This is a genomic window from Burkholderia sp. WTPI3 (assembly GCF_021483755.1).
In the GTDB taxonomy this organism is placed as follows: Bacteria; Pseudomonadota; Gammaproteobacteria; order Burkholderiales; family Burkholderiaceae; genus Burkholderia.
Genome location: NZ_JAGIXF010000037.1, coordinates 1 through 55,877 on the forward strand (window position 1 = coordinate 1; position 55,877 = coordinate 55,877).

60 protein-coding genes and 3 pseudogenes (1 of these 63 running past the window's edge) are annotated in these 55,877 nt (G+C 62.3%); 44 read left to right on the forward strand and 19 right to left on the reverse strand.

Translation table 11 applies throughout. From position 1 onward, the window contains the following. The 8 genes and pseudogenes from J7024_RS20300 to atpD form a co-directional block, all read right to left on the reverse strand. Positions 1–287, reverse strand: a pseudogene (locus tag J7024_RS20300) (F0F1 ATP synthase subunit alpha); the annotation flags it as partial. After that, on the reverse strand, positions 265–1,017 hold the full coding sequence (locus J7024_RS20305) for a F0F1 ATP synthase subunit B family protein (RefSeq protein WP_234745401.1): 753 nt from the start codon (positions 1,015–1,017) through the stop codon (positions 265–267). The pseudogene J7024_RS20300 and the gene J7024_RS20305, both read right to left, overlap by 23 nt. Positions 1,018–1,026: 9 nt before the next feature. Further along, a complete protein-coding gene (locus J7024_RS20310; RefSeq protein ID WP_234745403.1) occupies positions 1,027–1,275 on the reverse strand; it encodes a F0F1 ATP synthase subunit C in 249 nt (82 codons plus the stop codon). After that, positions 1,272–1,967: a F0F1 ATP synthase subunit A gene (locus J7024_RS20315; protein ID WP_268838391.1), complete on the reverse strand. Its 696-nt coding sequence runs from the start codon at positions 1,965–1,967 to the stop codon at positions 1,272–1,274. Before J7024_RS20315 ends, J7024_RS20310 begins: the two co-directional genes overlap by 4 nt. After that, positions 1,967–2,251 (reverse strand): ATP synthase subunit I, encoded by a 285-nt coding sequence (locus J7024_RS20320; RefSeq protein ID WP_234745405.1) that lies wholly within the window; start codon positions 2,249–2,251, stop codon positions 1,967–1,969. Before J7024_RS20320 ends, J7024_RS20315 begins: the two co-directional genes overlap by 1 nt. A 3-nt stretch (positions 2,252–2,254) precedes the next feature. Beyond that, positions 2,255–2,599, reverse strand: coding sequence for an AtpZ/AtpI family protein (locus J7024_RS20325; RefSeq protein ID WP_234745407.1), 345 nt, complete (start codon positions 2,597–2,599; stop codon positions 2,255–2,257). Then, complete coding sequence (locus J7024_RS20330) at positions 2,589–3,053, reverse strand: F0F1 ATP synthase subunit epsilon (protein ID WP_234745408.1); 465 nt, start codon at positions 3,051–3,053, stop codon at positions 2,589–2,591. The genes J7024_RS20325 and J7024_RS20330 overlap by 11 nt, the downstream gene beginning before the upstream one ends. Continuing rightward, entirely contained in the window at positions 3,050–4,480 is a 1,431-nt protein-coding gene (atpD, locus tag J7024_RS20335) for a F0F1 ATP synthase subunit beta (protein WP_234745409.1), read from the reverse strand. Before atpD ends, J7024_RS20330 begins: the two co-directional genes overlap by 4 nt. 333 nt (positions 4,481–4,813) lie before the next feature. Between atpD and J7024_RS20340 the strand changes: the two genes are divergently transcribed. Next, positions 4,814–5,503, forward strand: a complete 690-nt coding sequence (locus J7024_RS20340) for a CBS domain-containing protein (protein ID WP_234745411.1) — start codon at positions 4,814–4,816, stop codon at positions 5,501–5,503. Positions 5,504–5,673: 170 nt separating this feature from the next. On the opposite strand, the gene J7024_RS20345 is transcribed toward J7024_RS20340, so the two are convergent. Then, positions 5,674–6,240, reverse strand: coding sequence for a cytochrome b (locus J7024_RS20345; protein WP_234745412.1), 567 nt, complete (start codon positions 6,238–6,240; stop codon positions 5,674–5,676). A gap of 44 nt (positions 6,241–6,284) precedes the next feature. Continuing rightward, complete coding sequence (locus tag J7024_RS20350; RefSeq protein WP_234745413.1) at positions 6,285–6,659, reverse strand: cytochrome b562; 375 nt, start codon at positions 6,657–6,659, stop codon at positions 6,285–6,287. A 162-nt stretch (positions 6,660–6,821) separates the two neighbouring features. On the opposite strand from J7024_RS20350, the gene J7024_RS20355 reads away from it, so the two are divergent. The 4 genes from J7024_RS20355 to J7024_RS20370 all read left to right on the forward strand — a co-directional run bounded on the left by J7024_RS20355 (position 6,822) and on the right by J7024_RS20370 (position 12,942). Beyond that, complete coding sequence (locus J7024_RS20355; protein WP_234745414.1) at positions 6,822–7,484, forward strand: response regulator transcription factor; 663 nt, start codon at positions 6,822–6,824, stop codon at positions 7,482–7,484. After that, a complete protein-coding gene (locus J7024_RS20360; RefSeq protein ID WP_234745420.1) occupies positions 7,484–8,833 on the forward strand; it encodes an ATP-binding protein in 1,350 nt (449 codons plus the stop codon). The genes J7024_RS20355 and J7024_RS20360 overlap by 1 nt, the downstream gene beginning before the upstream one ends. Positions 8,834–9,089: 256 nt before the next feature. Next, entirely contained in the window at positions 9,090–9,410 is a 321-nt protein-coding gene (locus J7024_RS20365) for a DUF4148 domain-containing protein (protein ID WP_234745415.1), read from the forward strand. Between the two features lie 595 nt (positions 9,411–10,005). Beyond that, on the forward strand, positions 10,006–12,942 hold the full coding sequence (locus tag J7024_RS20370) for a Tn3-like element ISBusp1 family transposase (protein WP_234745416.1): 2,937 nt from the start codon (positions 10,006–10,008) through the stop codon (positions 12,940–12,942). A gap of 202 nt (positions 12,943–13,144) precedes the next feature. Here the strand turns inward: J7024_RS20370 and J7024_RS20375 are convergent. Next, a pseudogene (locus J7024_RS20375) lies at positions 13,145–13,501 on the reverse strand (IS3 family transposase); the annotation flags it as partial. A gap of 222 nt (positions 13,502–13,723) precedes the next feature. On the opposite strand from J7024_RS20375, the gene J7024_RS20380 reads away from it, so the two are divergent. The 16 genes and pseudogenes from J7024_RS20380 to J7024_RS20450 all read left to right on the forward strand — a co-directional run bounded on the left by J7024_RS20380 (position 13,724) and on the right by J7024_RS20450 (position 32,382). Further along, the gene (locus J7024_RS20380; RefSeq protein ID WP_234745421.1) at positions 13,724–14,050 is read left to right on the forward strand and encodes an H-NS histone family protein; all 327 of its coding nucleotides are present in this window, start codon (positions 13,724–13,726) and stop codon (positions 14,048–14,050) included. A 130-nt stretch (positions 14,051–14,180) separates the two neighbouring features. Continuing rightward, complete coding sequence (locus J7024_RS20385; protein WP_234745417.1) at positions 14,181–15,092, forward strand: SOS response-associated peptidase family protein; 912 nt, start codon at positions 14,181–14,183, stop codon at positions 15,090–15,092. Positions 15,093–15,165: 73 nt separating this feature from the next. Then, positions 15,166–15,396 (forward strand): annotated as a pseudogene (locus J7024_RS20390) (translesion DNA synthesis-associated protein ImuA); the annotation flags it as partial. A 199-nt stretch (positions 15,397–15,595) separates the two neighbouring features. Continuing rightward, complete coding sequence (locus J7024_RS20395) at positions 15,596–15,964, forward strand: hypothetical protein (protein WP_012218074.1); 369 nt, start codon at positions 15,596–15,598, stop codon at positions 15,962–15,964. Between the two features lie 91 nt (positions 15,965–16,055). Further along, a complete protein-coding gene (locus tag J7024_RS20400; RefSeq protein WP_012218073.1) occupies positions 16,056–17,348 on the forward strand; it encodes a TolC family protein in 1,293 nt (430 codons plus the stop codon). An 11-nt stretch (positions 17,349–17,359) separates the two neighbouring features. Next, on the forward strand, positions 17,360–18,889 hold the full coding sequence (locus tag J7024_RS20405; RefSeq protein ID WP_012218072.1) for an efflux RND transporter periplasmic adaptor subunit: 1,530 nt from the start codon (positions 17,360–17,362) through the stop codon (positions 18,887–18,889). Next, positions 18,886–22,092 (forward strand): efflux RND transporter permease subunit, encoded by a 3,207-nt coding sequence (locus J7024_RS20410; RefSeq protein WP_012218071.1) that lies wholly within the window; start codon positions 18,886–18,888, stop codon positions 22,090–22,092. The genes J7024_RS20405 and J7024_RS20410 overlap by 4 nt, the downstream gene beginning before the upstream one ends. Beyond that, positions 22,089–22,439, forward strand: a complete 351-nt coding sequence (locus J7024_RS20415) for a copper-binding protein (RefSeq protein ID WP_012218070.1) — start codon at positions 22,089–22,091, stop codon at positions 22,437–22,439. Before J7024_RS20410 ends, J7024_RS20415 begins: the two co-directional genes overlap by 4 nt. 174 nt (positions 22,440–22,613) lie before the next feature. Next, on the forward strand, positions 22,614–22,940 hold the full coding sequence (locus tag J7024_RS20420) for a P-II family nitrogen regulator (protein ID WP_234745418.1): 327 nt from the start codon (positions 22,614–22,616) through the stop codon (positions 22,938–22,940). 305 nt (positions 22,941–23,245) lie between these two features. Next, positions 23,246–26,185, forward strand: a complete 2,940-nt coding sequence (locus J7024_RS20425; RefSeq protein ID WP_012218068.1) for a Tn3 family transposase — start codon at positions 23,246–23,248, stop codon at positions 26,183–26,185. Positions 26,186–26,499: 314 nt separating this feature from the next. Further along, on the forward strand, positions 26,500–26,799 hold the full coding sequence (locus J7024_RS37545; protein ID WP_442861908.1) for a hypothetical protein: 300 nt from the start codon (positions 26,500–26,502) through the stop codon (positions 26,797–26,799). Between the two features lie 422 nt (positions 26,800–27,221). Next, complete coding sequence (locus J7024_RS20435) at positions 27,222–27,902, forward strand: c-type cytochrome (RefSeq protein ID WP_012218066.1); 681 nt, start codon at positions 27,222–27,224, stop codon at positions 27,900–27,902. Between the two features lie 68 nt (positions 27,903–27,970). Then, a complete protein-coding gene (locus tag J7024_RS20440; protein WP_012218065.1) occupies positions 27,971–28,357 on the forward strand; it encodes a DUF302 domain-containing protein in 387 nt (128 codons plus the stop codon). Between the two features lie 118 nt (positions 28,358–28,475). After that, positions 28,476–28,577 carry a helix-turn-helix domain-containing protein gene (locus J7024_RS37345; RefSeq protein WP_327796267.1) on the forward strand — a complete coding sequence of 34 codons (102 nt, stop codon included), beginning with the start codon at positions 28,476–28,478 and terminating at the stop codon, positions 28,575–28,577. Positions 28,578–29,374: 797 nt separating this feature from the next. Beyond that, on the forward strand, positions 29,375–29,881 hold the full coding sequence (locus J7024_RS20445) for an arsenate reductase (azurin) small subunit (RefSeq protein ID WP_012464909.1): 507 nt from the start codon (positions 29,375–29,377) through the stop codon (positions 29,879–29,881). A gap of 11 nt (positions 29,882–29,892) precedes the next feature. Then, on the forward strand, positions 29,893–32,382 hold the full coding sequence (locus J7024_RS20450) for an arsenate reductase (azurin) large subunit (protein ID WP_012218063.1): 2,490 nt from the start codon (positions 29,893–29,895) through the stop codon (positions 32,380–32,382). Between the two features lie 112 nt (positions 32,383–32,494). On the opposite strand, the gene J7024_RS20455 is transcribed toward J7024_RS20450, so the two are convergent. Then, positions 32,495–33,280, reverse strand: coding sequence for a substrate-binding domain-containing protein (locus J7024_RS20455; RefSeq protein ID WP_012218062.1), 786 nt, complete (start codon positions 33,278–33,280; stop codon positions 32,495–32,497). 211 nt (positions 33,281–33,491) lie between these two features. Here J7024_RS20455 and J7024_RS20460 point away from each other — a divergent pair, with 211 nt between their 5' ends. The 12 genes from J7024_RS20460 (at position 33,492) to J7024_RS20515 (ending at position 41,763) form a co-directional block, all read left to right on the forward strand. Then, a complete protein-coding gene (locus tag J7024_RS20460) occupies positions 33,492–33,854 on the forward strand; it encodes an ArsR/SmtB family transcription factor (RefSeq protein ID WP_012464910.1) in 363 nt (120 codons plus the stop codon). Between the two features lie 187 nt (positions 33,855–34,041). Continuing rightward, entirely contained in the window at positions 34,042–34,383 is a 342-nt protein-coding gene (locus J7024_RS20465; protein ID WP_012218060.1) for an ArsR/SmtB family transcription factor, read from the forward strand. Beyond that, positions 34,380–34,583: a hypothetical protein gene (locus J7024_RS20470; RefSeq protein ID WP_197534994.1), complete on the forward strand. Its 204-nt coding sequence runs from the start codon at positions 34,380–34,382 to the stop codon at positions 34,581–34,583. The genes J7024_RS20465 and J7024_RS20470 overlap by 4 nt, the downstream gene beginning before the upstream one ends. 9 nt (positions 34,584–34,592) lie before the next feature. Next, on the forward strand, positions 34,593–35,087 hold the full coding sequence (locus J7024_RS20475) for an arsenate reductase ArsC (RefSeq protein WP_012218059.1): 495 nt from the start codon (positions 34,593–34,595) through the stop codon (positions 35,085–35,087). A gap of 10 nt (positions 35,088–35,097) precedes the next feature. After that, positions 35,098–35,592 carry an arsenate reductase ArsC gene (locus tag J7024_RS20480; RefSeq protein ID WP_012218058.1) on the forward strand — a complete coding sequence of 165 codons (495 nt, stop codon included), beginning with the start codon at positions 35,098–35,100 and terminating at the stop codon, positions 35,590–35,592. Between the two features lie 74 nt (positions 35,593–35,666). Then, positions 35,667–36,737, forward strand: a complete 1,071-nt coding sequence (gene arsB, locus J7024_RS20485; protein ID WP_046196154.1) for an ACR3 family arsenite efflux transporter — start codon at positions 35,667–35,669, stop codon at positions 36,735–36,737. Positions 36,738–36,757: 20 nt separating this feature from the next. Further along, the gene (gene arsC, locus J7024_RS20490; RefSeq protein ID WP_012218056.1) at positions 36,758–37,180 is read left to right on the forward strand and encodes an arsenate reductase (glutaredoxin); all 423 of its coding nucleotides are present in this window, start codon (positions 36,758–36,760) and stop codon (positions 37,178–37,180) included. Continuing rightward, positions 37,158–37,895, forward strand: coding sequence for an arsenical resistance protein ArsH (arsH, locus tag J7024_RS20495; protein WP_012218055.1), 738 nt, complete (start codon positions 37,158–37,160; stop codon positions 37,893–37,895). Before arsC ends, arsH begins: the two co-directional genes overlap by 23 nt. Before the next feature lie 168 nt (positions 37,896–38,063). Continuing rightward, entirely contained in the window at positions 38,064–38,432 is a 369-nt protein-coding gene (gene arsD / locus J7024_RS20500) for an arsenite efflux transporter metallochaperone ArsD (protein WP_012218054.1), read from the forward strand. Positions 38,433–38,441: 9 nt separating this feature from the next. Further along, a complete protein-coding gene (gene arsA / locus J7024_RS20505; protein ID WP_012218053.1) occupies positions 38,442–40,205 on the forward strand; it encodes an arsenical pump-driving ATPase in 1,764 nt (587 codons plus the stop codon). Positions 40,206–40,224: 19 nt separating this feature from the next. Beyond that, the gene (locus J7024_RS20510) at positions 40,225–40,635 is read left to right on the forward strand and encodes a DUF2703 domain-containing protein (protein WP_012218052.1); all 411 of its coding nucleotides are present in this window, start codon (positions 40,225–40,227) and stop codon (positions 40,633–40,635) included. 18 nt (positions 40,636–40,653) lie between these two features. Then, complete coding sequence (locus J7024_RS20515; RefSeq protein ID WP_012218051.1) at positions 40,654–41,763, forward strand: ArsO family NAD(P)H-dependent flavin-containing monooxygenase; 1,110 nt, start codon at positions 40,654–40,656, stop codon at positions 41,761–41,763. On the opposite strand, the gene J7024_RS20520 is transcribed toward J7024_RS20515, so the two are convergent. Beyond that, on the reverse strand, positions 41,743–42,012 hold the full coding sequence (locus J7024_RS20520; protein ID WP_044582784.1) for a hypothetical protein: 270 nt from the start codon (positions 42,010–42,012) through the stop codon (positions 41,743–41,745). The genes J7024_RS20515 and J7024_RS20520 overlap by 21 nt on opposite strands. A gap of 211 nt (positions 42,013–42,223) precedes the next feature. On the opposite strand from J7024_RS20520, the gene J7024_RS20525 reads away from it, so the two are divergent. After that, positions 42,224–42,391 (forward strand): hypothetical protein, encoded by a 168-nt coding sequence (locus J7024_RS20525; protein ID WP_012464913.1) that lies wholly within the window; start codon positions 42,224–42,226, stop codon positions 42,389–42,391. Here the strand turns inward: J7024_RS20525 and J7024_RS20530 are convergent. Both J7024_RS20530 and J7024_RS20535 read right to left on the reverse strand, forming a co-directional pair. Next, complete coding sequence (locus tag J7024_RS20530; RefSeq protein ID WP_012218050.1) at positions 42,388–43,860, reverse strand: tyrosine-type recombinase/integrase; 1,473 nt, start codon at positions 43,858–43,860, stop codon at positions 42,388–42,390. The two genes, J7024_RS20525 and J7024_RS20530, sit on opposite strands and share 4 nt — an antisense overlap. Before the next feature lie 42 nt (positions 43,861–43,902). Further along, positions 43,903–44,853 (reverse strand): DNA-binding protein, encoded by a 951-nt coding sequence (locus tag J7024_RS20535; protein WP_012218049.1) that lies wholly within the window; start codon positions 44,851–44,853, stop codon positions 43,903–43,905. Positions 44,854–45,424: 571 nt separating this feature from the next. On the opposite strand from J7024_RS20535, the gene J7024_RS20540 reads away from it, so the two are divergent. The 8 genes from J7024_RS20540 to J7024_RS20575 all read left to right on the forward strand — a co-directional run bounded on the left by J7024_RS20540 (position 45,425) and on the right by J7024_RS20575 (position 50,599). Continuing rightward, positions 45,425–45,655 (forward strand): hypothetical protein, encoded by a 231-nt coding sequence (locus tag J7024_RS20540; RefSeq protein WP_012464914.1) that lies wholly within the window; start codon positions 45,425–45,427, stop codon positions 45,653–45,655. 7 nt (positions 45,656–45,662) lie between these two features. Beyond that, entirely contained in the window at positions 45,663–45,881 is a 219-nt protein-coding gene (locus J7024_RS20545; protein WP_144245474.1) for a hypothetical protein, read from the forward strand. Positions 45,882–45,884: 3 nt separating this feature from the next. After that, complete coding sequence (locus J7024_RS20550; protein WP_038442266.1) at positions 45,885–46,085, forward strand: hypothetical protein; 201 nt, start codon at positions 45,885–45,887, stop codon at positions 46,083–46,085. 279 nt (positions 46,086–46,364) lie between these two features. After that, the gene (locus J7024_RS20555; RefSeq protein WP_155295623.1) at positions 46,365–46,691 is read left to right on the forward strand and encodes a hypothetical protein; all 327 of its coding nucleotides are present in this window, start codon (positions 46,365–46,367) and stop codon (positions 46,689–46,691) included. A 304-nt stretch (positions 46,692–46,995) separates the two neighbouring features. Further along, positions 46,996–48,927, forward strand: coding sequence for an RNA-binding domain-containing protein (locus J7024_RS20560; RefSeq protein WP_012218047.1), 1,932 nt, complete (start codon positions 46,996–46,998; stop codon positions 48,925–48,927). A 798-nt stretch (positions 48,928–49,725) separates the two neighbouring features. After that, on the forward strand, positions 49,726–50,040 hold the full coding sequence (locus tag J7024_RS20565) for a hypothetical protein (protein ID WP_012464916.1): 315 nt from the start codon (positions 49,726–49,728) through the stop codon (positions 50,038–50,040). Beyond that, the gene (locus J7024_RS20570; protein ID WP_012218045.1) at positions 50,033–50,320 is read left to right on the forward strand and encodes a helix-turn-helix domain-containing protein; all 288 of its coding nucleotides are present in this window, start codon (positions 50,033–50,035) and stop codon (positions 50,318–50,320) included. Before J7024_RS20565 ends, J7024_RS20570 begins: the two co-directional genes overlap by 8 nt. Positions 50,321–50,380: 60 nt before the next feature. Further along, positions 50,381–50,599 carry a hypothetical protein gene (locus J7024_RS20575; protein ID WP_038442260.1) on the forward strand — a complete coding sequence of 73 codons (219 nt, stop codon included), beginning with the start codon at positions 50,381–50,383 and terminating at the stop codon, positions 50,597–50,599. Between the two features lie 584 nt (positions 50,600–51,183). Here J7024_RS20575 and J7024_RS20580 read toward each other — a convergent pair. Further along, a complete protein-coding gene (locus J7024_RS20580; protein ID WP_012218043.1) occupies positions 51,184–51,408 on the reverse strand; it encodes a hypothetical protein in 225 nt (74 codons plus the stop codon). Between the two features lie 22 nt (positions 51,409–51,430). After that, complete coding sequence (locus tag J7024_RS20585) at positions 51,431–51,727, reverse strand: H-NS histone family protein (RefSeq protein ID WP_012464917.1); 297 nt, start codon at positions 51,725–51,727, stop codon at positions 51,431–51,433. Positions 51,728–52,138: 411 nt separating this feature from the next. Here J7024_RS20585 and J7024_RS37550 point away from each other — a divergent pair, with 411 nt between their 5' ends. Further along, on the forward strand, positions 52,139–52,813 hold the full coding sequence (locus tag J7024_RS37550; protein ID WP_366919134.1) for a DUF6216 family protein: 675 nt from the start codon (positions 52,139–52,141) through the stop codon (positions 52,811–52,813). Here the strand turns inward: J7024_RS37550 and istB are convergent. After that, entirely contained in the window at positions 52,697–53,485 is a 789-nt protein-coding gene (gene istB, locus J7024_RS20595; RefSeq protein ID WP_012213993.1) for an IS21-like element ISBmu1 family helper ATPase IstB, read from the reverse strand. The two genes, J7024_RS37550 and istB, sit on opposite strands and share 117 nt — an antisense overlap. A 4-nt stretch (positions 53,486–53,489) precedes the next feature. Next, the gene (gene istA / locus J7024_RS20600) at positions 53,490–55,001 is read right to left on the reverse strand and encodes an IS21 family transposase (protein ID WP_234745422.1); all 1,512 of its coding nucleotides are present in this window, start codon (positions 54,999–55,001) and stop codon (positions 53,490–53,492) included. 226 nt (positions 55,002–55,227) lie between these two features. Between istA and J7024_RS20605 the strand changes: the two genes are divergently transcribed. Then, positions 55,228–55,877, forward strand: partial view of an IS3-like element ISBmu11 family transposase gene (locus J7024_RS20605; RefSeq protein ID WP_012218041.1) — the start only. 889 nt of this gene lie beyond the right edge of the window; the window shows 650 of its 1,539 coding nt (coding positions 1–650); the start codon lies at positions 55,228–55,230; its stop codon lies beyond the right edge, outside the window.

Here is a 55,877-nt window from a genome sequence, read left to right on the forward strand (position 1 = left end):
CCCGAGACGCGCGTGCCGGCGGCAATGCCGCCGCCGCCGTCGAGCAGCACGCAACTGAGCATGTCGACGTCCAGCTTGAGCGCGAAGCCGAACTGCCCTCCGTCGAACCGCAGCAGCTCGTTCAGGCAAACCTGCGGCAGGCCGCTCACCTGTGCAATGCCGTCGGCGACGTGCTCGACGCGCCCGACCGATTCCGCCCGCGGAGCGAGATTCAGCGCCGCCAGCACGGTCCTGCCGTCGGTCAGCCAGGCATCGCCGGCGCCGTCATGCGTTTCGTTCGTCGCCATGAGAAATGAGTTCGCTTCTCAGTGAATCCAGACTGTGTCGAAAGCTGTTGCGCACGATGACGTGGGGCGAGACGAGTTCGAGCCCCGCGATCAACGCCGGATCGACGTCGGCCTGCATCGGCACGTCATGACCCAGCGCCGTCGCGAGCGACGAGCGACAGCGATTCAGCTCGTCGTCGCTCAAGGCGCGCGGGGCAATCAGGCGCAGCGGCTCGCCGTCGCGGCCGACGCGTGCGCGGTCCTCCGCGGGCAGCGCGCGGACGGCGTCGGCGAGGGGTTCGATGAAACCGTCCACCCGCGTGCCGGCCGGAAGCGTCGCGAGCAACCGGGCCGCGATGTCGAGCGCAAACTGGCTGGCCCGTGCCGCGTTGGCGCGCAGCGCGTCCGCCTTCATCGCTTCGACTTCGGCCTCGGCGGATCGCCTCAGCGTGTCGGCCTCGGCGCGTGCGTCGGCGAGCAGCGACGCCTTGAGGCGCTCGACCTCGGCCGCGGCCGCACTCAATCCGTCGACGCGCGCCGCCTCCTGCGCGGCCACGTCTCTCGCGGCCCGGTCGCGATCCTGCCGCGCCGCGTCGCGGGCGGCCGCGGCATCCTGCATCAGGCGCGCGGCGGCTTGCTGGCGATCCGCCATGATCCTGGCGACCGGCTTGAACAGGAACCGCGACAGCAGCCAGATCAGGACGAGGACGTTGATCGTCTGGAAGCCGAACGTCCACCAGTCGATTCGCATGGCCGCGGCTTACCGGGTAAGCGGGTTGGCGAACAGTACGAGCAGGGCGACCACGAGACAGTAGATCGCCATGGTTTCGATCATGGCCAGACCGACGAACAGCGTGCGCGAGATCGTGCCGGCCGATTCCGGCTGGCGCGCCAGCGCGTCCATCGCGGCGGCGACCGCGCGCCCCTCGGCCAGTGCCGGGCCGATCGCGCCGAAGGACACGGCAATGGCTGCCGCGACGATGCTTGCCAGTTGAATCCAGTTGTTCATGATGCTCCTTGCGGTGGATGCTGGGCCGGCGCGCTTTCGTCGCCGAGCGCGGCACCGATGAACACGGCTGCGAGTACCGTGAAGATGTAGGCCTGAACCGCGCCCGTCAGCAGGTCGAGCGCCATGAGCGGAATCGGCACCAGCAGGCCCGCGAGCGACAGCACGATGCCGATCACGAACACGCCGCTCATGACGTTGCCGAACAGCCGCACGATCAGTGAAAAGGTACGGGTCATCTGCTCGACCAGGTTGAGCGGGATCATGATCCAGGTCGGTTGCGCGAACGACGCGAGATAGCGGGCCAGCCCGCGCGCGCGGATGCCGTAGAACAACGTCGACGCGAAGACGATGCCGGCGAGCGCGGCGTCGGTTTCAAGATGCGCGGTGGGCGGCTCGACGCCCGGAATCAGGCTGGACCAGTTGCACACCAGGATGAACAGGAACAGCGTGCCGAGCAGGGCACGGCAGCGCGCGGGATCGATCTGCATGGTGTCCCGCAGCTGGCCGTCGAGCGTCGAGACGAACAGCTCGGCGGCCGCCTGGAGTTTGCCGGGCGTCAGCGACAGCCGCAGGCGCACGGCTGCCGCCGCGACGGCGACGAGCGCCATCAGCGCCCAGGTGGTGGCCACCGGCGCCGACACCGGCACCTCGCCGATGCGGAACAGCGGTTCGGTGATGAGCGGCGAATGCATCACGACGAACCTCCCGGCGGGCGAAGCGTCGCGCGGCGCGCGAGCATGATGCCGGCGAGGCCGCTCAGCAACGCGGCGTACCCGGCTTGCGCGAGGCCGAACAGCACCATGGCGAGCACGCCGAAACGAACGAGATGCACGATGATGGCGATGCCGATCGCATCCTGGACGTAGCTGCGCACGTTGGCATGCAGCGACGCGAAATAGGCAACGCCGACGAGCGCGCCGGTCAGGCCGCCTGCGGCAACCTGGACGGGAATCGACCACGTCTGGACGGGCATCATGATTCAGCTCCCGGGGCCCTGGCGATGCATCCAGCGCCACGCGGCCCACAGCCCGAACGCGGCGCCCAGCATCAGTAGCGGCGCGGAGAAGAACACGCCGGTATGAAAATGTCGGTCGAGCCAGTGGCCCAGCCACAACGCCAGCAAGGCCGGAATCACGACCAGCCAGCCAAGCATGCCGATCTGCCCGAGTCGCGAGCCCACCGTCGGCTCCGGCACGTCGCGCGCCTGCCGGTCGCGCCGGACGGCGCGCTGCGCGGTCCGTTCGAGCACCGGCCCGCCGGGTTCGGGGGCCTGCGCGTCCGGACCGTGCGGCGACGGCGCATCGCTTCCGGGCTTATCGCGCATGGCCATTGCCTTCCGTCGTACCGTCCGTGCGTGAGGCCGTGTCCGGCGCGCCGGGGCGCAGGTACTTCAGTATCTGCCGGATGGCCTGGGCATTGAGACGCGTTTGCTCGACCCGCACGCGGCGCGCCGCATCGAGACGCGATTCGCGGGTTGCCCGAACGCGGGCCTCCAGCGTGTCGAGCGTTTCGCCGAGTTCTCCGTCACGGCACGCGATACTGATCTCCTTGCCGTTGACGACCCGCAACACGCCGCCGCTTACCGCACAGAACCGGCGCGTGCCGTCCGCGGTGCGCCAGCGCATGACGCACGGCGACAGCACGGTCAGAAAATCCGTGTGCCCTGGCAGAACGCCGAAACTGCCGGTCGCGTCCTCCGCGCGAAACGCGGCGACGTCGGGCGCATCGACCAGCATCCCGGCGGGCGTCGCGATGGTCAGGCGGAGCGCCGTGTTCATGACGTCTCCTTTTCCCGCTCGCGGGCTTCGTCGAGCGTCCCGACCATGTACAGCGATTGCTCGCGCCACGCATCGCATTCGCCGTCGAGAATGGCGCGGCAACCCGCGATGGTGTCCTCGACCGCGACGGAGCTGCCGGGCACGCCCGTGAAAGCCTCGGTGACGGCGAACGGCTGGGTCAGGAACCGCTGGAGACGCCGGGCCCGGCTGACGATCCGGCGGTCGTCCGCGCCCAGTTCCTCGATGCCGAGCAGCGAGATGACGTCCTGCAACTCGCGGTAGTGCTCGATCGTGCGCCGCACGTCGGTCGCGACCCGGACGTGTTCGGCGCCGACCACCAGCGGATCGAGCAGGATCGACGACGACGTGATCGGATCGATCGCCGGATACATGCCCTCGGCGGCCATCGTGCGCGACAGGACGACCATGCTGTCGACGTGCGCGGCAATGGTCGTGACGGCGGGGTCCGTGAAGTCGTCCGCGGGCACGTAGACGGCCTCGATCGCCGTGATCGAGACGCCGCCGACGGAGACGATGCGCTCCTGCAAGGCCGCCACTTCGCTCGCCAAGGTCGGCTGATAGCCGACTCGTGACGGGAGTCGGCCGAGCAAACCCGACACTTCGGCGCCGGCCTGGACGAAGCGGAATACGTTGTCCATCAGGAGCAGCACGTTCTCGCGCTGTTCGTCGCGGAAGTGCTCGGCAACGGTCAGGGCGGTCAGCGGAACGCGCCAGCGCGCGCCCGGCGGCTCGTTCATCTGCCCGTAGACGAGCACGGTCTTCGGCAGCACACCGGAATGCCGCATGTCCACCAGCAGTTCATGACCTTCTCGCGAGCGCTCCCCGACGCCGGCGAACACCGATATTCCCTTGTAGCGCTCGACCATCGCATGAATCAGCTCCATGACGAGCACGGTCTTGCCGACGCCGGCGCCGCCGAACATCGCCGCTTTGCCGCCCCGGGCCAGTGGGGCGAGGAGATCGACGACCTTGATGCCAGTCGCGAATATGCTGGTTGCACTGTCCTGTGAGGACAACGCCGGTGGTGGCTGGTGGATAGGGCGGCGTTGAACATCGAGGGGAAGCGGCTCACCCATGTCGCCAGGCGTACCCATCACGTCGATCAGGCGTCCGAGTACGGCGTTGCCGACCGGAACCGAGATCGGCTGACAGGACGCTTGCGCCGACGCGCCTCTCGGCAATCCGTTGGTCGACTGCATTGCCAGTGCGCGGACGGTCCGCTCATCGAGGTGGGCTTGTACTTCCGCAACGATCGAACTGCCGCCGTCGACTTCGATCGAAACCGAAGTGTCCACCGGCGGCAGCATGCCGGTCGGGAACGCGAGATCGACGACTGCGCCACGGACTGCCACAACGCATCCTAGAATCTTCGGGAGGGAGACGTTGTCGGTCGATACAGTGTTCATCAGTTCTGGTCGCCATTGGAGTTGATGCCCGTGTGCCGGTCATTGTCGTATCGATTCGTGTCTCAGGCATAAGCTACTTGCCAATATTTACTGCGATGCAACCTGTCGACGATTGATCGTGATCAAAGGGCACATCGACAGGCGAAGTGGCCAGGGCGGTTTGGCTATGCGCGTAGCCGCGCCGAAACGTCCGGAATATTCGGCATGGCGAGCTATGGCTACGGTGTTGACTCATATCAACGAACCGATGCGCAAGTTGCCTAACCTCGACATCGGGTAAGCAGGAAGCGCCGTGCAGGGCGCTTGACTGAAGCGGATTCGAGGAGACTGACCATGCACGCCATTGATGTCATGACACCGGCAGTGATTTCCGTAAAGCCGGATATGACAGTACAGCAAACAGCAGCGCTGCTCGTCGAGCATGGCATAAGCGGAGCGCCCGTGATCGACGATAATGGACGTCTGATCGGGATGATCAGCGAGTCGGATCTGGTGCGGCGTGTGGAGATCGATACGGACAAGCCACGTCGCGCGTGGTGGCTGGAGCTACTGATTGCCCGCCGCGACGATGCCGCTGGCTATGTGAAGACGCACGCGCAACTCGTAAAAGATGTCATGACGAAGCACGTGAATACCGTCGAAGAGATGACGCCGATCGACGAGGTGGCGCACATTCTTGAAAAGGCACGCATCAGAAGCGTTCCTGTCGTGCGCGGCAATGAGATCGTTGGGATCGTGAGCCGCGCCAATCTGGTTCAGGCGCTTGCGATTTCGCCGTCGGCACCGAACCTGCAACAGGTCCTGAGCGACCGAGAGATTCGAGGCATGTTGTTGGCCGAGATCGCGGGTCATAAATGGAGCTTTCCTGGCCGAAACGTCATCGTCAAGAACGGGGTTGTCCATCTTTGGGGCTACTACGCCTGGGCACCGAACGAAGTGCAAGCAATGCGTGTCGCCGCGGAGGGTATTCCGGGAGTCAAGGGTGTTGAAGATCACACCGGCGCATCGCATTCAGATGCTTAGAAAGGCCGCGGTGCACATCGGCGACTGACGTTGCGTTGCCGGCCAGCGCTCAATTCGCCCGTCGAAAGGCTTGCTGACTTCCGACTCACTGTTTGTTTGTGAAGGTCGTTGCTTCTGTCGGCGGGGCCACGAGGTGGAGCGCGGCTCGCACCACTTGGCATATTCCGGCTTCAGCCAATATCCTCCGTCCGGGCCTGATGCTGGTCGGCACGCGTCGACCACGGCAGGATGCGCGGCAGAATGTTTTCCATCCGGATCAGCCGATGCACCAGTGCAGCCAGCACATGGAAGCCCACCAGCGCGGCCAGCCCGTAAGCCGTCAGCGCATGCACTTCTCCTAGCCAGTGCGACAGAGCGCGGTCCTTCGGCACTAGCGTCGGCAACGAAAAGAGTCCGAAGCAGTTGGCCGTGTGTCCGGCCGCGTTCGTCTTCATCCACCCGAGCAGGGGAATGACGAGCATCAGCAGATAGAGCAATCCGTGGACGGTGCGCTCGGCGTGATGATTCAGCGTTCCGGCCGGGTTGACCGAAAGCGGCAGCCGCTGTCGCGTACGAAGCCGATTCACGACGCGAACTGCCACAAGTCCGAGAATAAAGATGCCGATCGACTTGTGCAGGCTGACGAGGTCTTCGTTGTCGTCCAGCAGCAAGCCGACGATCAGGTTGCCGATCAGGGCAACGGCCAGTAGCCAGTGCAGCAGACTGATCGACAGCGGGTAGCGGGTAACGGTTTTCATGACGGGCGTGCCTGTTCAGTGTCCGAAAATGTGTCAGGGTCGGGTCAGCCGAGCAGGTCGTGATAGCGCTTTTTCGTACCGTTGATCCGCCGCAATGCCTGCTTGGCGGCCGACAGATCGTCGGCCTGGATGGCACGGTCGACTTCGGTCAATTCGTCCCTCAAAGCGCGCATGCCTTCATCGTAGGTCGCCTGGTCGTCGCGATACCGCTGGCGGCTCGCCTGCTGCGCATCGCTTTCGAGCCGGGCCACGTAGCCGTTCATTTCCGCAGTCGTGCGACTGGCCATGGCCCCCTGCATCGCATGCTTCATGTCTGTCATCAGTGTCTTGATCTCGCCTGCGCAGGCTGGCGCGGCCGCCACGGAAAGCATCACGCCCAGCGTGGCACAGAAACGGAGTCGGAACGGTAGCCTGTTCATGGTCGTCGATTCGATTGCGGGTGTCGGTGACCGCGACCATAGGGCGTCGACGTTAACGGATTCTTAAGGACCGGATTTTTCCGCGGCTGGCTTGATGCCTGCCCGTGCCTGCGGTTATCGTGCGGCAATGAAGCCATGTCCGGCGTAACAGGAGCACGATACATGCGGGTGCTACTCGTGGAAGACGACAAGCTGATCGGCAGCGGGGTAGAGGACGGCCTGATCGAAGCCGGCATGACAGTCGACTGGGCGCACGACGGCAGGCATGCACAGCTCGCGCTTGAAACCACGCCGTACGACCTCGTCGTGCTCGATCTGGGCCTGCCCCGCATGTCGGGAATCGAATTGCTCGAGTGGGTTCGCAATCGCCGCAACCATACGCCGGTGCTGGTGATGACCGCGCGTGACACGGTGGCCGACCGTGTGAACGGCTTGAGCGCGGGCGCCGACGACTACCTCGGCAAGCCGTTCGACCTGGCCGAGCTGATCGCGCGCTGTCGTGCGCTCGTGCGGCGCTCGCAGGGCCGCGGTACCGATACGATCGAATATGGCGACCTGTCGGTCGATCCCGCACTGATGACGGTGACGCGCGGCACCGAACGGATCGGGTTGACGTCGCGCGAATGCGCGTTGCTGGTCGAACTGCTGGCGAACCAGGGTCGCCCTTTGTCGCGCGCCCGCCTCCAGGACAGCCTCTACGGCTGGAACGAGGAAATCGAAAGCAATGCAATCGAAGTGCATGTTTCGAATCTGCGCAAGAAACTGGGGGCCGAACTGATTCGAACGATTCGTGGCGTCGGGTATGTGGTGGAGAAGGTGTCGTGATGCGCTCGATCCGGCAACGGCTCACCTTGCTCGTGCTGTCGTGTGTCGTGGTGGTCTGGGCATACTCGCTGGTGTCGAGTTACCGCCAAGCGATTCACGAAGCCGAGGAATGGGACGAAACCCGCCTCGAGCAGATCGCAAGGGCGTTCGTCGCGCTCGATGCGTCCGATCTCCCGGCCTTTGCGGACATCGTCCTCGGTTCGGGCGAAGACAATGATGGCGACAACGATACATCGCCTCGGATGCTGTATCAGGTCAGTGACGCCGGCGGGCGAATCCTGGCTGCCAGTCCGGGGCTGGAGTCGCTCGATCTGCCGGTATTTCCCGCTGCGGCATCGAGCCCGCTCCGGTTCGGCAATCCGAAGTGGCACGCCTACGTGCTGACCGATGACGCGCGCGGCCGCACCGTGCGTATTTTCGAGCAACGCACGCATCGTTCGGATCTGTCCGCCGAGGTTGCCCGCCGCGTCGCGCGACCGCTTGCATTCGCGCTGCCCGTGCTGGCCGTGATGATCTGGTTGACGATCGGTCGCAGCCTGACGCCATTGAGGACGCTGTCCGAGGCGATCGAGGCACGATCCCCTGACAGTCTCGATGCGATTGCCACGAAGGGCATTCCCGACGAAGTGCGGCCGCTGGTCGCCGCACTCAACACGCTGTTGCAACGTCTGCGCGGCTCGATCGATCGCGAACGCGCGTTCACCAGCGACGCGGCGCACGAGCTCAAGACCCCGCTCGCCGCGCTCAAGGTTCAGGCGCAAGTTGCGCTCACGGCGCGCGATCCGGACCGTCAGCGGCGCGCGATGCAACGGGTCGTCGAGGGCGTCGACCGGAGCACGCATCTGGCGGACCAGTTGCTTGCACTGGCGCGGCTTGACGAGACCGTGCCGTTGCCCGGTGAGGACATTGAGCTCGCGCGCCTGGTGCAAACATGCGTGAGCGATCACCAGGCGCATGCGGATCGCAAGCGGATCTTGCTGACATCGCGCTCCGACGGTCCTGCCATCGTGCATGCGCCACCGACCCTGGTGCGAGTCTTGCTCGACAACCTCGTCGATAACGCGATCAAGTACGGTCGCGAGCAGGGGAGCGTCGAGATCGCGACGTGGCAGGATACCGGCACGATTGTTCTCCAGGTACGGGACGACGGTCCCGGCGTCTCGGACAAGAATCTGTCCCGACTGCAGGATCGGTTCTTTCGCGGCGAGGATCACGACGAAAGCGGCAGCGGACTGGGGCTGTCCATCGTCGCACGCATCGTGGCCAAGCTCGGGGGGAGCTTCGCGTATATCGACGGGCTGAACGGGAAGGGATTTGGCGCGCGGGTTACGTTGCCTGTTTCGACCTGACCCCGCTTTGACGGTATGACGGTCGATCGCATGTCCTGACAAGGCGGTCGAGGGCCGGCGGCGTAGGATGGCGCGCGCTGCCATGATTTCAGCCGTACGGCACCGGGCCGGCGATTCGGAGTCTGCCTACGTCGTTCTCGGCTCATGCGTTCGAGGGTGCGCAGTTAACATTGCCTTCATGTTGCACGGAGCATTCTGTCTTTACGGCAGAAGAGGTGTTCTCGGACGCCGGTTCTGTTCATTGGAGGTCCAAATCATGAAGTTCGCTATCCGTATCATCATGCTGGCCGTGGCCATTGCACCCCCATATGCATTTGCAGGTCAGTCAAGCGGTGGTCTGACCAGGGCGGAAGTTCGTGCCCAGATCGTGCAGGTCGAGCAAGCCGGGTACAACCCCGCTCGAAAGGACATTCACTATCCACAATCTATACAGCAGGCCGAGGCTCGCATCCGGTCTTCGGAACCCGCTAGGCAAGCCGATGCATCGGGCTATGGGCCCGCACAGCCGGCCGGGTTCGGCTCAGGATCCATGATCCAGGGCCATGCTGCGTCGCGTCCGTTGTACGCGCATCATTGACGCCAAGCGCGTGTGGTCGTCGAGTCGCGCGGTAGAGTATTCAGAATCGGACTCAGAAGTCATCGGCCGGTCGTATTTTAGGGGGGCTTTTGTTCATGGGTCATATCGCCCTGGTACGACACATAAAGGATTGCGAGCAGTCAAAAAAAAGACCCGGTATTGAACCGGGTCAAACGAGAGCGGCAGGCGGAAAGGCTCCGGACATCAGGGGCCGTACTGCAGTTGATTTGCCGCGTTTGCCGTCACTCGGCGTGGACGACCGACACAGGACTTGCGTGATCACGCAGTCGCCTCGGAACGGTACTTTGACACCCGACGCTTAAGGCATCATTAAGCGCAGACCAGCAAGTAACTTCGGACTCCAAAGTTATTTTACATAAGCTAAACTAGCGATTTTTTTAGGGTCGCAAGAGAATTCTAGGTCGAGCAAGCTCCTTGCTTATGTACGCCGCAGCGTGAGCGCATCGGCTCGTTTTCGTTCCGACACCATTCTTAGGCGATCGACACCTGCAGCCGCCATCCCGACTTTCCCCGTAGCACCTCATTTTTTACCTCGCTACGCTGGGCCGCTCTCGTCATCGATGCGGAGTGGCTGATGGACCACTGGCGATTGGCTTATCTCGGGATCCGGCAGGTGCCGCGCGAGCTGAGCGAGTTCGAGCTCGCCACATTCTTCACGTTTTCCAAGCGGGAGCGTGTTGCCATTGATTCAAGACGCACCGATCTCTTTCGCCTCGCGGTCGCGTTGCACATCGGCTTTCTGCGCATGACCGGCCGGCCGCTCGGCTCGTACAAGCAGATTCCCACGGTTCTATGGCGACATCTTGGCCGACAGCTGAATGTAAAGCCGCCAGACCTCGGCACGTTACGTTCACTTTACGATGGCAACCTCAAGACCTTATCCGACCACCAGCGCTTTGCTCGGGACACCATCAATTTTCGCGCCGTCGCGGAACATCAACGTCGGTATGTCATCCGTTGGCTCAAAGAACAACTCACCGGTCGCCCGGAACGCGGCCAGTTGACGAACGATCTCAAACGTTGGTTCTACGACCATCGCATCGTGATACCACCCGAGCGCATGCTCAGGCAGTTTGTCGTCCAGGCTGTACGCGACGTTGAGGGGCAACTGCACGGCGCGCTCGAGCAGGCTGTTGGTATGGAAAAACTCGAGAGTTGGGCGCGAGTTCTGGCTCAGCCCCATGGAGAACATTCAAGTCTCCAGCGATGGCTGTGGGCCGTCCCGCTGCGCAACTCGACCCATCAGATGAGCGAGATCCTCGACAAAGTCAACTTGCTCACGATGCACGAGGTGGCAACGCGTTGGCCGGTTGAATGCAACGATGCCATGGTGCGCCACTACGCCCGCCGTTGTGCGAGCCGCCCGCCATCGATCAGCAAGCGAATCGAACCCCAAAGCCGACGAATCGAAGCCGCCTGCTTCATGCGGTATTCCCTCTGTATTGCGACTGATCAGGTGCTCGAGATGCTCCGGCGATGGGTACTGAAGGTTGTCAACGACACGTCACGCGAAGTGGATGCGATGCGGATGAAGGCCTCGGATCAACTCCGCGAGTTCGCGCTTGCCGTCAAAGCACTTGCCAATGATGAAACCCTCTCGCGCGAACAGCTCGGGGAGAAGCTTTGTCTGCTTGCAGACGATGTTTTGCAACCGCATCCCACCAGCCGTCGGAGCCAGATCCGGCAGTGCCTGGTCCGAAAGCGGTACTACGCCCGTAACCTTTTGAATCGGATCGTGCAGTTGCCGTTCGAGGCCGAGGGTGCTCATCCTGTAGTCGATGCTCTCTCGTTACTACGTGTGCTATATCGACGTCGCGCTTATCTCCTGCCCGACGGGGTCAATATCAGGCTTGGGCGCGCGTGGCGCGAGGCGATCGATGGTTACGATCGGCTGCGGGCCATGGTTGCTTTCGAGTGGGCCACCCTCTTTGCGCTCCGTGTCGCCCTGCGCAACGGCTCGGTTTTCATCAACCACAGCTTCTCGTTCAGAAGTCAGTCGCATATGCTGATCTCGGCCGAGCAGTGGAAGGCAAAGCGTAACAATCACTATGGACACCTCGGCCTGCCCCAAGACCCGAACGAATTTCTCGGACCAATCCTTGAACAGCTCGAACAGCGCCTCGCATTACTCGATGATGCCGTGGTCAATGGTTCGATCCGGGTTGATACTGCTGTCCACCTCGACCCGATTGCTGCGCAGGATCCAGACGCAGAAGCCGATCAACTTCGCCGTCAGATCTTCGAAGCTCATCCGCCAGGCCAATTTCCCGAGATCATCCTCGAGATCGATAGTGCGACACGCTTCAGTTGGATCCTGCTCGGACGCGAGCAGCGGTCACGCACCGAATTACTGATGGTGTATTCGGCGATACTGGCTCACGGGACCTCGCTGACGGCTGCTGATATTTCCCGGATGGTCCCGGAGGTGTCAACCGAAGCGATTCGTCAAATGATGAAGCGTCTCGCAGACGAGCGAATGCTGCGTGCAGCCGCCGACGCCGTCCTTGAGTTCATGCACGAGCACCCGATCGCCGCCCACTGGGGCCGAGCCGATCTCGCATCGTCTGACATGATGTCGCTGGAGACAACCCGGACAATTTGGCGAGCACGTGCAGACCCTCGTCGCCGTACGGCATCCATCGGGATGTACACCCATGTGTTGGATCGCTGGGGAATTTTCTACGATCAACCTATCATCCTCAATGAGCGACAAGCAGGCGCAGCAATTGAGGGCGTCGTCCGTCAAAGCGCCACCAAGGACATCGCTCAACTTGCCGTCGATACGCACGGTTACACCGATTTCGCGATGGGCGTGTCCCGGGCACTTGGCTTTGATTTATGCCCTCGCCTGGCACACCTTCGTGACCGACGTCTGCACGTGCCTCGCAGTCAGGAGATCCCGGCGCGGCTCGCAGGGGTCACGGATCGCGACGTCCGACTCGGTCTCATCGTTGACGTGTGGGACGAATTCGTGAGGATCGCTGCATCAATTCGCTCTGGCCAATGCACGGCGGTCGAAGCGATTGCCAGATTCGGATCAGCTGCTCGAGGGCAGGCTGTGTACGATGGCGGCGTTCACATCGGCCGCCTATTCAGAAGTATTTTTCTGATCGACTACTTCACCAATGCCTCTTTCCGGTCGGAGTTGCAACATGCCCTGAATCGGGGAGAAGCGGTGCATACCGTGCAACGCGCAATTCACATCGGTCGCATTCCGGTGGAGCTAGCTCGGCGCCAGGAATCGCTCGCGGCAGTGTCATCGGCGTTGACCCTGCTCGCGAACATCTTGATGGCTTGGAACACCACCCACATGCAACGAGCCCTGGAGAACATCGAAGCTAGCCGGGGGCAGCCGATCGCGACCGAGCAACTCCGGCGAATCGCTCCAACTCATATCGAGGGCATCAACTTGCGCGGCACCTTCAATTTTCCCGTGTCACTGTACGCAAAGCGGATCTTGCCGAGCATCGCGGCCGACAACCCCATTCCGTCAACCAGTCGGAGCGCCTAACGACGGGGTGTACTGGTACCGCCGGTCGAGGGGCCGCTCATCTTCGTTTTGGTCACGTCTGGAGACGCCCTCTGCTTCGTTAGCGAAGGGTAGACACTAACCCATTGTTTTATCGGAATTAATATTTAGGGCCGCAAGGCAAGTCCTTGCCAGGCCTAAAGGCATCTAACCGGAAAAGCGCGCGGAAATCAAAACCACCCCGGGACGACGGCACATTCGGAGCATTGCTGACAAGACGCTTCCGAATATCGGGGCGCAGCTCGTAGACCCACGCGGCCAGCACTGCGCGACACGGATACCCCAGTGCTCTCGTGGTCCCGGCAAAATTGCGGCCATGACTCAAATAATGCTCGACCGCGATCTGCTTCTGTTCGGTAGAGTATCGTGGCCTGGAGCGGCGATAGCCCGCCGGCAAATCGCCAACCTCAATGAACGCACGGTACCATCGTGCCAAGTTCTTGCGCGACGGATATCCCAGCTCGCGAATAGTCGCCGCTGCGCTCCTACCGTACTTGATGTAGAGCTGAACCGCTCGAACGCGGTCTTTGTATGAATACATGAACTACCTCCAAGGTAGTCCAAGATTTTGTCCGCACCCCCGGTGGGTCAGGATTCCGTGCAAATCAACAGCCGGGGCTTGGGCGAGTCCACGGAGCTGGTGTGCACATCAGATCCTATATCGGCGGTTGTGATTCAAGCTTGAGAGACCAGTGGGAAAAATCGGGCAACGAACCGATCATCCGTTACCATTCCGCCGTATTGCAATAACTCGGCGATGATCGTGATCAATGAACTACAAGACCTACAGGCCCAACTCCGTGAATTGAACATTCGGCTCGCGGATCTGAAGAAGGACGAGAAGCAGGCGTATTTGGCGGATGTCCAGGAGCGCGTGGAGCTCTACGGCATCACCGAGGACGAACTGCTGCGTGCGGCAGGCTTCCGAAAATTCCGCAAACCGCGGGCGCAAGCGAAGTACTACGACCCCTCTTCGGGCAAGCAATGGTCTGGATTCGGGCCGCGACCGAAATGGCTAGAAGGCAAGGATCTCGACGACTACCTGATCGAGCGTGCAGCGAAACCGCGGTGGCCCGGAGAGGACGCCTGATGGCTCATCCTCGCCACGATCGTGCCGGGCGAATGTTCGGCGGCGGTCGGGCAAACGTCTCGCCGGTGTTGGGCCCATGCCCCAAACTTGCGGTACCCTGTCCCGGAACGGTTCCTTATGGGGCACGGCAATGTGCTATTCCGCAAAGATCCAGGCGAACTATCGAGAGTACGTCCGACGTTACGGCGCCGACATGGACATCGAGACGTTCAGGCGCATCTTCTTCGCGCGTGCTGCCGGAAGCGACATCAAGATCCCGAAAGCGGTCGACGCCGCGTTCGCTGGTGTCGACGACGAAATCTCGGCCGCGATCGCCGCGTATCGCAGCCAGTGGACGCGGAAGCTGGAGACCGATCTGTTCGAGCAACGAGCGCGGCTTGCCGCGGCAGAGAAGAAGCTTGCCGTGAAGATCACGAAGAAGGCCAGCGAGGACGTCCGGATCGCCACGAACAAGATCGATGCGGCAGCGCGCGGGCTCGACGATCTTCGCCGTCAGGACCTGCAGGAGCGGGATTCGCGGATCTTCCCCGGCTGGTATGCGCCCGTCCTGATCGAACTCGACGGCAAACGCCTGGTCGTGCCGATGCGGTATCGATGCCGGATACCGGGCTGGACCGAAGCGGACGAAAAACAGAAGCCGGCAACTTATAACGCGCGCTCGGATTCGCTCGCCACGGCCTGGCGCAAGGTCTTCGGCTTCACGCATGGGCTCGTGCTCGTCGACGCTTTTTTCGAAAACGTGAAGCGCGACGGCCAGAATGTCGTGCTTCGCTTCGACCCAACGCCCCCGCAACACATGCAGGTCGCCTGCCTGTGGACCCGCACCGAGATCCCTGGCGGCGACGATTTGTGGTCCTTCGCGGCGATCACCGACGACCCACCACCGGAAGTGGCGGCTGCCGGACACGACAGATGTATTGTCCCCATTAAATCCTCGAACGTCGATGCCTGGCTGGCGCCAGACCCAAGCCGGCGCGCGCAGCTGCGCGAGATCCTCGCCGACCGCGAGCGGCCGTACTACGAGCACCAGCTCGCAGCGTAAACGCGGGGGTTGGTAGGGCGGTTATCTCTGTCATATACTGTACAAACATACAGTATTTTGCGTAGCCGACCCCATGCACCCCGCCCTCGCCCATCCAGAAGCAATCCATCCGAGTTTATGGCGAGCCAGCCAACTGGCTCGCTCGAGCGTGCGCGGCGTCGACACTGGCCATCCGGAACTGACGGCCGAACTCCCGGGCGGCGGCTGGCCGGCCGGCGCGCTGGTCGAATTGCTCGCGCCACAGCCTGGCATCGGCATCGGGGTTGCCTTGATTTCGGTGCGTTTTACCGGTGTAGGACGACCTCGCTGCGACAACGGTTAGCGCTCCGCCCCCAAAACAATACATAATGAAATCAGTTACTTTCTGATTGGCCTCTTCCGCGTCCAACGGTCCCTTTGGCGATCGCGTTTCAAGCCGGCCCATCTGGTTCTGGTCGTGGCCTGCAAAAAGTAGTGCAATTACCCACCGCGATCGCGTCGGGCTACAAGCTATAATTCCCGCCATGAAACTGCTCCGGACCTTCATCCTGTTGCTGCTCTGCGCGGTGCTGCCCATCAGTGGGCTGGCAGCGAGCGGCTTGACCGGTGAATGTCCGATGCAGCAAACCATGTCCATGGATGCGGACGCAGGCATGCCCGCCGACGCGCCGGGCTGCGATTCGATGAAGCCATCGTCCGTCGACAAAGCCAAGGCCAAGGGCGGGTTCTGCAAAGTGACCGCCCAGTGTCAGTTCGGCAGCCTCTACCATCCGGCCGCCAAGGCCGACATCAGTCGACCGGCGGTGTTCGGCACGCCCGTCGTCTTTCACTACATCCAGTCTCTCCCGGTCCGTGACCCGAACGGGTTGTGGCGACCTCCGCGTCTCGTCTAATCCCTCGCTGACAGGTTCACCGCAGTTGCGGTGAAGTTCGTCCTATGCCGGACGTGGAATCCCTATGGGATTTCGCCTTTGGGGTTAGAACATGCCATTCATTTTCGGCACGCCGCTGCGTCGACGTGTTCCTCGGCGCGTGCACTCGCTGGTTGCCGCGCTGCTCGTCGCGGGCGTCGCTCACGCCCAGCTGGCGCCTTTCACGCTGGACGCTGCGCTACAGTCGGCGACCGATCGCTCTTTATCGATGCAGGCCGCCCAGGCGTCCGTGCGCGCCAGTTCGGAGGCGGCCGTGAAAGCTGGCCAGTTGCCAGATCCGATGCTTAAAGCAGGCATCGACAACCTACCGATCAATGGTCCGCAACGCTTCACCATCGGCCAGGACTTCATGACGATGCGCCGTATCGGCATCGAACAGGAATGGGTATCCGGCGATAAGCGGAGGCTGCGCTCGGCGCTCGCCGACGAAATGGTCGGGCGCGAGCGTGCCGGCTATCTCGTGCAGCTCGCCAACGTGCGCCAGCAAACCGCCACGACCTGGCTGAACGCCGTCTATGCGAAACAGGCGCTCGCGCTGCAGCAGGCCCTGCTGGATCACATGCATCACGAATTCGCGGCGACGAAGGCGTCGTATCGCGGCGCCAAGGCGAGCGCCGCCGACGTGGTGCAAGCGCAGGCGATGCTCGCGCAGACTCAGGACCAGGTGCTCAAGGCGCAACAGGCTTATCAGACCGCGCTCATTGGCTTGTCACGCTGGACGGCCACTCCCGTTTCCGAGGTGACTGGCGAACCGCCGGCGCCCGAGTCGTTCGTGTCGTCGCTCCCACTGGACGAACTGCGCCTGTCGCAGCCGACGCTCGTGGCCGCCGCGGACGACATTGCGGTCGCCGAAGCCGATACCGCCGTCGCCAGCAGCGAGCGCAGCCCGAACTGGACGTGGGAGGTCGCGTACCAGCAACGTGGCGGTGCGTACTCGAACATGGTGTCGGTCGGCGTCACCATTCCGTTGCCGCTGAACCAGAAAAACCGCCAGAACCGCGACGTCGCCGAGAAAGCCGAGCTCGCCACGAAGGCGCGGCTGATGTACGACGACGCGCTGCGACAAGTGCAGGCCGACATCCGCACGCAATCCGCGACGCTGGCGAGCGGACGCGAACGCATCGCCAATCTGAGCCGGTTGTTGCTGCCCGCCGCGGACCAGCGCGTGCAACTCGCGAATGCCGCCTATCGCGCGGGTAGCGGCTCGCTCGCGGACACGTTTGCTGCCCGCCGTGCCCAACTGGAAGCGCAGCTGCAGGTGCTCGACCTCAAGCGCGAGGTGTCGCAGACCTGGGCGCAGCTCGAATATCAGGTGGTGCCGTCAACGATGGCCGCCGCTCAGTGAAGGAGAACGACATGACCAAGAAACCACTGGTGCGCGCGGTGTTGACTGTATTCGCCGGTGCAGCCTTGCTCGGGGCAGGCTACTTTGCGGGCACACGGCACGCGGCAACCCCCGCTGCGGCAGCCTCGACTGTCGCTGCCTGGTCAGGCGACAAGCTTGACCCCAAGACTGGCAGGAAAGTGCTGTACTGGCACGACCCGATGGTGCCGAACCAGCATTTCGACAAGCCGGGCAAATCGCCTTTCATGGACATGCAACTGGAGCCCGTCTACGCGGATGAAGGCGGCGGCTCCTCCGGCATCAAGATCGACCCGGGGCTGCAGCAGAACCTCGGCATTCGCTACACAACCGTGCGCCGGCAGGACACGGCGGGCGGATTCGACGCCGTCGGTACGACGCAATTCGACGAATCGCGCGCGGATGTCGTGCAGTCGCGCGTCACCGGCTACATCGACCGACTGTATGCGAACGCGCCGATGCAACGCATCGCGAAAGGCGCGCCAGTCGCATCGCTGTTCGTCCCGGAATGGCTTGCACCGCAAGAGGAATACCTCGCGCTCCAGCGCGGCGGGATGGACGCCAGCCTGCTTGAAGCGTCGCGCGCGCGCATGCGCGCGATGTCGATTCCGGACGGCATCATCGCGAGCCTCGACCGAACCGGCAAAGCCCAGACGCACGTCGTGCTGACGTCGCCCGAAGCCGGTGTCGTCAGCGAGCTGAACGTTCGCGATGGTGCGATGGTCGCGCCCGGCCAGACGCTCGCGAAGATTGCGGGCCTGTCGAAACTCTGGCTCATCGTCGAGATTCCCGAGGCCCTGGCGCTGAACGTGCAACCCGGTATGACGGTCGACGCGACGTTCGCCGGTGACCCGAGCCAACACTTCGCCGGACACATCCGCGAGATCCTGCCGGGCATCAGCACCACGAGCCGCACGCTTCAGGCGCGGCTGGAGATCGACAACGCTGCGCTCAAGCTTACGCCGGGCATGCTGATGCGCGTACGCGTTGCAGGTCAGAAGGCCGTGTCGAGACTGCTGGTGCCTTCCGAAGCGGTCATCACGACCGGCAAACGCTCCGTCGTCATTGTGAAGAACGGTGACGGGCGGCTTCAGCCGGCGACGGTTACCGTGGGCAATGACATCGGCAACGAAACCGAAGTGCTGAGCGGACTGAACGACGGCGACACCGTCGTCGCGTCCGGCCAGTTCCTGATCGATTCCGAAGCGAGCCTGAAGTCCGTGCTGCCGAGGCTGGAAGGCGGTACGGGGGCCAGCGCAGTCGCGCCGGCGTCTGCGTCTGCCGCCGCTGCGCAGACCTACGAAACCACCGGCAAGGTCGAGAAAGTGACCGCCGCGGACATCACGTTCTCGCATCAACCCGTGCCGGCGCTCGGCTGGGGCGCGATGACGATGGCATTCAACAAGCCGGCGCCGAGCGCATTCCCCAACGTCAAGGCTGGACAGACGGTGCGCTTCGTCTTCAAGCAGTCGGACGATGGCTACCAGTTGACTAAGGTCGAACCGGTCGGAGGCCCGCAATGATTGCCCGACTCATCCGCTGGTCCATCCATAACCGTTTCCTGGTGCTGCTCGCGACCGTGCTCGTGACGGGGTGGGGCCTGTACTCGGTCGCCGACACGCCGCTCGACGCACTGCCCGACCTCTCCGATACCCAGGTCATCATCAAGGCATCGTATCCGGGCAAGGCGCCGCAGGTCATCGAGGACCAGGTCACGTACCCGCTCACGACGACCCTGCTCGGCGTGCCCGGTGCGAAGACCATCCGTGCGTACTCGTCGTTCGGCGATGCGTTTGTCTACGTGCTGTTCGACGACAAGACCGACCAGTATTGGGCGCGTTCACGCGTACTCGAATACCTGAACCAGGTGCAAAGCCGCTTGCCGCAGGGCGCGACGGTCTCGCTCGGGCCGGACGCGACCGGTGTGGGCTGGGTGTACGAGTACGCGCTGGTCGACCGGACCGGGCAGCATGACCTCGGACAACTGCGCGCGCTTAACGACTGGTTCCTGAAGTTCGAGCTGAAGGCGGTGCCGGACGTCTCGGAGGTCGCCAGCATTGGCGGGATGGTGCGCCAGTATCAGGTCGTGCTCGACCCGGACAAGCTGCGCGCGTACGGCATCACGCAAGCCGCGGTGGCCGATGCGCTCGGCAAGGCGAATCAGGCATCGGGCGGCTCGGTCGTCGAGCTGGCCGAGTCCGAGTACATGGTGCGCTCGTCCGGCTATCTGCGCTCGCTCGACGATTTCCGACATGTCGTCTTGCGCACCAACGACGCCGGCACGCCGGTGCTGCTGGGTGACGTCGCACGCATCCAGATCGGCCCCGAGATGCGTCGCGGCATCGCGGAGCTGAACGGTCAGGGCGAAGTCGCCGGCGGCGTCATCGTGATGCGCTCGGGAAAGAACGCGCTGAAGACAATCGATGCGGTAAAGGCGAAGCTCGCCGACCTGAAGCGCTCGCTGCCACCCGGTGTCGAAGTCGTCACGACCTACGACCGATCGCAGCTCATCGAACGCGCGGTGGACAACCTGAAGGACAAGCTCATCGAGGAATTCATCATCGTCGGGCTCGTTTGTGCCGTGTTCCTATTTCACCTGCGCAGCGCGTTCGTCGCGATTCTGTCGTTGCCGCTCGGCGTGCTGGCCGCGTTTATCGTGATGCGCTACCAGGGCGTCAACGCGAACCTGATGTCGCTGGGCGGCATCGCGATCGCGATCGGCGCGATGATCGATGCGGCGATCGTCATGATCGAGAACGCACACAAGCACCTGGAAGCATTCGACCATCAGTTTCCCGATACACGGATGACCGCCGCGCAGCGCTGGGAACTCATTGCGACTTCGGCCGCGGAGGTGGGGCCGGCATTGTTCTTCTCGCTGCTCATCATCACGCTGTCGTTCATTCCGGTGTTCTCGCTGGAAGGACAGGAAGGCAAGCTGTTCTCGCCGCTGGCGTTCACGAAGACCTACACGATTGCGGCGGCAGCCGGTTTGTCGGTCACGCTCGTGCCGGTCCTGATGGGTTACCTGATCCGCGGCCGGATTCCGCACGAAAACGCGAATCCGATCAATCGTGTGCTGATCCGGCTGTATCGTCCATTGCTCGAGGCGACGTTGCGCCGGCCGTGGGCGGCCATTGGTCTCGCCGTGGTTGCGCTGGTGCTCACGATCGTGCCGATTTCGCGTCTCGGCGGCGAATTCATGCCGCCGCTCGACGAAGGCGACCTGCTGTACATGCCGACCGCGCTGCCGGGCATTTCCGCCGGGAAGGCCAGCGAACTGCTGCAGCAAACCGACCGGCTCATCAAGACCGTGCCCGAGGTCGCGACGGTATTCGGCAAGTCGGGGCGTGCGGATACGGCCACGGACCCGGCGCCGCTCGAGATGTTCGAGACGACGATCCAGTTCAAGCCGCGCAGCCAGTGGCGGCCGGGCATGACGCCGGAAAAGCTGGTCGATGAGCTGGACCGGACGGTCAACGTGCCTGGTCTCTCGAACGTATGGGTGCCGCCGATCCGCAATCGTCTCGACATGTTGTCGACCGGCATCAAGACGCCGGTGGGCGTCAAGATTTCCGGGCCGGACCTGACGCAAATCGACCGTATCGCGACGCAGGTTGAAACGGCCGTCAAAGCTGTCCCGGGCGTGACGTCCGTACTCGCGGAACGGCTGAACGGCGGACGCTATATCGATGTGGACATCGACCGCCTCGCGGCAGCCCGTTACGGACTGTCGGTGGCCGATATCCAGTCGGTCGTGTCATCAGCGGTCGGTGGCGAAAACGTCGGCGAGGTGATTGCCGGTCGTGAGCGCTTCCCCATCAATATCCGTTACCCGCGCGAAATCCGCGACTCGCTCGAGAAGCTGCGAGAGTTACCGGTCGTCACGGACCGCGGCGCGCAAATCCAGCTCGGCGACGTCGCACACATCACGATCGCCGACGGCCCGCCGATGATTCGCAGCGAGAATGCGCGGCTCTCCGGGTACGTCTACGTCGATATCCGCAACACGGACCTGCAGTCCGCGGTGAAGGCAATGCAGACGGTCGTGGCCCACCAGGTCCAGCTGCCACCCGGCTACTCGATTGCGTGGTCGGGCCAGTTCGAATACCTGGAACGCGCGACGGCCAAGCTGAGTACCGTGATTCCCGTCACGCTGGTGGTCATCTTTGTGCTGTTGTTCCTGACCTTTAACTCGGCCGCCGATGCGCTGCTGCTGATGTCGACCGTGCCGTTTGCGCTGGTCGGCGGATTCTGGCTCATCTGGACACTCGGCCACGCGGTGTCGGTCGCAACATCGGTCGGATTCATCGCGCTCGCGGGCGTCGCCGCCGAGTTCGGGGTGGTGATGCTGCTGTACCTGAAGGGCGCGCTCAGTCGCCGGCTGGAGGGTGGCGAGCCGCTCACCGAGCCGCTGCTGTTCGACGCAATTCGCGAAGGCGCCGTGCTGCGCGTGCGGCCGAAGGCGATGACGGTGGCCGTCGTGCTCGCCGGCCTCATTCCGATCATGGTCGGACACGGTGCCGGATCGGAAGTCATGCAGCGTATCGCTGCGCCGATGGTCGGCGGCATGGTAACGGCTCCACTTCTGTCGATGTTCGTTATTCCCGCAGCGTGGTTCCTGTTGCAGCGTCGTCGCGCGCGACAGGCCAATGCTGCCCGTTTCCCCCACGCAGTACCTTTCGGCACGAAAGTGCCCGTCAACCCAACTGGAGAAGTCCAATGAAGACACTGATTGTTACATCCGCCGTCCTTGCAGCCGTTTTTGCGATGCCCGCATTTGCCGGCAAGGACATGGCCAGCATGGATATGCCGACCCAAGCGCCTGCGATGAAGGTGTCATCGAGCAACGCGCTCACCGATGCGGAGGTCAAGAAGGTCGACGCGGCAACCGGCATGGTCACGTTGAAGCACGGCGCGCTGGAAAACGTCGGCATGCCGCCGATGACGATGGCGTTCAAGGCGAAGGATCTCGCGATGGTCAAGCAGATCAAGGAAGGCGACAAGGTCAAGGTGCGCGTAGAAGAGGTCAACGGCACCCTGACGATCGTGAAACTCGAAAAGCGCTCTTGACGAAGCATTGATGGCCGGCGCGCAGGCTTCTGTCCGCACGCCGGCACGCCACGCGGTCGTGCGAGGAGACCACCATGCGAACGACATCATCTAACCCGTATCAGTCCGACCAGAAAACAGCGGGCACATTGTGTCGCATCCGGGCGACTGTTCAATTCAGAAACGGAGGATGTGATGGAACGGAAATGTGTGATCGCGGTACTGCGTCCCGATGTGCTCGCGGTGCTCGAGCGGCGGTTAGGCGCGCTGCACATCCACGGCATGACGGTCACCAATGCAAGAGGATTTGGTGCGCATCCGAATCTCTTTGCCAACGACTGGACAACCGAACACATCAAGATTGAAATCTTCACGGCCGCCGAGAACGTCGACGCGCTGATTGAGGAAATTGTGACGGTGGCGAATGAGCAATCAGGTGGTGATGGCGTGGTCGCCGTCGTACCAGTGGAACGATTTCTGCGGGTGCGGACGGCGACTGAGGTAACCCATGATCAAACGTAAGCGCTAACCTTTCTTGCTCGCCAGCAGGTTCGGGCCTCGCTGGCATGGCTCCCCTATGTTTGGCGCGAATCTCCGAGGAAGCGGGCATGTGGCGCGCCTCGCTGCCCCGAGTCGTTCGACAGCACGCCATGCGGGCACAACGGGTATCGGATCGCGGCGTCGGTTCAGCTCTGCCATGCGGAGCCATACAAGCGTGTTACGCCAATCTGTCATTTCAGTTGCATCGCCAGTCCCCCATTTGGGATTGCCCGTCGACGGGTTTCTCGCTAACCTGCACAGTCCGTCTTTGCTCAGGGATGCGCGCGATGGACCACTGGCGGCTGGCGTATCTTGGCATGCGGCACTTTCCGCATGAGCTAACCGAGTTCGAACTCAATACGTTCTTTACGTTTTCGGCCCGGGAACGCGCGCTTATCGACGGCCGCCGTTCACATCTTTACCGCTTGGCCGTCGGACTGCATCTCGGTTTCGTGCGCATGACGGGGCGCACGCTCGATGCTTACAAACAGGTTCCGAAGCGGCTCTGGCACCATCTGGGAGAACAGCTCGGGATCGAGCCGCCGGATCTCGGCACCTTGCGCGCGCTGTACGATGACCGGACCGATACACTTGCCGACCATCAGAAGCTCGCGTATAAGGCGCTCGGCTTTCGTCCGATGGCCGAACATCAGCGACGCTACGTAGTGCGCTGGCTCAAGGAGCGGCTGTCCGGCCGGCAGGATCGCAGCACGGCGCTGTACGACCTCAAGCAGTGGTTTTACGACCACAGAGTCCTGATCGTCCAAGACCGCGTGCTGCGCACGCTCATCGTTCAGGCCGTGCAGGATGTTGAAACTGCGCTGACGAACCGTCTCGAGGCGTCGTTCGGCACCGCAACGCTCGATCAGTGGGGCGTTCTACTGCCCCGCCCCGAGGCGAGCGGTGCAAGCCTCCAGCAGTGGCTCTGGTCCGTGCCCCTACGGAACTCGACGAACCAGATGGGCGACCTGTTCCGCAAGATTGAGCGCTTGACCAAACTAGGCGTCCACGACCACTGGCCGGCCGAATGCAACGAGGCGGTGGTACGTCACTACGCGCGACGGTGCGCGAACCGTCCGCCGTCGGTCAGCAAGCGCATCCGTCAACCGGTTCGACGGCTTGAGGCCGCATGCTTCGTGCGCTACGCGTTGTGCGTCGCAACCGATCAACTGCTTTGGATGCTGAGCCGCTGGCAACGCAAGATCGTCAATGAGGCGCGCGCCAAGGTCGACGCGGCACGACCCGACCTGAAGGCGCTGTTGCACCATTTCGCGACCGAGGTGAAGGCGCTTGCCGTCGATACGTGCCTGTCACGCGATGCGCTCGCGGAACGTTTGGTGGAATTGGCCGACACGACGCTTGCGCAAGGCGGACCAAGCCGGGCGAGCCTTGTGCGAGCGCAGCTGCTGACGAAGCAGCGCGTCGCCCGGGCGATGCTGGCGAAACTGCTCACGCTGCCATTCGAGTCACAGGCCCCGCACCCAGTCATAGGCGCGTTGGAGGTGCTGCGAACGCTGTACGTCTGCCACGTGCGGGAATTGCCTACCGACGTCCCGGTCCAACTCGGGCGGGCTTGGCAAGCCGTCGTGGAAGGCGACGACCGTGCGAACGCCTTGCTGGCCTTCGAGTGGGCCACCCTGTCGGCCCTGCGGGTCGCGCTGCGCAACGGATCGGTATTCGTCGGGCACAGCTTCGCGTTTCGCAGCCAGGCGACGCTGCTGATTCCCGATGCGATCTGGCAGGCCCAGCGCAATCACTACTACGGCCACCTGAAGCTGCCGCAGGATCCCGAGGAATTCCTCGCCCCGGTCTGCGAGCATCTGAACGAAGGACTCGAACGGCTGCAGCAGGCGTCCGTGCACGGCGAGGTTCGTGTCGACAGGGCGATCCATCTCGACGCAGCGTCGGCACAGCGAGCGGAGCCGGCCATCGAGGCGTTGCGGCGCGCGATCTTTGGGACGCATCCCGATGGGCAGTTACCGCGCATCATTCTGGAAATCGATAGCGAGACCCGATTCAGCTGGCTACTGCTGGGCCGTGAACCTCGCTCCCGCATCGAGCTGCTGATGGTCTACGCCGCCGTGCTCGCCCACGGCACGTCGATGTCCGCCGCGGAAGTCGCCCGCATGGTGCCGGAGCTTTCGTCCGGAGCGATCCGGCAGATGATGCACCGTGTGGCCGACGAACGTGTGTTGCGGCAAGCCGCCGACGCGGTGCTCGAGTTCATGCACCGCCATCCGATTGGCGAACACTGGGGGCGAGCCGATCTTGCTTCGTCCGACATGATGTCGCTGGAAACCACCCGCACCGTGTGGCAGGCACGCGCCGATCCACGCCGGCGTACCGCATCGATCGGCATCTACACGCATGTGCGCGACCGCTGGGGGATCTTTTACGACCAGCCGATCATTCTCAACGAGCGTCAGGCAGGTGCCGCGATTGAAGGCGTGATCCGTCAGGAGGGGACTGATGACGTGGCGCAGCTCGCCGTCGACACGCACGGCTATACGGACTTCGCAATGGGGCTGGCCCGCGCGCTCGGCTTCGATCTCTGTCCGCGGCTCGCGCATCTGCGTGATCGGCGCCTGCATGTGCCGGTTGGCTTTGCCGTGCCGGATGGGTTGTCGGCCGTCGTCGACTGCGACGTGCGGCTCGAAGCAATCGGCGGAATCTGGGACGACTTCGTGCGCGTTGTCGCGTCGGTGCAAAGCGGTCACTGCACAGCCGTGCAGGCGCTGACGCGTTTCGGTTCAGCCGCACGCGGCCAGCCGCTATACGACGGCGGCGTCGCACTGGGCAGACTGTTCCGAACGATTTTCCTGATCGACTATTTCACGATGCCCGCGTTCCGCACCGAACTGCAGCACGTGCTCAATCGCGGTGAAGCACTACATACGGTGCAGCGCGCGATCCACCAGGGCAAGATCCCAGCTGAGCTCACGCGGCACCGTCATTCGATCATGGCCGTCTCATCGGCCCTGAGCCTGTTGACCAACGCCGTGCTGGCGTGGAACACGATGCACATGCAACAGGCGGTCGACCGCATCGAGACGCTTGGACAATTGCCGGTCCGACCGGAATACCTGCGGCGCATCGCGCCCACGTTTCTGGAGGGTATCAATCTGCGCGGCACCTTCGACTTCCCGGTGGCGGATTTCGCCGATCGCCTAATGCCGAGCGTCGCGATCAGCGAGCCAGTCCGCGGATCGCATCAGGCGCGTGGATAAGGCGGATCGGCGTGCGCTCATGAGACGGACTTTTCGTACGTTAAGGCCCATGCGACATGACGGCCCAGCCAATTGAGCCCGGACACGCGCCGCTTGCGGGCCTCTCTAACCAAGGAGCGATCCTCCCCTGGGCAAGCTGGTCTGCAAAGAACCGTGACGGCAACCGCTCTCCCGGCACGGCTTACAGCCAGCCGGCCCGCATTAGCGTGCGCTGATCCATATCAACCCGGGTAACGCGAAAGCGACGATTATTACCAAATTGGGCCGGGACTATCAAGTCGGCCGGACCATTGATCGACCTCAGGAGATCCGTCATGAAAAAACTCGTTGTTGCCGTCATCGCCGGCCTTGCTCTCAGCGGCCAGTTGCTGCCAGCAAGCGCAGCGGCACAAGGCACGCAGACGAAAAAAGCCACCCCGGCTCAGGTGCCAAACACCGCTGAATTCGACAAGCAACTGGCCCAAGTCCAGGAGCAGATGAAAGCGATGCAGGCTCAGATGGACCAGATCCGCCAGACGCAGGATCCGCAAGAGCGGCAGCGGCTTTTGCAGCAGCACCGGGCGACAATGCAAAGCGCCATGAACGCGATGCACGGACTATGGGGCCGGGCATGATGCGGCGGTCCTGGAATGATGGGCGGGCCAGGGATGATGGTGGAGCGGGCCCCGGCTGTTGCGGGGGCGGTTGGGGGCATATGGGCGGCTACTACTCCAACCTGACGCCCGAGCAGCTTCGGCGACGCCAGTACATGTCCGACCAGTATCTGAACATGCAGCAGCAGATGATGAACAATATGATGTGGAACCAGCAGTACTGGATGGGGCCGCCAGCTTCGTCGAAATAAATGCGGCCCCCGCCGCGAACGCGATCGAACCTCGTGGTGGAGTTCAAGGGGCTGCGCCTGCCGCACCGGTAAGCCGTCGATCGGCCGAAACGCTGATCTGAATCAATCGTCAATGCCGTCGTAGTCTTACCCTCAAGACGGATTGCCAGATCGAAGACAAGGCGGCGAAGGCAGTGTATGAAGCGAGGGTCTATGTTCAGGCTAAGCGCGCCAATTCTATTTGCCGGATTTGGCGCGCCGTTCGCACTCGGTCAAATCCCGCCCGGACCTCCCGGGCAGCCGAACTTCCAGTCTTCTGGTCCTGCAATTAACGATGCGGACCGCGGGGCGCGTCTTGCAGCAAGCAAGTGCGCGGCCTGCCATGGCGCCGACGGTAATAGCACGAACGCACAATACCCAAAACTGGCGGGCCAAAAAGCCGCCTACCTGTATTCGCAACTTTGGGCGTTCAAGGACGGATATCGCCGCTCGGAGGTCATGTCGGGCATCGCCGCGACGCTCTCCAACGCTGACATCGCCGACGCCGTAAGCTTCTTTAGTCAACAGTCGGTGCATCCGGATCCGGTCAAAGACCCTCGCTTAAGGGCCGATGGTGAGCGAATCTTTCTTTATGGTGCGCGTTCCGGAAGGGTACCCGCGTGCGCCATGTGCCACGGCTCGACCTCGCAAGCAGGCATGCCCATGATGGGAATGATGCCGATGATGGCTAATGTCCCAAGCCTGAACGGACAGCATTCTGCCTATATCGTCGATCAGTTAAACCGCTTCGCGAGCGGCGAGCGTCAGGCCATGATGATGGGCGGGATCGCCGCAGCCCTGAGCGACAGCGATAAAAAGGCGATCGCCGAGTTTCTATCCAACCTTCCGAGATGACTCGCCCTGCGCCGTGGCGATAGGGTCCGATATTCGATGCTTCATCTGGACCAACCAGGAGATATTCAGTGAATTATTATTTCGCCAAGACGCTACCGATCGACTTCGACGACGCAGTTCGCCGTACGACTGAGGTACTGAAGGCCGAAGGCTTCGGCATCGTCACTGAAATCGATATCCAGGACACCTTGAAGAGGAAGATCAACATCGATTTTCGCAGGTACCGCATCCTTGGTGCGTGCAACCCGGTCCTGGCTCACGAGGCGCTCCAGATCGAGGACAAGGTCGGGACGATGCTGCCCTGCAACGTCGTGGTCCAGGATATCGGTGGTGGGCGAACGGAAGTCGCTGCCATCGACCCCGTCGCCTCTATGCAGGCGATCGACAATCCTCGCCTCAAGGACGCGGCCGCGCGCGTACAGGCAAAGTTACGCAGGGTGATCGAGGGCCTCTAATTTTCAGAAGGAGCCACCGTGGTAGCCCCGGTCGCGGACACGACATACCCTGGCGCTGCCGCGGAGGCCTTCGCCGTCCAGATGCCGAGCCGCATCAGACTCAGCCCGAAGTGGGGAAATGCATCCGGTTCGCGGCGCCGGTGAACGCAAGGCGCAGATCGCGCGCGATTACGGGATCAGCCGCGAAACGCTGCACCAGTACCTTCGCTCGTTGAGGTGAACCGTGCCCCATCGCGTTTGAGCGGCGAAATCATTACGATCATAAAACAGATGGGATGTCGTCCAGAATGCCAGTTTCGTCGGCACCCTCAAGATGACCAATTGATCCACCTGGTAGATCCTGACGGCCATCGCTTTAGAAATCTGATGCGTCGAGCTTGATGCGCTCGCCGTGGCTGGGCAACTCGCGTCGACTTATCGCAAGCGCGATTTTTACCTTGTGGAGTTCGAATGTGGCAAGCAGCCGATCAGGGGTCGTTGTGGTAACACCGAACCTGTCGCGGATGACGGCTGCTGGGAGTTTGACTGCGGCGTATCCCCAGCCTTGCCCATATGCGGAGAATAGAAGGCCTGAGTCGTCACAGACAACGGGATGAGTGAGACAAGTGACCGAGCTATCCATCCCCCGTGGGGGCAGGTCTTGTGTCGAGCCTTCGGAATTCAACATAACAGTTGAAGATTCAAATGTTCTGTTCGCGGCAGCGCCGAGGTAACGTCAGCATTCTGGGCGGGAAGGGATGCATAGCGCAGTCTCATGTGCGACCGCGCTGAGCGCCCAGCAAGGCGCATGTCCGGTCGCGCGATCTACCTGTATACCCGGCATCGTTGTGTCCGGCTATCCGGGCATCTTGAAATTCCTCAAGGTTTGCCCTACACCAAAACCAACGATTCAATAAATATAGAAATTTGTGCGCCGCACTGCAAAGGAATTGTTGCGGTCGTCACGACCTCGATCGGAATCCAATTCGGACACGCATTCAAACGACCCGTTCGTCCGATGCCGCCACGGAGGCGACCATGAGTCTGAACCGCAGACAATTCCTCAAACTCACGGGTGGAGCCGCCACCGCGGCAACCGTTGCCGGCGCGCCGTCAGCGCGGGCCGCCCAGGCGGATGCAGGGCGAACGACTTTGCCCTATACCCCCAAGGTGATTGTCCGCGCCGGGCAACTGCGAGAGAACGTCCCGCTCGCCTTCACCTTCCCGGATGCCTCTTCGCCGTGCGCCGTCGTCAAGATGGGCACGCCCGTGCCTGGCGGCGTCGGCCCTCAGCGAGATATCGTCGCGTTCAGTGTGTTGTGCACGCACATGGGCTGCCCGGTTTCGTATGACGCGGCCACGCGCGAATTCAAGTGCCCATGCCACTTCAGCACCTTCGATGCCGAAAAAGCTGGCCAGATGGTTTCGGGGCAGGCAACCGAGAAGCTCCCCGCGATCGTGCTCGACTACAACGCCAGCGATGGCACGGTGCGAGCGATCGCCGTGGATGGATTGATCTACGGCCGCCAAGCCAATCTCCTGTAGAGAGGACGATCATGGCTACCAACAAGGATCGGGTGGCGCTCCCGCCCGTTCAAGCCCAGCGGACAAATCTGACCTGCCATTTCTGCATCGTCGGATGCGGATACCACGTGTTCAAATGGCCAGAAAACACCGAAGGCGGGCGCGCACCGAATCAGAACGCCTTGGGGTTGGACTTCCGCAAACAGTTGCCGCCGCTATCGATCGTCATGACGCCGGCCATGCAGAACACGATCACCGACAAGGACGGGCGCCGGTACAACATCATGGTCGTGCCGGACAAGGCGTGCAGCGTCAATCGCGGCTTGTCGTCGACGCGCGGCGGACAGCTCGCGAAGGTGATGTACAGCCCGGATGGCGGCGTCGCCAAGGAGCGCCTGCGCAGCCCCCGCGTCTATCTGGCCGATCAGTGGATGGACACGAGCTGGGACGATGCGCTAGCGCTGTACGCGGGCCTCGCCAAGAAAATTCTTGATCGCGACGGCCCGTCAGGACTGGCATTCGACTGCTTCGATCACGGCGGTGCCGGCGGCGGCTTCGAGAACACGTGGGGCACGGGCAAGCTGATGTTCACGGCGCTAAAGACGCCGCTCGTGCGCATCCACAACCGGCCGGCCTACAACTCCGAGTGCCATGCCACGCGGGAAATGGGCATCGGCGAGCTGAACAACAGCTACGAGGACGCCGAACTGGCCGACGTCATCATGGCGATCGGCTGCAATTCGTACGAAACGCAGACCAACTATTTCCTTGCTCACTGGATGCCGAACCTGCAAGGGCAGACGCTCGACAAACGCAAGCAGCGCTTCCCCGGCGAGAGCATCGAAGCGGCCAGGATCATCTTCGTCGACCCGCGCCGCACCACCACGGTCGCGATCGCCGAGCACATCGCCGGCAAACAGAACGTCTTGCATCTGGACATCGAGCCTGGCACCGACATCGCGCTGTTCGACGGTCTGCTGACCTACGTGGTCGACCAGGGATGGCACGACAAGGCGTTCATCGCGGCATACACGAACGGGTTCGACGATGCGGTGCGGACCAATCGCCTGTCGCTGGACGAGACCAGCCGTATCACCGGCGTTTCGGTCGAACGGCTGAAGCAGGCGGCCGACTGGGCCTATAAGCCGAAGGCGTCTGGCCATCGGCCGAGGACCATGCATGCGTACGAGAAAGGCATCATCTGGGGCAACGACAATTACCTGATCCAGTCCGCGCTGGTCGACGTCGTGCTGGCGACGCACAACGTGGGCCGCCGCGGCACCGGCGTCGTCCGGATGGGCGGGCACCAGGAGGGCTACACACGCCCGCCGTATCCCGGGAACACCAAAATCTACGTCGATCAGGAGATCATCCACGGCAAGGGCATGATGTACACCGCGTGGGGCGCGAATCCGTTCCAGACGACCTTGAACGCGGAGGAGCACCGCGCGGTCATTCTGCATCGCGCCGGTATTGTGCGGGAGGCGATGTCGCGCGAGCGCGGCGCGTCGACCGCGCAGCTTGTGGATGTCGCCTATGACGCGGTGAAGAACAAGGGTGGGCTGTTCTTCACGAATATCAATCTGTACCCGACCAAGCTCGCCGAAGCCGCCCACCTGATGCTGCCGGCGGCTCATCCGGGCGAGATGAACCTGACGTCGATGAATGGCGAGCGACGCATGCGTCTGTCGGAGCGCTTCATGGATCCGCCCGGATCCGCGCTGCCGGATTGCCTGATTGCGGCCGCCATTGCGAACACGCTCAAGCAGATGTACGAGGCCGAGGGCAAGCACGACATGGCTGCGCGCTTCGGCGGCTTCGACTGGAAAACCGAGGAAGACGCGTTCAACGACGGCTTCCGCCAGGCCGGGCAGGCCGGGGTTGGCCCAATCGACAGTCAGGGCGGCAAGACGGGCAATCTGGTGACCTACGCGCGGCTTCGCGCGATGGGCAACAACGGCGTGCAATTGCCGGCCAAGTCATATGAGGGAGGCAAGCTGATCGGAACCGAAATGCTCTACACGGACGGCAAGTTCGACACGGCCGACGGCAAGGCGCAGTTCAAGCCGGCCAAATGGACCGGCTTGCCGAAGCCGGTTGCCGATCAGAAGGCGAAGTACCGGTTCTGGATCAACAACGGCCGCGTCAACGAAGTCTGGCAGACGCTTTACCACGATCAGTACAACGAGTTCGTGCGCGAACGCGTACCGATGGCTTTTCTCGAGCTCAACCCGGACGACGCGCACTCGCTCGACATCACGTCCGGCGATGTCGTCGAGGTCTTCAACGACTATGGTTCGACCTACGCGATGGCCTACCTCGAGCCGTCGATCAAACGCGGCCAAACCTTCATGCAGTTCGGGCATTTCAACGGCATCATGGGCAACGTGACGACCCCTTGGACCGACCGCAACGTCGTGCCGTACTACAAGGGAACGTGGGCCAACCTGCGCCGGGTGGGGGACGTGCAGGACTTCAAGGAGACTGTGAGCTTCAAGAGCCGACGAATTGATGTGACCTGAGACCAGTCAGTCGCATGCTGCGCGGAGGCTATTGCAAAGCAGTGTGGCTGGTGTCCGACATGCCGCCCAAGTGTCCGCTCACGGGGCGGCATATGCCGGACACACGTTATGCTCAGTGCGTCAGAGCCTTCGATGCCACGCCCTTGATGGCACTGATGACGCTTTCAACATTGGCGTCCGGATGCGGACGGGTGATGACGAACAACGTCTGTTCGATCTTGCTGTCATTCGGGATCACGCGTACGTCAGCGCGCTGGCTCGCCGGAAGAGCGGAACTCATGAAGCCGATTGCGCCCGGCGTCGCTGCGACCACCGCGGGGATCTGGCTGGCAAGATCGACGACCTTGGTTGCGGTCGGGAAGTCCTTGCCATCGAGCAGATTGCGGTTGATCTCGGTCCGCATGGCGCCCGTGCTCTGCTCCGACACGCGAATGACCGGCTGATCGGCCCCGCCAATCTCCTTCCAGTTCGCGATCTTGCCGGTCAGCAGGCCGACGAGTTGGCTCTGCGACAGATGAGCGACCTTGTTCGACGGGTTCACGATGAAGAGGACCTCGGCATGACCGAGATTCACGACATTGAACTCATTCTGATCGATCTTCAGCCCTTTCAGGTTGGGCGTCTTGCCGAGTTGCTCGGCCACGTCCTTGAACGGGGCCGAGGTCATGGCGATATCGGCCGAGAACCCGATGAGATCGGTCAAGCCCTCCCCGGAGTTGCTCGCGGTGACCTTCAGCTTTTGGCCCGACAAGCGTTCGATATCCGCCGCATAGGGCGTAATCAACACGCTGTTGACCGTGGTGGAGCCGCGAACATCCACGGTATCGGCCAGGGCAGAGAGCGACTGCGTGGCAACCAGAGCGATAGCAGCGGACAGAATGAGACGCTTGAGGCGCATTTTGGTTTTGCTCCAAAGTGGGTATGGGCTGCCCCGATCCGGGCGATTCAGGTCGGGGCCATGTTGCAACACGTAACATTTGCAACATTCAATAATTGTTGAATTGTTAAATGACAGACGTGTGTCTCGGGCAGCTCCGGCCCAGATGTGTCGAGCGCCAGATCAGGAATTGACATGGCGCAAACCTGAACTTCGTTTAGCATTACGTCCCATGGACAAAAGCACGGCGACCACTGTCTTCGAATCACTCTCGTCTGGCGTTCGACTGGACGTGTTCCGGCTGCTCGTTCGGAAGGGCGAAGAGGGAATGGTCGCGGGCGATATCCGAGTCGCGCTCGACATCCCGCCCACGAATTTGTCTTTCCACCTCAAGGCCATGACCCATGCCGGGTTGATCCATGCAACGCAGGAAGGACGTTTTCTGCGCTACCGCGCCAACCTCGGCATGATGATTGACTTGGTCGCCTATCTCACCGAGGAGTGCTGCGGCGGCCAACCGGACCGTTGTGGAGACTTTGATGTGCACGCCATCTGCCCGGAGTGCACCGATCAACACGAGCTGGATGGCCAATGACGCTTCCCGCGTGATCGCGGAGCGTATCTGCTGCACCCGGTCGCGCCCGTAGCGGCGCAGGCAACAAGATCCGATCGGCATCGGCCCTTCAGGCAATCCACTTGTCATCGAAAGTGGCGACCCACGCGCGTCAGCGAAGCAAAAATCAGGGTTGTGCTTTCTCCAATATTTCAACTATCATCGAAACATGGAAACAAATTTTGTCGTTCGCGCTCTCGGCGCCTTGGCTCAGGAGTCCCGGCTGGCCGTCTTTCGATTGCTTGTGGAGGCCGGTCCGGGTGGAATGCCTGCCGGTCAGATCGCCGAACGGCTGGGCATCGCGCCGTCGTCTTTGTCCTTTCATATGAAAGAACTGACCTATTCGAATCTGGTGACGGTCGAGCAACGTGGCCGCTTCATGATCTATTCGGCAAATTACGCAACGATGAACGGTCTGCTGGGCTTTCTGACCGAAAACTGTTGCGGGGGCAATCCCTGCACGCCTGTCCGTCCGAACGCTTGCAAGACTTCACAGAAGGACGAGTCGTGAAACGTCTGCACATCCATGTTTCCGTCGAAGATCTGACGGCCAGCATCCGGTTCTACTCGGCGCTTTTTGCGAGCCGGCCGACGTTCAGAGAAGTCCACGTCGCGTCGGCTGATGAACCACAAACGGATGCTTCGGCTTGCTACATATCAACCCATGGCAAGCCGATCGGCGTGCCAGTGGATTCTTCCTCCTCCTGCTGAGGTTCGACCATGAGCGACAAGCGCTACAACGTACTGTTCGTTTGCACCGGCAATTCCGCGCGCTCGATTTTGTCCGAAGCGCTGATGAACCAGCTCGGCGAAGGGCGCTTTGTGGCCTATTCGGCAGGCAGTCACCCGAAAGGCGAGGTGAATCCCTTCGCGCTGCGCGAGCTCGAACGCTGGCATCTGCCGACAGACGGATATCGAAGCAAGAGCTGGGACGAGTTTGCCCAGTCCGATGCACCCACGCTGGACTTCGTCTTTACCGTCTGCGACAAAGCCGCCGGCGAAGTCTGCCCGGTATGGCCAGGGCAGCCCATGACCGCGCATTGGGGGGTACCCGACCCGGCCGAGGTGGAAGGTTCCGACGAACGCAAGCAGCAAGTCATGCACGAGGTTGCACTGACGCTGAAGCGCCGCATCGACCTGCTGCTGTCGGTGCCGATCGCCAAACTCGATAACGTCGCGCTCCAGAAAGCCGTGCGCGACATTGGACAACAGTGAAATTCCACCTATGACCACGAACGTATTGATCCTCTGCACTCACAACTCGGCGCGCAGCGTGCTGGCGGAAGGGATGCTCAATCATTGGGCCAGGAAGCTCGACAAGGACGTGCGCGCCTACAGCGCCGGTAGCGCGCCGAGCGGTCGGCTCAATCCGTTCGCGCTGGAAGCGCTGACCGGCGCCGGCGTCGACGTCAGCGGCTATCGCAGCAAGAGCTGGGACGAATTCGTCGGCGATGGCGCGCCTGAAATGCACGTCGTCGTTACGGTATGCGATAGCGCGGCGTCGGAGACGTGTCCGTACTGGCCAGGCAGTCCGGTCAAGGTCCACTGGGGCTATGCCGACCCATCGAATGCCGTGGGTGGCGATGAAGGCAAGCGGCTGGCGTTCGAACTGACACGTCAGGCGATCGGCTATCGGATGCTGCAGTTGCTGATGCTGCCGCTCGATCGTCTCGACCACGCCGCGCTCCAGCGCGCGCTGACCGAGATCTCGCAAAACTGAGCCGTCGCATGGCGGCTCGCCGAGCGGCGCGCCGCCAGCCCTTCAGGACCGATCCCTCTTCTTCGAGCAGTCCAATGAATACGTCAAACGTCGCCCCTCAGGGAAAAGCCGTCGCAAAGCCCGCCATCAATTTCTTCGAACGCTATCTGACCGTCTGGGTTGCCCTGTGCATCGTCGTCGGCATTGCGCTCGGCCAGGCGTTGCCCGACCTGTTCCAGCGCATCGGCCGACTGGAGTACGCGCAGGTCAATCTGCCGGTCGGCCTGCTGATCTGGGTGATGATCATCCCGATGCTCGTCAAGGTCGACTTCGGCGCGTTGCACGAGGTCCGTCAGCACATCAAGGGAATCGGCGTCACGCTCGTCGTGAACTGGCTGGTCAAGCCGTTCTCGATGGCGTTTCTCGGTTGGCTGTTCATCCGGCATCTGTTCGCGCCGATGTTGCCGGCCGACCAGCTCGACAGCTACATTGCCGGCCTCATCTTGCTGGCGGCCGCGCCGTGCACGGCCATGGTGTTCGTCTGGAGCCGGCTGACCGGCGGAGATCCGTTGTTCACCCTGTCGCAGGTGGCGTTGAACGACAGCATCATGGTGATTGCCTTTGCGCCGCTCGTGGGCCTGTTGTTGGGCATCTCCGCTATTACCGTGCCGTGGGCCACACTGGTCACGTCCGTCGTGCTCTATATCGTCATTCCGGTGATTCTCGCGCAGATCTTGCGTAAGGCGCTGCTGTCCAAGGGGCAAGCCGCATTCGATGCGGCGATGGCCAAGATCGGCCCTTGGTCGATTACCGCGCTGCTGGCCACGCTGGTGCTGCTGTTCGCGTTCCAGGGTGAAGCGATCCTGAAGCAACCGCTCGTGATCGCGCTGCTCGCCGTGCCGATCCTGATCCAGGTGTTCTTCAATTCGGCCCTCGCTTACTGGCTCAACCGCGCCGTCGGCGAAAAACACAATATCGCGTGCCCCTCGGCGCTGATCGGGGCATCCAACTTCTTCGAGCTGGCAGTCGCCGCCGCGATCAGCCTGTTCGGCTTCAACTCCGGCGCCGCGCTGGCGACGGTCGTGGGCGTGCTGATCGAAGTGCCGGTCATGTTGCTGGTGGTGCGCATCGTCAACCAGTCCAAGGGCTGGTACGAGTGCGCTTGAACAAGTACAGGAATCAAGACATGACTGACATCACGATCTATCACAATCCGAATTGCGGCACGTCGCGCAACACGCTGGCGATGATACGCAACTCGGGCGCCGAGCCGCGCGTTGTCCACTACCTCGAAACGCCGCCGAGCCGTGGTGAACTGGTCGACCTGATCGCGGCGATGGGCGTCCCGGTGCGCGACGTGCTGCGTCGCAAAGGCACCCCGTACGACGAACTGGATCTCGACAACGCGAAATGGAGCGATGCGGATCTGATCGGCTTCATGCTCGATCACCCGATCCTGATCAACCGTCCGATCGTGGTCACGCCGCTGGGCACACGCCTCTGCCGCCCGTCTGAAACGGTCCTCGACCTGTTGCCGAATCCGCAAACAGGGCCGTTCACCAAGGAAGATGGCGAAGTCGTGATCGATGCGGAGGGCAAGCGTGTCTGACCACCTGAACGACTTGCCGCAGGTCGACGCCACGCTGTTTCGTGTGCCGGAAGCCAGTCAATTGCGCACGCCCGCGCCATCGACCCATCCGCCCCGGTTCCTGCTTCTCTACGGATCGCTGCGCGAGCGTTCGTTCAGCCGCCTGCTGATCGAAGAAGCGGCGCGCCTGCTCACAGCCATGGGCGGTGAGGTGCGCGTCTTCAATCCGAGCGGCTTGCCGTTACCCGACGATGCGCCGGAGAGCCACCCGAAGGTGGTCGAGCTTCGTGAACTCGTGCAGTGGTCGGAGGGCATGGTGTGGTGTTCGCCGGAGCGACACGGTGCGATGACCGGGATCATGAAGTCGCAGATCGACTGGATTCCTTTGTCGGTCGGCGCCGTTCGACCGACTCAAGGCAAAACGCTCGCCGTCATGCAGGTGAGCGGTGGCTCGCAGTCGTTCAACGCGGTGAACCAGATGCGCGTGCTGGGGCGCTGGATGCGCATGCTGACAATTCCCAACCAGTCTTCGGTTGCGAAGGCATTCATGGAATTCGACGACGTGGGCAGGATGAAACCGTCCGCCTACTTCGATCGGGTCGTGGATGTCATGGAGGAACTGGTCAAATTCACCTTGCTGACCCGCGACATCGGTGCATATCTGGTGGATCGCTATAGCGAACGCAAGGAAAGCGCCGAGGAGCTTGCGCGGCGGGTGAATCAATCGAATATCTGAAGAGACAGGCGCGGGATTCGTCGCAGTAACCGGGTTATACGCAGGCGCTCGCGATTACCAACGCGGTCCACGAGCGAAAGTGGGAAGCATTCAGCGCTTGGTGAGGCACCGTGCCTCATCGTTCAACCTGAGCACACGCGTTACGCTATTGCCATGAGAGGAAATACGATGAAAAAGCTCGAAGTATTTGATCCCGCGATGTGTTGTTCGACGGGCGTATGCGGCGTCGACGTCGACCCCGTACTGGCGCAATTCGCCGCCGATCTGAAGTGGGTCGAAGCGCACGGCGTGACCGTGGCTCGCTACAACCTCGGCCAGGCGCCCGAAGCGTTTGCGGCCAACGCCGCAGTGGTCAAGGAAATGGAAGCCGGCATGGATCGCCTGCCCATTCTCGTGGTCGACGGCCATATCGTGTCGACCGGGATGTATCCGTCTCGGCAACAACTGACGCAGAAACTCGGCATTACGCTGGCGACCGGGGAAAAACCGCACGTCAAGGCGGGCAGCTGCTGTTCGCCGGGCTCCGGCTGCTGCTGAGGAGCATCCATGTCCCTGCCCGATACGCAAACCCGCTATCTGTTCTTCACCGGAAAAGGCGGCGTCGGCAAGACGTCGCTGTCCTGTGCCACCGGCCTGGCGATGGCCGATGCCGGGAAGAAGGTGCTCATCGTCAGCACCGACCCGGCCTCCAACCTCGACGAGGTCCTCGGTGTGGGCTTGAGTCAGTTGCCAACTGCCGTGCCCGGGGCGCCGGGCCTGTTCGCGCTGAACATCGACCCGGAGGCAGCCGCGCACGCGTATCGGGAACGCATGGTCGGACCGTATCGCGGCATCTTGCCTACCGCGGCGATCCGAAACATGGAGGAGCAGTTTTCCGGGGCCTGCACGGTCGAGATAGCGGCCTTCGACGAGTTCTCCAAGCTGCTCGGCGACCCGGCGGTGACAGCCGATTTCGACCACGTGATCTTCGATACGGCACCCACCGGGCACACGCTGCGCCTGTTGACGCTGCCGTCGGCGTGGAACGAGTTCATCTCGTCGTCGACGGGGGGCGCCTCCTGCCTGGGGCCATTGGCCGGTCTGGAGAAGCAGAAGGCGCTGTACGCGGCGACCGTCGAGCGCTTGTCGAGCGCAACGGAAACCACCGTCGTGCTGGTCAGTCGGCCGGAAGTCGCCGCGCTGCGCGAAGCGAACCGCACGCGGCACGAACTCGCAGAGCTGGGCGTTCGCAACCAGATGCTGGCGATCAACGGTCTGTTTGCCACCGACCGGCACGACGACGCGATCGCGACGGCCATGGCTGAGCGCGCGCAACAGGCGCTGGCCGACATGCCGCGCGAGCTGGCCGGCTTGCCGCAGACGCGAATTCCGTTTCTGCCGCGCGGCACGGTGGGGCTGGATGCGTTGCGCGACATGGCGCAGCCCGAGCGCGTCCGGATGCCGTCGGACTGCCGGATGCCCGAAACGACGTTGCCGCCCGGCCTGGGGGGCCTCGTCGACGAGCTGTCGATCGTCGGCCACGGCGTAATCATGACGATGGGCAAAGGCGGGGTGGGCAAGACCACGGTGGCCGCTGCGATCGCTGTTGCGCTGGCCCAGCGTGGGCACGATGTGATCCTGTCAACGACTGACCCCGCCGCGCATGTCGCCGCGACAATCGACGGCGTCGTGCCTGGCCTGACGGTCACCCGCATCGACCCGGCGCATGAGGTCCGGCAATACACCGAGGAAGTGCTCGCGAAAGCGGGAACCGCCCTCGATGCCGGTGGCCGAGCGATGCTCGAAGAGGATCTCCGCTCGCCCTGCACGGAAGAAATCGCGGTGTTCAGGGCGTTCGCACGTGCGGTGGATCAAGGCAAGTCCGGATTTGTGGTCCTCGACACGGCGCCCACCGGCCACACCATTCTGCTGCTGGACGCCGCTGAGGCCTATCACCGCGAAGTGATGCGCACGCAGGGCGACATGCCGGAGTCGGTCCGTCAACTGCTACCGCGCTTGCGAGATCCCGATTACACCCGAATCCTGATCGTCACGCTGCCGGAAGCGACCCCGGTTCACGAGGCGGAGCGCCTGCGGGCCGACCTCGCGCGCGCCGGTATCGAACCTTATGCGTGGGTCATCAACCAGTCGCTGCTGGCCAGCGGCACGACCGATCCGCTGCTATGTCAGCGCGGCACCTACGAGGTGCCGTTCGTGCGCCGGGTAGCGGACGACCTGGCGCCGCGGACCGCGCTAATCCCGTGGCTTGCCGAGGCCCCGGTCGGGGAGGCGGGCCTCGAGCAGGTGATCACATCGCGGATGAACACGTAGCGTCCGTAGGAGCAACCCCATGAAAGCGCTTCCGATTCTGTGGCAACGACTCGTCACCAGCGGAAAGACCTGCCCGCGTTGCGCCGACACCGGCGAGGAAGTGAACCGGGCAATCCGGCAACTCCGAGAAATCCTGTTGCCGCTCGGGATCGAGCCAGTATTGGAAAGGCGCGAGATCGACGAGGCGACCTTCAAGGCCACCCCCGCCGAATCCAATCGTATCTGGATTGCCGGCAAGCCGATGGAAGCATGGTTGAACGGCACGGTCGGCAGTAGCCGTTGCTGTTCCGTCTGCGGCGATACCGAATGCCGTACCGTGGAGGTCGAGGGTGCGAGCTACGAGGTCATTCCGGAGGCGCTGCTCGTGAAGGCCGGGTTGATTGCGGCCTTGACGCTCAATGCCCAAGGTAGCAAGCAGGATCCGAGTTAGACGATGGGATGGAAACGCATGCCAACGCACGTTGACGTCGTGGTGATCGGGGGCGGCCAAGCCGGGCTCGCCACCGCATACTTCCTGCGCCGCGCGGGGATCGACTACATCGTGCTGGATGACCAAAGCGCGCCCGGCGGCGCTTGGCGTCACACGTGGGAATCCCTGCACCTGTTCTCGCCAGCGGAGTGGAGTTCACTGCCGGGCTGGCAGATGCCGACCTCGCAGGATACCTATCCGTCGCGCAACGACGTCATCGACTATCTGGTGAACTACGAGCATCGTTACCACCTCCCGGTACAACGCTCCGTTCATGTCGAAGCCGTTTCTCGCACCCGCGAGGGATTGCTTGTCACCACGGATCGTGGTGAGTGGCTTGCCCAAGCGGTCGTAAGCGCGGCCGGCACCTGGAGCGCTCCCTATATCCCGGACTATCCCGGACGCGAGCTCTTTCGCGGTCGCCAGGTGCATTCGGCGCAGTATCGCAATCCGGACGATTTGCGCGGACAAAACGTGCTGGTCGTTGGCGGCGGCAATTCGGGGGCGCAGATCCTGGCGGAGATATCGACGGTCTGCAACGCCACCTGGGTGACGTTGCATGAACCAGTGTTTCTTCCCGATGACGTCGACGGTCGGATCCTGTTCGAACGCGCGACCGCCAAATGGAAAGCCCTCCGCGACGGTCAGGCGACGGGGGTTGCGGTGGGCGGGTTGGGCGACGTCGTGATGGTACCGCCCGTGCGAGACGCGCGTGCGCGAGGCGTGCTGCACGCCGTGCGGCCGTTCGCGCGATTCGATGCAGACGGCGTCGTGTGGGCGGATGGCACGCACTCCCGCGTCGACGCCGTGATCTGGTGCACCGGCTTCCGTCCCGCGCTCGGCCATCTCGATGCGCTGCAGATCCGAGACGCTGACGGGCTGGTGGCGACGGACGGCACCCGCGCCAGGGATGAGCCACGCTTATGGCTGGTCGGCTATGGCGAATGGTGCGGCGCTGCGTCGGCCACGCTCATTGGTGTGATGCGTAGCGCACGTGACACGGTCCGCGAAATTGCCGAATATCTGCGTCCGACTCAAGAGCAAGTAGCTTCAGCTCCGCCCTCCATGTCAGGAGGGGGCGTTCATTGACCGTAGGTGTACGGGCAACAGCGCGTTCAGGCACGCGAAATACTCGTCCATAAACGCTTGGTCGACGCCGCGGCAAACCAGTTCTGCAACGTGTGCATCAACGGCCTCGCGAAGCTTCGCCGAGAACTCAGGCGAGTCCTGTATCAGCGGCAAAGCGGAGCAAAGCAACGTGGTAACCGCCTCCGTTTGTGCTCGTGTGTGTGCAGCGTAGCGCCAGAGCTTGGCTATTTCGTGCTCGTTGTCTTCCAAGGAACTCCTCCGATTCATCGCTGATCTTCGCTGGCGAGTCTGCGCGTTTCAACGGGCTTGCGCTTGATATGCATCAACTGAGCAGGATCAAAACTGGACGCTCTATCTGCACGGCGGAACGCCGTCAGACGCGGACATTCGAGTCATTCAGTGTGCGGAGGCGGCACTGGAGCGGTGCACGGCCCGCGCTGAACACGGCGAAACTTGGATCATGCTCGACACGGACAAGGCGCCGATCGAGCGGGTGCTGCGGATTCGTAACGAGCAGCGCGCGACGACGCCCACGCATCGTTATCTCGACACAGCTGACAAGCGGAACCGGTTCCGGTTCGAAGGGCTGAAGTCACCGATTTCGGCCGTGCCGCGCACTGAAAGCTAGTCGCTCGAAAACGCGCGATCAACGAACGCGCGCAACTGCGACAAATCGGTTTTTGCGTAAGCGGCGGTGGTCTGGATCGACGCGTGGCCGAGCAGAGCCTGCGCAGCCGGTAATGGCACCTGTCGGTCGACCACTAATGTCCGTGCGTAGGCGTGGCGCAGCCAGTGCGGCGACGCACGGCGCAGCGTCGCCGCGCCACCCGGATCGGTGTACTCGAGCGTCGCAGCCGCCGCCACAAAGATCGCCTTCACTTCATCGTACAGGCCCGAGCTTTGCAGCGAGCCGCCCTTGAGGCCATGAATCAGTGCCACGCGCTCGCCGGATTCGGGATGTGCCGGCAAGCCACGCAGCTGTCGGTACGCCTGCAGCACCGACACGCAGCCCTGCGGCAGCGGGATGGCGCGGGTTTTCTGCCCTTTACCATATACGTGCAAGGTCCAGCGGCCGTCGGACTCCACTTCAGCGACGGGAAGTTTCTGATCGTCGGACCAGACCAACTCGACGAGGCGCACACCCGCGTAGCGATACAGCATCCAGATAGCCCGGCGCCGTGCAGCCACGACGGGATCGATATCAGCCATTACCTCGTTGACCTTCGCGTCACAAGCGGCGAGCTGTGCGGCCGTCAGTATGCGGCTGGAGGCGAGGCCGACATGCCGACGTTGCCCACGCACCAGGCCGGCGGCCGGATTCGCGGTCAGATAGCCGGTCTCAGTCCAGTACCGGAACAGGCTGGCGACGACCGCAAGCGCGCGCGCTTGCGACGCCGCCGTCAGGCTTCGCGCGTCATCCTCGTTGACGTCGCGTGCGGGATGATGCAGCGCGCGTCGGTACGCGAGCAGATCGTGACGAGTCAGATCCGAGAACGGCCCCAGTTCATGCGCGATACACCACGCCGCAAGGCGACAGATCTCCGTCACATACGCCCGCGTCGTATGTGTCGACCGACTCCCGCGATCGCGCAGGAACAGGACGATCGCCTGTGCATCGTCGCCGACGCCGAGCGTATTCGTCGCGCTGCCCGGATTCGCATAGCGGCCCGCACGCGCCACCCACTGCAGGAGGGTCCCCGAGAGGCCAGCAACAAGCAGGGACTCCTGTTTTCCCTCACCAATGGTCGACGTGGAGACGTCGCCCGGGTCGCGTTTGAACCGGCGCGCGTGCGCGCGCAGTACCCGTTCCACGATCGTTTCTGGCGCGGGTGCTTCGGTAGCCGGCACCGCCCGCGCGCGCCCGCGATCCCAGTATTCGACCGCGGTCGACTGGTCGAGGAGCAGTCGCATCACCGCCGGCTTCGCGGCCTTCGCTTCTGCGAGCGACGGATAACGTTGCTTGACAGTCGCGAGGGTCCAGCGCGTATAGACGACATGGCCGAGCGCGTCGGTCAGATACGCGGTGACGGCGTCCGCCTCGCCGGGCAACCGTTGAGGCGGTGTCGCACCAATGTCGATCCAGTCCGCAAAGCTCATTGGCGAAAGACACTCGAACAGGTACTCAAGGGGCAGCTCGCGTTACTTGCTCTTGCGTTTCGCGGCCGTGCCGCTGGCGGTGCGTTTGGCACTTGCGAGACCGGTGTGCGTGGTGGCCCGACTCGGTTTCGGCGCGATGTCACGCAGCAAATCGCCGAGCTGGGCATGTTGCTGCGCGTTGACGGCTTTCAGCGCGAGGGCTTCGCCAACCGCCTGCTGTCGGGCTTCGCGTTCGTGGGCAAGCTCACCATCCAGCCGGTCGCGTTCGGCCTCGAGCGCGGCAATCCGGCGCTCGGCGAATTTGAGCTGCGAGGCGGACTGCGCGTGTTCTTTTTTCAGGGCCTCGCGCTGGTGCGCGGTTTCCTGCAGCAACTGCTTCGACAGCGCTTCGTAGCGGTGCTGCGCGGCCGCCAGCGCTTCCACATGGGCCCGGTCGAGCTCGGCATGCTTGGTCACCGCCGCATCCAGTGCGGCCTGGCGCTCGACGGCCGCGGCGTCGAGTGTCGCGCAGCGCTCGTGTACGAGCGCGTGCTGCGCGCGCACATCCGCCAGCTCGGCGTCGCGTGCCGTCAGCGCCGACCGCAACTCCGTGATTTCCTGCCGCAGCAATTCGACCCGCATCTCGGCGTCGGTGCGGGCAGCCTCGGCTGCGTCGATCGCCTCCTGCGCCTCGCGCTTGAGTCGCACGACATCGTCCAGCTGAACGGCCACGGCCGCCTGCCAAAGCGCGTGCATCTGTTCGGCGATTTCGGGCGGAAGGCCGGGTATCGCGATTTCGCTGAGCCCGGACCGCACGACCTCGGCCTCGATGGCGTTCAGTGCGCGCGACAGTGTGGCGGGGTCGCCGGCGCCGAGCCGCGCCCGCAGCTTACGGACGGACACCAACTTCCGGAAGCGGGCGCCGGTTGCTGGCGTCGCATCGCCGGCCTCGGCCAGCATCGCAAGCACCGTGGAACGGATCTGGTCGGGGGTAGTGGTAGCCGGACGAGGCATGACGGGCTCCGGAAAGGAAACAGGCGGAATTTTCGCCTATTATTCCATACGACTCTAACGCTAGAAAACGCTATTTGACGCTGAATTAAAGATGCTATCGTCGATAAGTTTTCTTATCGCGGCCATGCAGCTCCCAAAGCACTGGCCAACGCATGACAGCGCCGATCGGGGCAGCGAGAAAGTGTTGAGGAACGTTGGAAAGACCAGTCAGGAAGTGGTTGATTTGATTAGTTATTATTTTGGGGGCTGACCGCTAGGCCTTGTCGCAGCTAGATCGCCTTACCCCGGTAAAGCGCACGGAAATCAAGGGGAGGCCGGTAACGCGTTTCGTTGGCAGGACTACGGCCAGACCGCTGACGCCGTGGTGCACGAGTTACGGGCGGCGGAATCCGGCGAACCTGGGCGAAGTTCCGTACGACACCTGGCCACAGTAATCGCGCAAACCTGCGATGACGGACCGGAATCGGCGTTGCTTTATGAGCGTGCAGCTGGCGACGCAGTGCGCGCCTACGCGTCTTGCTAAACAGGGAAAACGCTCGTGCTCGATGCGCGGGCCATACAGGAAAACATCGTGACGAAATCGGGGCGCCCAAATCCGGACTTATTGCCCGACGGCGACTACTGGGCAACATGCCGCGAACGAAATGAGATGTCAGCTGCCATCAACGGCCATAGCGCCGTGTTTCCGCAAGCCCGGATGACCGTCGCAAAAGGTTGGGCAGTTTTCTACCGTAACGGGGAAGAAGTCTGGACCTGCAATGCACGGTACGCGGCGGCGAACTTCAACATTCAGAAGGCGTAGGAAAACTATGGCAGCGATTCGCAAACTAGCTAAACGCATCTCACTGGCGAACTATCGTCGCTCCGCCGCGACAGCACGGCTTCGCGTCGCTCTGTCGATGGAGACGGAATCGTTGGCAGGCGGCGAAGCGTTGGCGGCCTTTGCCGCGCAGGCGCGGCGCTATCGCCCGCATGTCGTGGTGCCGACGCAGGATTTGAGCGTGCTGCAAGCTCACTACGCGAAGTAGGCAATGGAAAACAAACTGCCCGCCTGGACGTTGCTGCTGTCGCTGTTCTGGTGCGTCATCCCGTTGTCGATCCTATGGGCGTGCAGAGACGCGGGCTTGTCGTGGTGGATCGGCGGGCCGGCCGCAGTTGTAGTCGCGGTGGGCGGCGTCTTTTTGGACCGTGCCATCGAGCGCAAGTACCGGCAAAAGCAACGTACCAACTGACACGGAAAAAATCATGGATAAACAGGCTCTGCCTTCGCTGCTTGGTGACTTTACGCGGATTCTGCGCAGTCACGGATCGCCATAGTATTTCACGCTGGCAAGATCGACCCGATAAACGGTGGGACCGCTGCAGAAAGCCTGCGCGCGGAAGTCGAACAGTTTGGCCGTCGCGAGCGCCTTAGCCCCGAGTGCCAAGCAAGACTCATCAGGGAGATCTCGGGATCGCTGTTCGACGCAACCGACGGCTTTAACGCTGTTAAGGAAGCCCAAGTGGCTTGAATGGGAAAACACGATGAACCTCGGAGCGATCACGATCCGCTGCCCGCATTGCGGACGGCCGGCGCTGTGCAGCGCGAGCAAAGGGATGTGGTGCAGTCACTGCAAGAATGGCACCGCTCGATAGGAAAACGCGCAAATATGATGGACCGACCGCAATACACCACCGCCGAGTGCATCAGCATGGACGACGATGTCTGCAGAGCGTATGACATCGCGTGCGACCTCGCTGTGTCGAGAGAGGCTCCGCAACTGTGCGTGGACATTTATGTGTTTGCGGACGGTAGCAAGCTGCAATTTGAAGCTCGGCGCATGACCGTTCTCTGGTAAGCGCGGTGGCATCAGCCGGTTGACGCGGTCGGAGACCGTCTCGGTCGATGCGGTGTCGCGGCATCGATATTTCAATGGCCCAGGCAGTGCTCACATCGGTTAGGCATCCATAATTTTACATAATTAACATTATCAAAATAATAGGGTCGAAGTAATATTCTTATGCCCAGTCCTTGCGCTGAATTGTCCGCCTAGGCACCGTACAGCACACCATTGCCGGCGGGCGCTAGCCCGATTTCGGTAGAATCGGCAGGAACAGAATCTCGTCATCATCACTGTGACCAAATACACAACGGAAGATCTCTTGGCCCTGGGCGAGAGCGTAGATGTGGAGTTCAAACGGGCGGGTGGCCGTGACGGTAAAGGAGAAGTCCCCAAGGAGTTCTGGCCCACATACAGTGCCATGGCCAATACCGAGGGCGGTGAAATCCTGCTCGGCGTCGAGGAACTGAAGCCAACTGGGATTCGACCCCACAACCTCGCCAACGCGGCTGCTATGCGCCAGGATATATTCAATCTGGTCAACAATCGTCAGAAGGTTAGCGCGAACCTACTTCGAGACGACGACGTGCAGACGATTCATATCGATCACTGCACGCTCTTGCGCGTCCGGGTCCCCCGCGCCTCGCGGAAACAGCGACCGATCTATGTCGGCGAGAATCCCCTGCGAGGCACGTACGAGCGCCGGCACGAGGGCGATTTCTTGGTGGATGAGGCCAAGGTCCGGCAAATGCTGGCGGAACAGAGCGATGCCCCCCGTGACGCCACAATTCTTGCGCACTACGGTATCGAGGACCTTGATCTTGAAACCGTGCAAGCCTACCGGCAAATATTCGCGAGCCGCGTGCCAACTCACCCGTTCATTGCCCAGTCGCTCCCCGACTTTCTGCGCGCGATTCAGGCGTGGAAGAAGGATCGGGAATCGGGTGCGGAGGGTCTGACGACCGCTGGCTTGTTGATGTTCGGAAAACTCAACTCGATTCTTGACGCTGTCCCGAACTACATTGTCGATTACCAAGAGCGCCCCGAGGCTCGAACCGAGGCACGCTGGATCGACCGTCTCACAACGGACAGCACCTGGTCTGGCAATCTGTTCGACTTCTACCGAAAGGTGCTCGCCAAACTCACGTCCGACTTGAAGATGCCTTTTCGACTGGAGGGGGACGTGGTGCGCCAGGGCGTGACGCCGATTCACGAAGCTCTGCAGGAAGCGCTGGTCAACGCGCTTGTCCATGCAGATTTCTCTGGGCGGGTCTCGATTCTGGTGGTCAAGCGCCCCGATATGTACGGTTTCCGAAATCCCGGCCTGATGCGCGTTCCAATCGAGCAAGCGATTCGGGGCGGAGACAGTGACTGCCGCAACCGGCTCATTCAGAAGATGTTTCAGCTTGTCGGTGCGGGCGATCAGGCCGGTTCTGGTGTGCCGCGTATCTTTGGGGTCTGGAAAGAGCAGTCTTGGCGCATGCCGGTCGTGCATGAGAAGCGAGAACCGGAGCAAACGCTGTTCGAGTTGCGCATGGCCAGCCTACTGCCGGTCGAGATGGTTGCACAACTGGAGGCGACCCACGGCGCGAAATTCGCCGAACTGAGCGCTCTGGAAAAACTCATCGTGGTCACCGCGTCGGTCGAGGGCTACGTCGACCACAAACGCATTCGTGAAATAACCGATGAGCATCCCGCAGACATTACCAAAACGCTCAGCAAGCTTTCCCGAGAGGGGTTGCTCAGCGCAACGGGTCATGGACGCGGCACGGTCTACTTTGATACGCGCCAGTTGGACGAGCTGCTCGCTGATGCGGAGGCGGAGGTTTTCGCTGCTCCGGCGGGCGGATTATCAACGCGACCGTTGGCCGAGGTTTTCGCGCCCGAACGCGTAGCGCCACAACCTCCGAACCTTGACTCCGGTGGTTTAGGGGCGAGCTCCGAAGGTTTCGAACCAAGCTCCGAAGGTTTGATATCCCTGCCGACCGCATCGCTCGACGGCGCGCGTCTCGTTGTGCTCAGCCGCTATCCCGGGGGCCTGCCTGGCAAAATGAAACCAGAGGCGCTTCGTGAGCTCATTCTGGAACTCTGTGCGATTGAGGCACTTAGCCTCCGGGATTTAGCAGCACTGCATGACCGCTCTCCCGACTTTATTCGCATCCAATATATTCGCCCACTGGTCGTGGAAGGGCTGATCGTGCCCGAATTCCCCGATCGGCCGCGCCATCCGGCTCAACGTTACCGCAGGATTTGACCCGGATCCGCCGAGTTCAGTGGGACGTAGGCACTCGCGGGGCGCGGCAGGGGTTGCGTATCCGTCATTGTGCTCCCCGCCGGCTCAGGGAGCGGCTCCGCCGCGTCAACTTGGCGATCATCCAACTCGTGACCGTCAATCTGGCGAAACCGCCAAAGCGTGGCGGTCTGGATATTGTCGTGTCGATCGATGGGGCACCCTCGCCCCCTGGTCAAAGCCCGCCCCGCAAGGGGGCGGGCGGGGTTGTCAGTGGAGCATCGACCCGAACAGCAGGCCCAGCTTTACACTCCAGTACAGCAGTTCGAGGCCGGCGGCCGCGCAGTGCAGCCAGAGAGTCGCCGTTTCGAGTTTCATCGGGGCACACCCTATTCCAGTTAATGTGCTCCGTATAGGTGTTCAAGATCGCGATGCCGCCGGCACCGGCGCCGCGCCCCGATAGGGTCGACCGCCCTCTTCCGGTGCAGCTTAGCTCGTACTACAGGGGTTTGGGGGCATTAAATGCCATACCGCTAATACGTCTTAGCGGCATTGAAAGAAACGAAAGAAAAATCCGACGGAGGCCGGGTCTCTCAGGCGCCGCGCGGCACCGACCAGCAGGCGCCTCCGTAGCGCTCCCTTGCCATACACTGGTCCGAATTCTTCGACCGAGACGGAATCGCAAACCCCACCAAGCATCGCGCCCCAACAATACCCCTCTGGACGTGACGCTCTGAAACAGTCTCCGTTTCCACGACCGATTCAGCACCTCGACGCAGCGATTGACTTGCCAACTATGCGCCAATGGCGTATAGTTGCGCCATGTACACCATCATCGAAACCCCGATCTTTCAGCGGTACGCAGATGAAATCTGGCGCAACGACGAGCGAGAGGCATTCATCAACTGGCTCGCGGACAATCCTCTAGCCGGCGATGTGATTCCCGGCACGTCGGGGCTGCGCAAAGTGCGCTGGTCGCGCGCCGGGATGGGGAAACGCGGCGGTTCGCGCGTCATCTACTACAACCTGCTCGATGACGGCGAAATCTGGCTACTGATCGCGTACACGAAAGCGAAGTTCGACAACCTGCCGACGAGCTTTCTCAATCAACTTCGTGAGGAAATCGATCGTGGATAAGGAACTGGAACAGTTTCAAGCGGACCTGCTGGAATCGGCCCGCCAGATGAAGGCCGGCGTCGCTGGCCGCGTGACACGCGTACAGCCGACCGAGGCCTCCATCGCGCGCGCAAAGGTTGGCATGTCGCAATCGGAGTTCGCCGGCCTGCTCGGCGTCTCGGTGCGTACCTACCAACAGTGGGAACAGGGCCGCCGCAACCCGACCGGCGCGGCGCAGACGTTGCTGCGCGTCGCCGTGCAGCACCCCGAAGCCCTGAAGGATCTCCAGGCCGCCGGCTGATCTCCGCAGCGGACGATACAGGAGTTCCTATTTGAACAGGGCTCTCGCGTGCGCCGGCCGATGACGGTGGTGCTGCGTACGTTGATCCCGGCAGCATGGTTCCACGAGCCAAAGTGGACGCCGGACGATATGTCGCCGAAGCGCCGGTGCATCGGATTCGCGATTGGAGAGCATTTTGCGATCGCCGACACGTGGCCCACTTGGCCGGAACACAGCGACAACCTGGTCTATGCGATTACGATGATCACTGGCACGCCGATAAGCACCGCTTCGCAATGAGCTCGATCGACACTCGAATGCCTCGAGCTGGACGCGGCGGCGGGCCGAATCGAACTGCACCGCTACTAAAACAGGGGCAGTTGGCGTGGATCTCGTGTGGCTACCGAGACGCAGCCTACATCCTTCCCGGCACGTTGCATCCAGGCAATCACGGGGACGCGGGTCCCATCAACGATTAAGTCGAAGGCAAACGCTTCGAACCCCTCTCGGACAAGATGCGCCAGAGGGCGCCACGCCGGCGCCCAACCTCGCGCGCGCGTACGCGCTAGCAATTGACGTTTGGTCAGGCCCGGCACGCATTCGCGGACGAAACAGGTGCAGGCGTCGGGCACCGACTCGGGAGGGAACGTCGGCGGTAACGCGAAAGCCGATAGTCGCAAGGTGTCTGTCATCGTCGGTTCTCTACAACAACGACAACTGACCCGGTATGCCTGTGCGGCCTGCTTGATCCCTTTCCTTTACGGCTGAACTCTGCTGGGTCATGGACTGAGTACCCTCGGCGCCCGATTGATGCTTCCGCACCCAATCGGCGCCAAGCACGTCGGACGAGAACACACCGCCTGGCGCAATCTGCAAAAGTTCGCTCATTTGCGGATGTTCCTAAGCGGACTGAATGTCGAATTGAACTGCGGATACCGCGCGCTGCAGTTCCACACTTCGACGCCGTCACGGGTGAAGGTAGCCCATCCAACCTTGACGATCATCTCAGCGTATGGAAATACCTCGCCGTGTCCCATCGCCTTGGCCGCCAAGACCGTCCGCTCGCGGCATATCGCCCGATAATTTCCATCATGCAGGGTCGACGGCATCGAGTTCAACCATCAACCCCACTCACTGCTCGATCAAAAAACGGTCGCGGTTCTTCGCGTTTGCAATCCAGTGAGGTGCCTTGCCACGCCCGCTCCAGGTTGCGCCCGTTTTCGGGTCGCGGTATTTCGGTGCGACCGGTGCCCGCGTGCCCGACGCAGGAGCGCGCCGACGTCCGAAAAGTTGCTCAGGCGTGATGCCATATTCGGCGATCTGCTCACGGATCGTCGCGATGATGCTTTCCAGCTCGGCAATCCGTGCTTCTTCCGCTTGCTGCGCCAGTGCTTCTGCCTGAGCTTTCAGTTCGAGATAGGTAGCCATGTATGTGAAGGAACTCCGATTTAGAAGGTTGGCCAGTGGTCGAGATGGCTTGGAGCGTAGATGCAAACCCTCTGTCCACGACCGACACATTATATTCCCGCGATAGGGAAAAAAGGCCGCTTCAGGGAAGTGCATGGCGACCATGGCTAGGCCCCCGTTATCAGTGCTGATTCGAGCTGCACATTGCTCTCGAATAGTCGTTAAATTCGCATTCCGAATTAGCATCTATATAATAGACTCTATCGATTTCTCTTGGACTCGCGAGGAAAGTATAATTCCAGAACGCGATTCTGTTGAATGTACTCGACGTAGCTTGCACGATCGCGGCCCTCGCGTTTTGTTGACTGACTCGTGGTCGTTCCGACACCATCCTTAAACTCACCAGATACGACTCTTTCGAAAGAGGACCGAATGAATGCCATCTTTGGTGCGGCGATCGCTCCACTCCTTACCTATTTGCTCTCTATTCTGGGTCTTGCCGGCTTCGTTGTCTACGCGGTGCTCCGCCTGAATTCCACACAAATCATTCGGGAAAAGGTTTGGAGTACCTTCGTCGGTGACAGAGGCTTTAACGACGAAAAACTCAAGGCGTTCGGACAGGATCAGTCGGATTTGACGCGCTTTCGTTTGGTGTACGGCGTGACGGCCCGCTCCATTTCGGATCTGCATCGGCTTCTGTCCTGGATGGATCGTCATCACCTCACACCGATAGACGTCAAACGCACACGCACGTGCATCGATCCGTCAAAAGACAACCCGCTCAACGTGCCACCGACACGGCATTTCGTCGCGCGCGCCATCGTGTGCGCACTCTTGATAGCAGTGTTCGTCGTGATCCTTAACACGGCAGGCACATCGAAGACAACGCTCATTTCGATGCGAGCTGTCGCGGGGCGGCGTAAAGGAGCCGGGGATGGGCGGCGTAATGGCGCCAGCAGAACCGGGGGTAAAACGCGGATTCGAACGGTTTCAAGGTTGCGGTTTTTTGCCGTTTTTGGCAACTGCATTTTGAGGGGGATCTGGCATCGGTTTCGGGGTGCGGTAACTGTCGCCCTCGAGGACGAGCCGGTAGGCGCCGTGGCGTAGTCGGTCGAGTGTGGCGGTGCCGAGGATGCGGTTGTCGGGGAACGCGGCGCCCCATTCACCGAAGTCGAGATTCGACGTCAGGATGGTCGCCGCGTGCTCGTAGCGGGCCGCGACGAGATCGTGGAAGTCCTCGTCCTGCGGGGTACGTAGCGGTTTGAGCGCGAAGTCATCGACGATCAGCAGCGGCACCCGGGCGTACTGCTGGAACTTGCGGTCATAGGCGCCGGTGGCGCGCGCGGCGTTCAATCGCTTGAGCAGCTCGGTCTGCGAGATGAACAGCACATCGCGGCCTTGGCGGGCGGCGCAGTGGCCCAGCGCCTGGGCCAAGTGGCTTTTGCCGGTGCCGGTTGGACCGGCGATCAGGATCGCGACCTTCTCGTCGAGATACCGGCCTGTCGCGAGATCATGAACGTGTGAGCGGTTCAACGTAGGCAGCCGGTCGAAGTCGAACGTCTCGAGCGTCTTGCCCATCGCGAAGCCGGCGCGCAGCAGACGGGTGCCGAGCTTCTTGTGTTCGCGACGGGCAACCTCGTCGTGCAGCAGCATGGCAAGGAACTCGGTATAGGCGAGCTGCCCGTCGATCGCCTGACGGTTGCGCTGCTCAAGCGAGTCGAGGATGCCGGACAGGCGCAGCTGTTTGAGGATGGAATTCAATTCGGGACTCGGGTTCATGGTGTCAGTGGATCAGCAGGGATTGGAGATCACGGCCGAAGCGGCCGCCGTTCTGGTAAGCGCCAGTCGGGGCCGACGCGGGACGCGGCACCGGTTCGCTGTCCAGGCCTTTGTCGAGGATGCCCTTGATGGTGCTGTACTTCGCGCTGCTGAACGCGAGCGCACGCTCGCAGGCTGCTTCCAGCCTCTGATCGCCGACTTTCTGTCGCAGCCGGATGATCCCCTGCGCGCCGCGCAGGTTGACGAGCACCTTGTCGTTGAACAGCGCGAGGATCACGCCGTGGCACGACGGCCCGATCTCCTTCGCGCGCGCCAGACACCACTGCGGATCGTGCTCGAGCCAGGCCTGCGCTTCGGGCGGCTGGTGATCTCGCACCGTGTGGCGACCGCCGGCCCGCTGCCGCGGATGGGTTGCGACGAGTTCATGCCGATGGAACAGCTGGATGACCGTATCGGTCGCCTTCAGCCAGAGCGACTTGCCGACGAGCGTGAACGGTGCAGAGTACAGCGCGTGCTTGTAGACGACGTGGCCGTCGCGATGGACCGCCACCTCCTTCCAGACCGACAGTACCGGCGGCACGTCCGGCAATGCAGCGAGCAACGGGCGCTCGACGCCGAAGCGCGTCAGCGGCCGTTCGTGGACGGTGCCGTGGATACGAGTGCCGGCCTGCTGCATCACCCATTCGAGCAGTTGCCGGTTGGCGTCGGCCAGATCCCGGAACTCGCGCAGCGGCACGAAGGACTTCTTGACGTATTTGACGCCCGATTCGACGACGCCCTTCTTCTGGGGATCGTGCGGCGGACAGGCGTCGATCCGGAATCCATATCCCTCGGCAAGCGCGGCGTACGAGCGTTGCACCGCCGGCTCGTATCGACACGCCCGGATGATCGCGCACTTCGCGTTATCGATGATGACCCGGTCGGGACAGCCGCCGAACCATTCGAAGGCGCGCCGGTGGCTGGCGAGCCACGTCTCGACGGTCTGGTCCAGCACGATCTCGGCATACTGGTGGCGCGACCAGCACAACGTCATCACGAAGATCCACGTCCGGACCGCAATGCCCTCGACCGTCAGCACGGGTCCCGCGCCGAAGTCGACCTGCGCGGCGTCGGCCGGTGCGAAGTCGAGGATCGTTGTGGTGGCCACGCTGCGCTCGGCAGCCAGATGGCGCAGCATGCGCTTCACGGCACAATAGCTGCCGGCGTAGCCATGATTGCGTTGAAGGGCGGCATGGATCGTGGTGCCCTGAACGCCGGCGGCAAGCCATTCGCGGACCTGTTCGCGATATGGCTCAACCGTCGACACACAGGTGTGCGGCAGGTGCGGCGTGCGCCCGAAGACACCCGCGATCGTAGCGTCGTCCGGCAGCGGCTGCACCGGATCCAGCCAACTACGCGCTTCAGCCTCGCGGCGCACGGTCGTCAGCTTCTTGCGCCCCATCAAACCGCCGCGCGCGATGTCGCGGTCAGAATCGCCTTGCCGCATGCGGACAAGGACTTGGCGGTATTCAAACAATTCGAACCTCCTGTTGGCCATGGACGCTCCGTTCAAAAAGAACGGAGCGTACCGACTCGGAAAGTTCGAACCGCGTTCTCGCCCTGATGCTGCTGGCGCCTATGCGCCGCCCCTAACGTGGCGCCATTACGCCGCCCTTGGACTGGCGCCTATGTGCCGCCCCTCAAGTGGCGCCCTTATGCCGACCCCGCATTGGCTCCATAGCGCCGCCCCGTGACAGTAGTCCATGTATTCATACGAAGACCGCGTTCGGGCGGTCGAGCTGTACCTGAAACTCGGAAAGCGCGTCAAGGCGACAATCCGCCAGTTGGGTTACCCGACGAAGAATTCTCTCAAGGCGTGGTGCGAGGAATTCGAGAAGAGTGGCGATCTGCAGAAAGAGTATGTTCGCGTAAAGCCGAAGTACTCAGAAGAACAGAAGAACCTGGCACTTGAGCATTACGTCAATCACGGGCGCAGCTTCAGCTTCACCCTCAGGGCATTAGGCTATCCCTGTCGCCAGATACTGACGGCGTGGGTTCGCGAGCGCTATCCGGAAACCAGGAAACGCGTGGTTGGCAAGGCAGGCCGACCGGCCGTGTCATTGGCGACCAGGCAGCTCGCGGTGTACGAACTGTGCACACGGGAAGGAAGTGCACAGGCGGTGGCGCAAAAGCTGGACGTCGACAGGGTGTCGCTGTACAACTGGAAGAACCAGTTACTCGGCCGAGGGGCCCCTGCATCCATGAAGCGCGACAAGGGATCACCATCAGAGACGGATCGGGACGAACTGGAGCGGCAGGTCGAAGAGCTCCGGCGCGACATTCGCAATCTGAAGCTTGAACACGACCTGTTGAAGAAGGCGAATGAACTCGTAAAAAAAGACCTGGGCGTCGA

Coding starts and splice junctions, on each gene's coding strand:
- J7024_RS20305 (WP_234745401.1), bottom strand. CDS start 1,017: ATGCGAATCGACTGGTGGACGTTCGGCTTCCAGACGATCAACGTCCTC.
- J7024_RS20310 (WP_234745403.1), bottom strand. CDS start 1,275: ATGAACAACTGGATTCAACTGGCAAGCATCGTCGCGGCAGCCATTGCC.
- J7024_RS20315 (WP_268838391.1), bottom strand. CDS start 1,967: ATGCATTCGCCGCTCATCACCGAACCGCTGTTCCGCATCGGCGAGGTG.
- J7024_RS20320 (WP_234745405.1), bottom strand. CDS start 2,251: ATGATGCCCGTCCAGACGTGGTCGATTCCCGTCCAGGTTGCCGCAGGC.
- J7024_RS20325 (WP_234745407.1), bottom strand. CDS start 2,599: ATGCGCGATAAGCCCGGAAGCGATGCGCCGTCGCCGCACGGTCCGGAC.
- J7024_RS20330 (WP_234745408.1), bottom strand. CDS start 3,053: ATGAACACGGCGCTCCGCCTGACCATCGCGACGCCCGCCGGGATGCTG.
- atpD (WP_234745409.1), bottom strand. CDS start 4,480: ATGAACACTGTATCGACCGACAACGTCTCCCTCCCGAAGATTCTAGGA.
- J7024_RS20340 (WP_234745411.1), top strand. CDS start 4,814: ATGCACGCCATTGATGTCATGACACCGGCAGTGATTTCCGTAAAGCCG.
- J7024_RS20345 (WP_234745412.1), bottom strand. CDS start 6,240: ATGAAAACCGTTACCCGCTACCCGCTGTCGATCAGTCTGCTGCACTGG.
- J7024_RS20350 (WP_234745413.1), bottom strand. CDS start 6,659: ATGAACAGGCTACCGTTCCGACTCCGTTTCTGTGCCACGCTGGGCGTG.
- J7024_RS20355 (WP_234745414.1), top strand. CDS start 6,822: ATGCGGGTGCTACTCGTGGAAGACGACAAGCTGATCGGCAGCGGGGTA.
- J7024_RS20360 (WP_234745420.1), top strand. CDS start 7,484: ATGCGCTCGATCCGGCAACGGCTCACCTTGCTCGTGCTGTCGTGTGTC.
- J7024_RS20365 (WP_234745415.1), top strand. CDS start 9,090: ATGAAGTTCGCTATCCGTATCATCATGCTGGCCGTGGCCATTGCACCC.
- J7024_RS20370 (WP_234745416.1), top strand. CDS start 10,006: ATGGACCACTGGCGATTGGCTTATCTCGGGATCCGGCAGGTGCCGCGC.
- J7024_RS20385 (WP_234745417.1), top strand. CDS start 14,181: ATGTGCTATTCCGCAAAGATCCAGGCGAACTATCGAGAGTACGTCCGA.
- J7024_RS20395 (WP_012218074.1), top strand. CDS start 15,596: ATGAAACTGCTCCGGACCTTCATCCTGTTGCTGCTCTGCGCGGTGCTG.
- J7024_RS20400 (WP_012218073.1), top strand. CDS start 16,056: ATGCCATTCATTTTCGGCACGCCGCTGCGTCGACGTGTTCCTCGGCGC.
- J7024_RS20405 (WP_012218072.1), top strand. CDS start 17,360: ATGACCAAGAAACCACTGGTGCGCGCGGTGTTGACTGTATTCGCCGGT.
- J7024_RS20410 (WP_012218071.1), top strand. CDS start 18,886: ATGATTGCCCGACTCATCCGCTGGTCCATCCATAACCGTTTCCTGGTG.
- J7024_RS20415 (WP_012218070.1), top strand. CDS start 22,089: ATGAAGACACTGATTGTTACATCCGCCGTCCTTGCAGCCGTTTTTGCG.
- J7024_RS20420 (WP_234745418.1), top strand. CDS start 22,614: ATGGAACGGAAATGTGTGATCGCGGTACTGCGTCCCGATGTGCTCGCG.
- J7024_RS20425 (WP_012218068.1), top strand. CDS start 23,246: ATGGACCACTGGCGGCTGGCGTATCTTGGCATGCGGCACTTTCCGCAT.
- J7024_RS37545 (WP_442861908.1), top strand. CDS start 26,500: ATGAAAAAACTCGTTGTTGCCGTCATCGCCGGCCTTGCTCTCAGCGGC.
- J7024_RS20435 (WP_012218066.1), top strand. CDS start 27,222: ATGTTCAGGCTAAGCGCGCCAATTCTATTTGCCGGATTTGGCGCGCCG.
- J7024_RS37345 (WP_327796267.1), top strand. CDS start 28,476: ATGCATCCGGTTCGCGGCGCCGGTGAACGCAAGGCGCAGATCGCGCGC.
- J7024_RS20445 (WP_012464909.1), top strand. CDS start 29,375: ATGAGTCTGAACCGCAGACAATTCCTCAAACTCACGGGTGGAGCCGCC.
- J7024_RS20450 (WP_012218063.1), top strand. CDS start 29,893: ATGGCTACCAACAAGGATCGGGTGGCGCTCCCGCCCGTTCAAGCCCAG.
- J7024_RS20455 (WP_012218062.1), bottom strand. CDS start 33,280: ATGCGCCTCAAGCGTCTCATTCTGTCCGCTGCTATCGCTCTGGTTGCC.
- J7024_RS20460 (WP_012464910.1), top strand. CDS start 33,492: ATGGACAAAAGCACGGCGACCACTGTCTTCGAATCACTCTCGTCTGGC.
- J7024_RS20465 (WP_012218060.1), top strand. CDS start 34,042: ATGGAAACAAATTTTGTCGTTCGCGCTCTCGGCGCCTTGGCTCAGGAG.
- J7024_RS20475 (WP_012218059.1), top strand. CDS start 34,593: ATGAGCGACAAGCGCTACAACGTACTGTTCGTTTGCACCGGCAATTCC.
- J7024_RS20480 (WP_012218058.1), top strand. CDS start 35,098: ATGACCACGAACGTATTGATCCTCTGCACTCACAACTCGGCGCGCAGC.
- arsB (WP_046196154.1), top strand. CDS start 35,667: ATGAATACGTCAAACGTCGCCCCTCAGGGAAAAGCCGTCGCAAAGCCC.
- arsC (WP_012218056.1), top strand. CDS start 36,758: ATGACTGACATCACGATCTATCACAATCCGAATTGCGGCACGTCGCGC.
- arsH (WP_012218055.1), top strand. CDS start 37,158: ATGCGGAGGGCAAGCGTGTCTGACCACCTGAACGACTTGCCGCAGGTC.
- arsD (WP_012218054.1), top strand. CDS start 38,064: ATGAAAAAGCTCGAAGTATTTGATCCCGCGATGTGTTGTTCGACGGGC.
- arsA (WP_012218053.1), top strand. CDS start 38,442: ATGTCCCTGCCCGATACGCAAACCCGCTATCTGTTCTTCACCGGAAAA.
- J7024_RS20510 (WP_012218052.1), top strand. CDS start 40,225: ATGAAAGCGCTTCCGATTCTGTGGCAACGACTCGTCACCAGCGGAAAG.
- J7024_RS20515 (WP_012218051.1), top strand. CDS start 40,654: ATGCCAACGCACGTTGACGTCGTGGTGATCGGGGGCGGCCAAGCCGGG.
- J7024_RS20525 (WP_012464913.1), top strand. CDS start 42,224: ATGCTCGACACGGACAAGGCGCCGATCGAGCGGGTGCTGCGGATTCGT.
- J7024_RS20530 (WP_012218050.1), bottom strand. CDS start 43,860: ATGAGCTTTGCGGACTGGATCGACATTGGTGCGACACCGCCTCAACGG.
- J7024_RS20535 (WP_012218049.1), bottom strand. CDS start 44,853: ATGCCTCGTCCGGCTACCACTACCCCCGACCAGATCCGTTCCACGGTG.
- J7024_RS20545 (WP_144245474.1), top strand. CDS start 45,663: ATGGCAGCGATTCGCAAACTAGCTAAACGCATCTCACTGGCGAACTAT.
- J7024_RS20550 (WP_038442266.1), top strand. CDS start 45,885: ATGGAAAACAAACTGCCCGCCTGGACGTTGCTGCTGTCGCTGTTCTGG.
- J7024_RS20555 (WP_155295623.1), top strand. CDS start 46,365: ATGGGAAAACACGATGAACCTCGGAGCGATCACGATCCGCTGCCCGCA.
- J7024_RS20565 (WP_012464916.1), top strand. CDS start 49,726: ATGTACACCATCATCGAAACCCCGATCTTTCAGCGGTACGCAGATGAA.
- J7024_RS20575 (WP_038442260.1), top strand. CDS start 50,381: ATGACGGTGGTGCTGCGTACGTTGATCCCGGCAGCATGGTTCCACGAG.
- J7024_RS20580 (WP_012218043.1), bottom strand. CDS start 51,408: ATGCCGTCGACCCTGCATGATGGAAATTATCGGGCGATATGCCGCGAG.
- J7024_RS20585 (WP_012464917.1), bottom strand. CDS start 51,727: ATGGCTACCTATCTCGAACTGAAAGCTCAGGCAGAAGCACTGGCGCAG.
- J7024_RS37550 (WP_366919134.1), top strand. CDS start 52,139: ATGAATGCCATCTTTGGTGCGGCGATCGCTCCACTCCTTACCTATTTG.
- istB (WP_012213993.1), bottom strand. CDS start 53,485: ATGAACCCGAGTCCCGAATTGAATTCCATCCTCAAACAGCTGCGCCTG.